Origin of the sequence: Paraburkholderia piptadeniae, from assembly GCF_900007165.1 — a bacterium.
GTDB lineage: Bacteria > Pseudomonadota > Gammaproteobacteria > Burkholderiales > Burkholderiaceae > Paraburkholderia > Paraburkholderia piptadeniae.
This window is the reverse complement of the sequence record NZ_CYGY02000123.1, coordinates 1-57671: the sequence shown is the minus strand read 5'-3', so window position 1 is coordinate 57671 and position 57671 is coordinate 1. Positions and strand designations below refer to the sequence as shown.

Annotated in this window: 51 protein-coding genes and 2 pseudogenes (1 of these 53 running past the window's edge); 34 read left to right on the top strand and 19 right to left on the bottom strand. The window is 62.8% G+C overall.

What is annotated here, in order from left to right; translation table 11 throughout:
• The 6 genes and pseudogenes from BN2476_RS41715 to BN2476_RS48950 all read left to right on the top strand — a co-directional run.
• Positions 1-654, top strand: the 3' end of a protein-coding gene (locus BN2476_RS41715; protein ID WP_087739986.1) for an MFS transporter. It extends 726 nt beyond the left edge of the window; 654 of the gene's 1380 nt are visible here — the last part of the coding sequence; its start codon lies beyond the left edge, outside the window; its stop codon occupies positions 652-654.
• 52 nt (positions 655-706) lie between these two features.
• Positions 707-1537, top strand: coding sequence for a phosphogluconate dehydrogenase C-terminal domain-containing protein (locus BN2476_RS41710; RefSeq protein ID WP_087739985.1), 831 nt, complete (start codon positions 707-709; stop codon positions 1535-1537).
• Positions 1538-1577: 40 nt separating this feature from the next.
• Entirely contained in the window at positions 1578-2822 is a 1245-nt protein-coding gene (locus tag BN2476_RS41705) for a ribulose-bisphosphate carboxylase large subunit family protein (RefSeq protein WP_087739984.1), read from the top strand.
• 8 nt (positions 2823-2830) lie between these two features.
• Positions 2831-4213, top strand: a complete 1383-nt coding sequence (oiaK, locus tag BN2476_RS41700) for a 3-oxo-isoapionate kinase OiaK (protein ID WP_087739983.1) — start codon at positions 2831-2833, stop codon at positions 4211-4213.
• Between the two features lie 124 nt (positions 4214-4337).
• Complete coding sequence (locus tag BN2476_RS41695) at positions 4338-5042, top strand: transcriptional regulator NanR (RefSeq protein ID WP_087739982.1); 705 nt, start codon at positions 4338-4340, stop codon at positions 5040-5042.
• 105 nt (positions 5043-5147) lie between these two features.
• Positions 5148-5498 (top strand): annotated as a pseudogene (locus BN2476_RS48950) (aldehyde dehydrogenase (NADP(+))); the annotation flags it as partial.
• A gap of 326 nt (positions 5499-5824) precedes the next feature.
• Here the strand turns inward: BN2476_RS48950 and BN2476_RS41685 are convergent.
• Entirely contained in the window at positions 5825-7078 is a 1254-nt protein-coding gene (locus tag BN2476_RS41685; RefSeq protein WP_087739981.1) for a LysR family transcriptional regulator, read from the bottom strand.
• 557 nt (positions 7079-7635) lie between these two features.
• On the opposite strand from BN2476_RS41685, the gene BN2476_RS41680 reads away from it, so the two are divergent.
• The 7 genes from BN2476_RS41680 (at position 7636) to BN2476_RS46880 (ending at position 14798) form a co-directional block, all read left to right on the top strand.
• The gene (locus BN2476_RS41680; RefSeq protein WP_087739980.1) at positions 7636-8940 is read left to right on the top strand and encodes a gallate dioxygenase; all 1305 of its coding nucleotides are present in this window, start codon (positions 7636-7638) and stop codon (positions 8938-8940) included.
• A 109-nt stretch (positions 8941-9049) separates the two neighbouring features.
• Positions 9050-10411, top strand: a complete 1362-nt coding sequence (locus BN2476_RS41675) for an MFS transporter (protein ID WP_087739979.1) — start codon at positions 9050-9052, stop codon at positions 10409-10411.
• A gap of 105 nt (positions 10412-10516) precedes the next feature.
• On the top strand, positions 10517-11542 hold the full coding sequence (locus BN2476_RS41670; protein WP_087739978.1) for an amidohydrolase family protein: 1026 nt from the start codon (positions 10517-10519) through the stop codon (positions 11540-11542).
• A 2-nt stretch (positions 11543-11544) separates the two neighbouring features.
• Positions 11545-12228 (top strand): 4-carboxy-4-hydroxy-2-oxoadipate aldolase/oxaloacetate decarboxylase, encoded by a 684-nt coding sequence (ligK, locus tag BN2476_RS41665; RefSeq protein ID WP_087739977.1) that lies wholly within the window; start codon positions 11545-11547, stop codon positions 12226-12228.
• A 14-nt stretch (positions 12229-12242) separates the two neighbouring features.
• Positions 12243-12950 carry a substrate-binding domain-containing protein gene (locus BN2476_RS41660; protein WP_173819725.1) on the top strand — a complete coding sequence of 236 codons (708 nt, stop codon included), beginning with the start codon at positions 12243-12245 and terminating at the stop codon, positions 12948-12950.
• A gap of 203 nt (positions 12951-13153) precedes the next feature.
• Complete coding sequence (locus BN2476_RS41655) at positions 13154-14374, top strand: porin (RefSeq protein WP_087739976.1); 1221 nt, start codon at positions 13154-13156, stop codon at positions 14372-14374.
• 106 nt (positions 14375-14480) lie between these two features.
• Positions 14481-14798, top strand: a complete 318-nt coding sequence (locus BN2476_RS46880; RefSeq protein WP_087739975.1) for an acyltransferase family protein — start codon at positions 14481-14483, stop codon at positions 14796-14798.
• 92 nt (positions 14799-14890) lie between these two features.
• On the opposite strand, the gene BN2476_RS41645 is transcribed toward BN2476_RS46880, so the two are convergent.
• From BN2476_RS41645 to BN2476_RS41620, 6 genes are all read right to left on the bottom strand, one after another.
• Entirely contained in the window at positions 14891-15130 is a 240-nt protein-coding gene (locus tag BN2476_RS41645) for a hypothetical protein (protein WP_143811192.1), read from the bottom strand.
• Positions 15131-15437: 307 nt separating this feature from the next.
• Positions 15438-16208 carry a glutaredoxin domain-containing protein gene (locus tag BN2476_RS41640; protein ID WP_087739973.1) on the bottom strand — a complete coding sequence of 257 codons (771 nt, stop codon included), beginning with the start codon at positions 16206-16208 and terminating at the stop codon, positions 15438-15440.
• Between the two features lie 37 nt (positions 16209-16245).
• A complete protein-coding gene (locus BN2476_RS41635; RefSeq protein WP_087739972.1) occupies positions 16246-17022 on the bottom strand; it encodes an ABC transporter permease in 777 nt (258 codons plus the stop codon).
• Positions 17019-17777, bottom strand: coding sequence for an ABC transporter permease (locus BN2476_RS41630; protein WP_087739971.1), 759 nt, complete (start codon positions 17775-17777; stop codon positions 17019-17021). Before BN2476_RS41630 ends, BN2476_RS41635 begins: the two co-directional genes overlap by 4 nt.
• Positions 17774-18622: an ABC transporter ATP-binding protein gene (locus BN2476_RS41625; RefSeq protein WP_087739970.1), complete on the bottom strand. Its 849-nt coding sequence runs from the start codon at positions 18620-18622 to the stop codon at positions 17774-17776. The genes BN2476_RS41630 and BN2476_RS41625 overlap by 4 nt, the downstream gene beginning before the upstream one ends.
• 9 nt (positions 18623-18631) lie before the next feature.
• Positions 18632-19612, bottom strand: coding sequence for an ABC transporter substrate-binding protein (locus BN2476_RS41620; protein ID WP_087739969.1), 981 nt, complete (start codon positions 19610-19612; stop codon positions 18632-18634).
• 232 nt (positions 19613-19844) lie between these two features.
• On the opposite strand from BN2476_RS41620, the gene BN2476_RS49840 reads away from it, so the two are divergent.
• From BN2476_RS49840 to BN2476_RS41570, 9 genes are all read left to right on the top strand, one after another.
• Positions 19845-20558, top strand: coding sequence for a GntR family transcriptional regulator (locus tag BN2476_RS49840; protein WP_087739968.1), 714 nt, complete (start codon positions 19845-19847; stop codon positions 20556-20558).
• Between the two features lie 40 nt (positions 20559-20598).
• The gene (leuC, locus tag BN2476_RS41610; protein WP_087739967.1) at positions 20599-22005 is read left to right on the top strand and encodes a 3-isopropylmalate dehydratase large subunit; all 1407 of its coding nucleotides are present in this window, start codon (positions 20599-20601) and stop codon (positions 22003-22005) included.
• Complete coding sequence (leuD, locus tag BN2476_RS41605; RefSeq protein ID WP_087739966.1) at positions 22002-22613, top strand: 3-isopropylmalate dehydratase small subunit; 612 nt, start codon at positions 22002-22004, stop codon at positions 22611-22613. Before leuC ends, leuD begins: the two co-directional genes overlap by 4 nt.
• Before the next feature lie 34 nt (positions 22614-22647).
• Positions 22648-24033 (top strand): MFS transporter, encoded by a 1386-nt coding sequence (locus tag BN2476_RS41600; RefSeq protein WP_087739965.1) that lies wholly within the window; start codon positions 22648-22650, stop codon positions 24031-24033.
• A 28-nt stretch (positions 24034-24061) separates the two neighbouring features.
• Entirely contained in the window at positions 24062-24934 is an 873-nt protein-coding gene (locus BN2476_RS41595) for an isocitrate lyase/PEP mutase family protein (RefSeq protein WP_173819724.1), read from the top strand.
• A gap of 84 nt (positions 24935-25018) precedes the next feature.
• On the top strand, positions 25019-25744 hold the full coding sequence (locus BN2476_RS41590) for a GntR family transcriptional regulator (protein ID WP_218274603.1): 726 nt from the start codon (positions 25019-25021) through the stop codon (positions 25742-25744).
• Between the two features lie 816 nt (positions 25745-26560).
• Complete coding sequence (locus BN2476_RS41580) at positions 26561-27925, top strand: 2-hydroxycarboxylate transporter family protein (RefSeq protein WP_438942949.1); 1365 nt, start codon at positions 26561-26563, stop codon at positions 27923-27925.
• A gap of 105 nt (positions 27926-28030) precedes the next feature.
• Positions 28031-29938 (top strand): sensor histidine kinase, encoded by a 1908-nt coding sequence (locus tag BN2476_RS41575; protein WP_087739962.1) that lies wholly within the window; start codon positions 28031-28033, stop codon positions 29936-29938.
• Positions 29928-31301 (top strand): sigma-54-dependent transcriptional regulator, encoded by a 1374-nt coding sequence (locus BN2476_RS41570; protein WP_087739961.1) that lies wholly within the window; start codon positions 29928-29930, stop codon positions 31299-31301. Before BN2476_RS41575 ends, BN2476_RS41570 begins: the two co-directional genes overlap by 11 nt.
• A 126-nt stretch (positions 31302-31427) precedes the next feature.
• Here BN2476_RS41570 and BN2476_RS41565 read toward each other — a convergent pair whose 3' ends face one another.
• Positions 31428-32357: a LysR family transcriptional regulator gene (locus BN2476_RS41565; RefSeq protein WP_087739960.1), complete on the bottom strand. Its 930-nt coding sequence runs from the start codon at positions 32355-32357 to the stop codon at positions 31428-31430.
• Positions 32358-32474: 117 nt separating this feature from the next.
• Here BN2476_RS41565 and BN2476_RS41560 point away from each other — a divergent pair, with 117 nt between their 5' ends.
• On the top strand, positions 32475-33332 hold the full coding sequence (locus BN2476_RS41560; protein WP_087739959.1) for an oxidoreductase: 858 nt from the start codon (positions 32475-32477) through the stop codon (positions 33330-33332).
• Positions 33333-33478: 146 nt separating this feature from the next.
• Here BN2476_RS41560 and BN2476_RS46875 read toward each other — a convergent pair whose 3' ends face one another.
• The 3 genes from BN2476_RS46875 to BN2476_RS41545 form a co-directional block, all read right to left on the bottom strand.
• On the bottom strand, positions 33479-34480 hold the full coding sequence (locus tag BN2476_RS46875; protein WP_160111859.1) for a hypothetical protein: 1002 nt from the start codon (positions 34478-34480) through the stop codon (positions 33479-33481).
• Between the two features lie 373 nt (positions 34481-34853).
• The gene (locus BN2476_RS41550) at positions 34854-35156 is read right to left on the bottom strand and encodes a hypothetical protein (protein WP_087740000.1); all 303 of its coding nucleotides are present in this window, start codon (positions 35154-35156) and stop codon (positions 34854-34856) included.
• Positions 35157-35365: 209 nt separating this feature from the next.
• Entirely contained in the window at positions 35366-36199 is an 834-nt protein-coding gene (locus tag BN2476_RS41545) for an NAD-dependent epimerase/dehydratase family protein (RefSeq protein WP_087739957.1), read from the bottom strand.
• A 103-nt stretch (positions 36200-36302) separates the two neighbouring features.
• On the opposite strand from BN2476_RS41545, the gene BN2476_RS41540 reads away from it, so the two are divergent.
• Complete coding sequence (locus tag BN2476_RS41540; RefSeq protein ID WP_087739999.1) at positions 36303-37358, top strand: LacI family DNA-binding transcriptional regulator; 1056 nt, start codon at positions 36303-36305, stop codon at positions 37356-37358.
• 79 nt (positions 37359-37437) lie between these two features.
• Here BN2476_RS41540 and BN2476_RS41535 read toward each other — a convergent pair whose 3' ends face one another.
• The 3 genes from BN2476_RS41535 to BN2476_RS41525 all read right to left on the bottom strand — a co-directional run bounded on the left by BN2476_RS41535 (position 37438) and on the right by BN2476_RS41525 (position 42916).
• Positions 37438-38727, bottom strand: a complete 1290-nt coding sequence (locus tag BN2476_RS41535; protein ID WP_087739998.1) for an MFS transporter — start codon at positions 38725-38727, stop codon at positions 37438-37440.
• Between the two features lie 297 nt (positions 38728-39024).
• Complete coding sequence (locus BN2476_RS41530) at positions 39025-41610, bottom strand: PAS domain S-box protein (protein WP_087739997.1); 2586 nt, start codon at positions 41608-41610, stop codon at positions 39025-39027.
• 364 nt (positions 41611-41974) lie between these two features.
• Positions 41975-42916: a LysR family transcriptional regulator gene (locus BN2476_RS41525; protein WP_087739956.1), complete on the bottom strand. Its 942-nt coding sequence runs from the start codon at positions 42914-42916 to the stop codon at positions 41975-41977.
• 105 nt (positions 42917-43021) lie between these two features.
• On the opposite strand from BN2476_RS41525, the gene BN2476_RS41520 reads away from it, so the two are divergent.
• Positions 43022-44533 (top strand): CoA-acylating methylmalonate-semialdehyde dehydrogenase, encoded by a 1512-nt coding sequence (locus BN2476_RS41520; RefSeq protein ID WP_087739955.1) that lies wholly within the window; start codon positions 43022-43024, stop codon positions 44531-44533.
• A 160-nt stretch (positions 44534-44693) separates the two neighbouring features.
• Here BN2476_RS41520 and BN2476_RS41515 read toward each other — a convergent pair.
• Positions 44694-45049, bottom strand: a pseudogene (locus BN2476_RS41515) (organic hydroperoxide resistance protein); the annotation flags it as partial.
• Between the two features lie 124 nt (positions 45050-45173).
• Between BN2476_RS41515 and BN2476_RS41510 the strand changes: the two are divergent.
• The gene (locus BN2476_RS41510) at positions 45174-46187 is read left to right on the top strand and encodes a D-cysteine desulfhydrase family protein (RefSeq protein WP_087739954.1); all 1014 of its coding nucleotides are present in this window, start codon (positions 45174-45176) and stop codon (positions 46185-46187) included.
• An 80-nt stretch (positions 46188-46267) separates the two neighbouring features.
• Here the strand turns inward: BN2476_RS41510 and BN2476_RS41505 are convergent, their stop codons facing one another.
• Positions 46268-46819: a thioredoxin family protein gene (locus BN2476_RS41505; RefSeq protein ID WP_087739953.1), complete on the bottom strand. Its 552-nt coding sequence runs from the start codon at positions 46817-46819 to the stop codon at positions 46268-46270.
• 191 nt (positions 46820-47010) lie between these two features.
• Here BN2476_RS41505 and BN2476_RS49425 point away from each other — a divergent pair, with 191 nt between their 5' ends.
• The gene (locus BN2476_RS49425; RefSeq protein WP_268958028.1) at positions 47011-47139 is read left to right on the top strand and encodes a hypothetical protein; all 129 of its coding nucleotides are present in this window, start codon (positions 47011-47013) and stop codon (positions 47137-47139) included.
• Between the two features lie 155 nt (positions 47140-47294).
• Entirely contained in the window at positions 47295-48185 is an 891-nt protein-coding gene (locus BN2476_RS41500; RefSeq protein ID WP_087739996.1) for a LysR family transcriptional regulator, read from the top strand.
• Here the strand turns inward: BN2476_RS41500 and BN2476_RS41495 are convergent.
• Complete coding sequence (locus BN2476_RS41495) at positions 48182-49129, bottom strand: LysR family transcriptional regulator (protein WP_087739952.1); 948 nt, start codon at positions 49127-49129, stop codon at positions 48182-48184. The genes BN2476_RS41500 and BN2476_RS41495 overlap by 4 nt on opposite strands.
• A gap of 166 nt (positions 49130-49295) precedes the next feature.
• Positions 49296-49721: a VOC family protein gene (locus BN2476_RS41490; RefSeq protein ID WP_087739951.1), complete on the bottom strand. Its 426-nt coding sequence runs from the start codon at positions 49719-49721 to the stop codon at positions 49296-49298.
• Between the two features lie 273 nt (positions 49722-49994).
• Between BN2476_RS41490 and BN2476_RS41485 the strand changes: the two genes are divergently transcribed.
• Complete coding sequence (locus BN2476_RS41485) at positions 49995-50441, top strand: cupin domain-containing protein (RefSeq protein WP_087739950.1); 447 nt, start codon at positions 49995-49997, stop codon at positions 50439-50441.
• 205 nt (positions 50442-50646) lie between these two features.
• Positions 50647-51570 carry a PilZ domain-containing protein gene (locus tag BN2476_RS41480; RefSeq protein ID WP_087739949.1) on the top strand — a complete coding sequence of 308 codons (924 nt, stop codon included), beginning with the start codon at positions 50647-50649 and terminating at the stop codon, positions 51568-51570.
• Between the two features lie 404 nt (positions 51571-51974).
• On the opposite strand, the gene BN2476_RS41470 is transcribed toward BN2476_RS41480, so the two are convergent.
• Entirely contained in the window at positions 51975-52292 is a 318-nt protein-coding gene (locus BN2476_RS41470) for a hypothetical protein (RefSeq protein ID WP_235851205.1), read from the bottom strand.
• Between the two features lie 623 nt (positions 52293-52915).
• On the opposite strand from BN2476_RS41470, the gene BN2476_RS41460 reads away from it, so the two are divergent.
• The 4 genes from BN2476_RS41460 to BN2476_RS41445 form a co-directional block, all read left to right on the top strand.
• A complete protein-coding gene (locus BN2476_RS41460) occupies positions 52916-53077 on the top strand; it encodes a DUF1328 domain-containing protein (RefSeq protein ID WP_087739946.1) in 162 nt (53 codons plus the stop codon).
• 457 nt (positions 53078-53534) lie between these two features.
• Entirely contained in the window at positions 53535-55448 is a 1914-nt protein-coding gene (locus BN2476_RS41455) for an AAA family ATPase (RefSeq protein ID WP_087739945.1), read from the top strand.
• Positions 55449-55598: 150 nt separating this feature from the next.
• Positions 55599-56789, top strand: coding sequence for an acyltransferase family protein (locus tag BN2476_RS41450; protein WP_087739944.1), 1191 nt, complete (start codon positions 55599-55601; stop codon positions 56787-56789).
• 455 nt (positions 56790-57244) lie between these two features.
• Positions 57245-57671, top strand: a 427-nt coding sequence (locus tag BN2476_RS41445; RefSeq protein ID WP_143811188.1) for an APC family permease, incomplete at its 3' end; no start/stop codon positions are given.

Here is a 57671-nt window from a genome sequence, read left to right as displayed (position 1 = left end):
CGGCATCGCCATCACGCGGGCGCCGCGCTGACGAGCGGTCGCGTGTGGATGTTCTCGCTGATGTACTTCGGCCTGGTCTACGGCCTGTATGCGCTCGCGTTCTTTCTGCCGACCATCATCGGCGGCTTCGAGACGCAGTTCGGCTCGCACTTCAACGTGTTCCAGAAAGGCCTGATTACGGCGATTCCTTATCTGCCTGCCGCAATCGTGCTCTTCCTGTGGAGCCGCAATGCGACGAAGCACGGCGTGCGCGCGTGGCACATCGGCATTCCGGCGCTGGTCGGCGCGCTCAGCATTCCGCTCGCGCTCTACATGAAGTCGCCTTCGACGAGCGTTGCCGTCATCACGATCACCGCCTGCGCGATCTTCTCCGCGCTGCCGAACTTCTGGGCGCTGCCCGCGCGCTTCCTGTCGGGCGCGGCCGCCGCCGCGGGCATCGCGCTCATCAACACTGTCGGCAACCTGGCGGGCTTCGTCGCGCCGTACGTGACGGGCGCGCTGAAGGATGCGACGGGCTCGTATCACGCACCGATGTTCGTCGTCGGCGCCTTCATGCTGCTGAGCGCCGTGCTCGCGTTCGCGTTCTGCAGCGAGCGCCGCACGCGGGCGCAGGACGAACACGCAGCCGTCGCGCTCGACCCGCGCGCGAGCTGACCCCTCAACCGATATCCATGAACATGACGTACCCCTGCAAGGAGAGAGGACGATGAAAGAGAAAATCGCACTGATCGGCGCCGGCGGAAAGATGGGCTTCCGTCTTTCGAGCAACCTGCTGAAGTCGGACTATCGCGTCGCGCATGTCGAGGTGAGCGACGCGGGCCGCAAGCGCCTGAAGGACGAATTGAACATCGATTGCGTATCCGTCGATGCCGCGATCGACGGCGCGCAGGTCGTGATCCTCGCCGTGCCCGACACGCTGATCGGCAAGCTCAGCCACGAAATCGCACCAAAGCTGCCGGCGGGCACGATGGTGATGACGCTCGACGCCGCCGCGCCGTTCGCCGGCCATCTGCCCGACAGGCCGGACCTGACGTACTTCGTCGCGCATCCGTGCCATCCGATCATCTTCAACAACGACGACGATCCGAAAGCACGCCGCGATTTCTTCGGTGGCGCGTACGCGAAGCAGTCGATCACGAGCGCGCTGATGCAAGGCCCCGAGTCGGCATTCGATCTCGGCGAGGATGTCGCGAAGACGATCTATCAGCCGATCCTGCGTTCGTACCGTTTGACCGTCGAACAGATGGCGCTACTGGAGCCGGGCCTGTCCGAGACGATCTGCGCGACGCTGCTCTACGTGATGCGCGAAGCAATGGACGAGACCGTCAAGCGCGGCGTGCCCGAACAGGCCGCGCGCGATTTTCTGCTCGGCCACATGAACATCCTGAGCGCGGTGATCTTCAAGGAAATTCCGGGTGCGTTCTCCGATGCGTGCAACAAGGCGATCGAGTTCGGCAAGCCGCGCCTGATGCGCGACGACTGGAAAGGCGTGTTCGAGCGCGAAGAGATCGCGGAAAGCATTCGCCGCATTACGTGATGCGCGGCTTTCTTCTCTTGACCTTGAACAGGACTGCATCGTGAGCGAACGCATTCACGCTACTTACTGGCTCGAAACGGGCGACGATCCGCGCCGGGCCGCCGAAGTCATCGCCGGCGAACAGTCGAGCGGCACCTTCGTCGCGCTGCCCGGCGAGACGCCCGAACTGAAGGCGCGTTCGGGCGCGCGCGTCGAGCGGCTCGAGATTCTCGACACCGTCGATACGCCGAGCCTGCCGGGTGGCATGCAATCGGCGGTGTACACGCGCTGCACGCTCGAACTGTCGTGGCCGATCGAAAACTTCGGCGCTTCGCTGCCGAACCTGATGTCGACGATCGCGGGCAATCTGTTCGAGCTGCGTCAGGTGTCGGGCTTGCGGCTTACCGGCCTGACGCTGCCGCCGTCGTTCGCGGCGGCGTATCCTGGTCCCGCGTTTGGCATCGACGGTACGCGCAAGCTCGCCGGCGTCATGCATGGTCCGCTGATCGGCACGATCATCAAGCCGAGCGTCGGGCTGTCGCCGCAAGCGACCGCGCAGCAGGTGCGCGAACTGGTGGAGGGCGGCATCGACTTCATCAAGGACGACGAGTTGCAGGCCGACGGGCCGCATTGTCCATTCGACGAACGCGTGAAGGCCGTGATGCGCGTCGTCAACGAGCACGCCGACCGCACGGGCAAAAAGGCGATGGTCGCGTTCAACCTGACGGGCGATCTCGACCAGATGCGCCGGCGTCACGATCTCGTGCTCGCGCACGGCGGTACTTGCGTGATGGCGGTGCTCAATTCGGTGGGGCTCGTCGGTCTGCACGAATTGCGCAGGCACGCGCAACTGCCGATTCATGCGCATCGCGCGGGCTGGGGTTATCTGTCGCGCAGTCCGGAACTCGGCTGGGATTACGCGCCGTGGCAGATGATCTGGCGGCTTGCGGGCGCGGATCATTTGCACGTGAACGGCTTGCGCAACAAGTTCAGCGAATCCGACGAGAGCGTGATCGCTGCCGCACGCGCAGTGCTTGCGCCCGTGATGCCGGAGGCGCCGATGACGGCGATGCCCGTGTTCAGTTCGGGTCAAACTGGTTTGCAGGCGGCCGATACCTATGCCGCGCTCGGCCGTGCCGATCTGATCCATACAGCGGGCGGCGGCATCTTCGGCCATCCGCAGGGCGTGGCTGCAGGTGTGGAAGCGCTGCGTGAGGCATGGGTCGCAGCCATCGAAGGCGTGCCGCTCGACAAGCGCGCTGAGCGCAATCCAGCGCTGCGCGCGGCGCTCGGTTTCTGGAAGTGAGCTCGCGTATGACGGATTCAGCGCAAGCGGATTTTCCCGCAGGTCCGCTGCTCGCCTACTACGGCGACGACTTCACGGGATCGACGGACGCGATGGAAGCGATGACGGCGGCCGGCGTGCCGACGGTCCTGTGTCTCGACACGCCGACGCCTCATCTGCTCGCGCGCTTTCCGCAAGCGCGCTGCATCGGACTGGCCGGTTCGTCGCGCGGACGCAATCCCGCATGGATGCGCGACGTGCTGCCGTCCGCGTTCGCGAGTCTCGCGGCGTTCGGCGCGCCGATCCTGCAATACAAGGTTTGCTCGACGTTCGACTCGTCACCGGAAGTCGGCTCGATCGGCGCGGCCATCGACATCGGCGTGAACGTCATGCGCGCACGCTGGTCGCCGATGGTGATCGGCGCGCCGCGTCTGAAACGCTATCAGATGTTCGGCAATCTGTTCGCGGCCGTGAACGGCACGGGCTATCGCCTCGACCGTCATCCGACGATGTCGCGCCATCCCGTCACGCCAATGGATGAAGCGGATCTGCGCGTGCATCTCGGCCGGCAGACGCCACGCCGCGTCGAACTGATCGACATGCTGCAATTGCGCGCGGGCAACGGTATCTCGCGCGTCGATGCGCTCAGCGCCGACGACCCGCCTGTCGTGGTGATCGACGTGCTCGACGAAGAGACGCTCGCCGAAGCGGGACGGCTCGTGTGGGAGCGGCGCGGCGAGGGCGTATTCAGCGCGTCGTCGTCGGGGCTGCAGTACGCGCTCGCGGCATACTGGCGCTCGCGCGGCTGGCTGCCCGCGAAGCCTTCGCTGCCCGTCGCGAAACCCGTCGATGCGATTGCCGCCGTGAGCGGCAGTTGCTCGCCCGTTACGGCTGCACAGATCGCGTGGGCGCGCGCGAACGGCTTTCACGTCGAGCGGCTCGATTTGCGGCGCGCGCTCGATTCGCAAGCGGGCGGCGCGGAGCTCGAACGCGCGGTCGGAGTTGCCGCCGATGCGCTGCGCCGTGGCATCAGCGCAATCGTGCACAGCGCGGAAGGTCCGGACGATCAGGCCGTGATCGGCTTCGACGCAATCGCGCGGGACGTGGGCCTCACGCGCCACGAGGCCGCGCGCAATGTCGGCGGCGCGCTGGCGGAAGTGATGCGCCGCTTGCTGGAGCGGATGCCGATGTCACGCGTGGTTGTCGCGGGCGGCGACAGTTCGGGCGAAGTGGCGAGCACGCTGGGTATCGATGCGTTGAGCGTTGCCGCAGGTTTGTCGCCGGGCGCCCCGCTGTGCCGCGCGTGGTCGAAGTCGGTGCAGCGCGATGGACTGGAAATCGTCCTGAAGGGCGGGCAGATCGGCGGTGCGTCGTTTTTCGGCGCGGTGAGGCAGGGCCGCGAAATGGGCTGAAAAGCGATGCGAATGTGGGGGTATCCGGTGGCGCGGATCGCATCCGACTCAGCTTGCGGTTCCTCGCAACGATCGACCAGTGTATGGTATTGTCATTACACCAGAAGCTTGAAGCAAAAATGTAATGGGCGAGATCATCCCGCGTCGGAAACTGTACCAGGAAGTCGTGGACCGGCTGATGGAGCGTATACGCTCGGGCGAAATCGCGCCCGGCGCGCAGTTGCCGTCCGAGCGCGAACTGATGGAAATGTATGGCGTCGGGCGGCCTGCCGTGCGCGAGGCGCTGCAGACGCTCGAGCGATCCGGCATCGTCGAGATCGTGCATGGCGAGCGCGCGCGCGTCGTCGTGCCGACGGCCGATCGCCTGATCGGCCAGATCGCGAGCGGCGCGATGCATCTGCTGCGCACGGACCCTGAGATGCTCGAACATCTGAAGCACGCGCGCCTGTTCCTCGAAACGGGCACCGCGCGCATGGCCGCCGAGCGTGCGACGGAAGAAGACGTCGCGCGGCTGCAATTGAGCGTGGCGCAGCATCGCGCGTCGATGGTGAATCTCGAAGAGTTCATCGAGCGCGATATGGCGTTTCACCGCGAGATCGCCAGGATCAGCGGCAATCCGATTTTTCCGTCGATCGTCGAATCGCTGTTTCGTTGGGCGGGCGAATACTATCGTCCAATGGTTCGTGCTCCGGGTGCCGAGAAACTCACGTTGTCCGAACATCAGCGGATCGTCGATGCAATCGCGAAGCGCGATGGTGATGCCGCCGCCGCCGCCATGCATGCTCATCTTTCCCGCGCCAACGAGCTATACCGCAAATTGAGCAAATAAGGGTATCTGGACCCGACAAGCGGTGCCTGCAACACTGTCCGCCCATCCAATCATCAATCCGTCGTCATTTCGCTTGCGGTCTTCCTGAGTAGCGGAGCACATCGAGGACAACTTACGGTCACGCTCCAGATCGATTCAGCCGACTACGCCGACGCGCAGCGGCTGTTGCCGCTGCTCGAACGGAAGGCTGGCCGCATTCTGGCAAATGGATTTCCGACGGGTGTCGAAGTTTGCCACGCGATGGTTCATGGCGGCCCATTCCCGTCGACTTCGAACCCGATGTTCACCTCGGTCGGTGCGGCGGCGATCGACCGTTTCCTGCGCCCAGTCTGCTATCAGGATCTGCCTGATGCGTTGCTTCCGGATGCCGTGAAGGCACGCAATCCGTTGGGCGTTTGGCGTCTTGTCGATGGGGAAATGGTCGCGCCTGCGCAAGCAGTGGATTCCATCGCGTGATTCCTGATATCGCAACCTGCCAAGCAGTGGCGACAGGGGGCGCTCATTTAAGCAGCGCAGTCCCCTACAAAGCCATTCGCGGAGGTGGGTTGCCATGAAATCGCGCCAACGCGCAACGCATCGAAGCCGGAAGACGTCGCGGATCGGTCAGTCGGGAATCCGGCTAGAACGTGTGCATATTCCCTGAGCTGGTCGCGCCGTCTACGGCCTGGCAGGCCGCGGGCGTCTGGGACCGGCTGAACGAAGTCCTGCTCGCGAGGCCGATCGGATTGACTGGTCCCGTGTCGTTTTCGGTGTTCTTGCGCGCGGATCGGTCAGCGTTACGTTTATTGTGCGCGTTCGGCCGCGTGCGGCGCGCGCGCGACCTCGGTCGCAACGAGACGTATCGCGTCGATCAGCGCACGCGCGGCCGGTGACGGCGGACTGCCGGCGCGCAGCGTTAGCCCGATATCGCGCCGGGTGTCGTGCATCGGCACGTCGAGAGCGACCAGCTGGCCGGACTCGCATTCGTAATGCAGTTGCTGCGCGGACAGCGTCGCGATCATGTCCGTGTGCAGCAGCAGGCCGCGAATGATCGCGAGATCGGCGGTTTCGACGGTCGGCATCGGCGGCTTCAGCTTCATCCGCCGGAACATGGTTTCGAACAGGCCGCGCGCCGGCGAATGCGTGCGCGGCAGAATCCATTGAGCGCTCGTCAGCTCGCGCAGCGACAGGTTCCGAGCGGCAGCGAGCGGATGACCGCGCCGCGCGAGCACGACAAGGTTCTCCGACATCAACCGCTCGTTCTCCAGACCGCTCGCCGCGTCGTTCGCACGCAGTGCGCCCAGGATGAAGTCGATGTCGCCGGCGCGCAGCCCCGCAACGAGTCCTTCGTACGCGCTTTCATCCGTGAGCACGCGGACCTTCGGATACTGCGTGACGACGCGCGCGACCGCTTCGGGCAAGATCAGCGTGCGGCCGAGCGGCAGCGCGCCGACGGTCACGACGCCCTGGATGCTGCCGCGCAGTGCCGCGATGTCGTCCAACACATGGCTCAGCTCGTTCAGAGCGCGCCTCACGTGCAGCAGGAATGTCTCGCCGTCGGTTGTCAGCAGCAGCCCGCGCGGATGGCGATGGAACAGCGGAAAGCCGGCGCCGTTCTCAAGAATGCGAATCGCGCTGCTGACGGCTGGCTGCGTGACGCCGAGCGTGCGGGCCGCGCTCGGCATGTGCCGATGCCGCGCGAGCGTCGAGAACAGTTGCAGTCTGCGCGTGTTGAGCAGGTACGCGGGGCGGCCCGCGTCGGGCACGGTGCGCCGGCGCGACTGGCGGATTCCGCACCAGCGCGCGAGCTCGTCGAGTTCCGCAAACACGCGCTCGCTGCGCTTGAGCACGGCGCGTCCGGCGGGCGTCGGCAGCATTCCGGACGGCTTGCGGTCGAACAGCGACGCGCCGAGCGCGGCCTCGATCTCCTGCACGGCGCGCGTGACGGCCGATTGCGCGCGAAACAGCGCGGCTGCCGCGCGGCTCACGCTGCCCGTTTCGGCGACGCGTTGCACGGCGTGCAGGCCGGCGAGATTGAGAAGGTCAGTGCGTTCCATTGAGTTGTCGAGACAGTAGCAGTCGGCAAAGCGACGTGGTGGTATCGAGTTGTTCGCTCGCGAGTGCGGGCCGCGCGTGGACCACCGGATGGACCAGTTCGACGCGATTGTCCGCGCAACAGGCGCAAGCGCGTTTGCGTCGTGCTTATCGCAGTATCTATTTTATTTATCGATCGTGACGCACACCAGACCGGGAACGGTCCGGCAATGTGCGCTGAACGATGCGGCGCGGCGCCCGCTTCCGGTGGGCGCTTCGGGTGCTTACGGGGCCGCCGCGCGAGCGGTGCGCCCTTGTATCGGCGGATGTTGCGGACCGTTTGTAGGCGTTAACCCTGACTATCGGCGCGTAGCACTGGATCGGTACTGTCTGGACCCGTGACGGCTGGCATTGGCGTCCGGCGACACGGTCTGCCATCTGATCGACTGCTCGGCACGCGGGCGCACGACCGCGCCGGAACCAAAGCGGCGATTCACGGATTCGAGCGACGGATTCAAGCGGTGACGGGGCGTTCTACGAGCGCCGCCCGGCACACAAGGAAACACGAAGGAGCATACGCATGGCACGCATCATTGGAGGCATCGCGGCCTCGCACACGCCCACGATCGGGTTCGCGTTCGACAAGAACAAGCGCGACGACCCGGTATGGGCGCCTATCTTCGAAAACTTCGCGCCGTTGTTCGCGTGGATCGACGAGAAGCGCCCGGACGTGCTGCTGTTCATCTACAACGATCACGTGACGTCGTTCTTCTTCGATCACTACTCGGCGTTCGCGCTCGGTGTCGGGCCGCAATGGCAGCCGGCGGACGAGGGCGGCGGCGCGCGCGATCTGCCGCCGATCGAGGGGCACCCCGCATTCGCGGCGCACGTCGGCCAGTCGCTGATGGCCGATGAGTTCGACATGTCGTTCTTCCAGAACCGGCCGCTCGATCACGGCTGTTTCTCGCCGCTGTCGATGCTGTGCGCGCATCGTCCCGAGTGGCCCGTCAAGCTCGTGCCGCTGCAAATGGGCGTACTGCAATGGCCGGTTCCGTCGGCGCGCCGATTCTATCGGCTCGGCCAGGCGCTTCGGCGCGCGATCGAGAGCTATCCGGAAGACCTGCGGGTCGCGATTGTCGCGACGGGCGGCCTGTCGCATCAGGTGCACGGCGAGCGCTCGGGCTTCAACAACACCGAATGGGACCAGCGCTTCCTCGATCTGTTCGAGCGGGACCCCGAGCGGCTCGCCGAAATGACGATCGCCGAATACGCGACGCTCGGCGGCTACGAAGGCGCCGAAGTCGTGATGTGGCTCGCGATGCGCGGCGCGCTGCCCGCAGGCGTCGTCTGCAGGCATCGCGGCTACTACCTGCCGTCGATGACGGGCATCGCAACGGCGATCTACGAAGGCATCGATACGGAGCCGGATTCGTCTGCCGTCGAGCGTCATCGGAAGCGAATGGCGGCGCAGCTCGACGGCATCGAGCAGCTGCCGGGCACGTACCCGTTCTCGATCGGCACTGCGGTGAAAGCGTATCGGATCAACGACTACCTGCACCGGATGATCGAGCCGGATCATCGCGCGCGTTTCCTCAGCGATCCCGAAGGCAGCTTCGAGGCCGCCGGCCTGTCGGCAGAGGAACGCGAGCTGATTCGCCGGCGCGACTGGCCGGGGCTGCTGCGCTACGGCGTCATCTTCTTTCTGCTCGAGAAGCTCGGTGCGGTGACGGGCGTGTCGAACCTGCACATCTATGCGGCGATGCGCGGCGAGTCGCTCGAAGATTTCCAGCGGACCCGCAACGCGCCAGGCGCGCTGTACTCGGTCGCGGGCAAGGGCGCGGGCGATCTCGGCTGGGACAAGAAGGGCGCGCGCGACGACGAATGACGCGGCGGTGAACGTGGCGGCGCGCATCGTGCGCGCAGGCCACGAAACCGAAATATATGAACAGGATGACTAACTAAGCGCTGTTGTCCAGCGGAGACGGAGGGGTGCAATGACAGGCGGGAACATAGGCGGTAAGACAATCGACATCAAGGCCTTCATCGACGAACGGCCGGTGTCGCGATACCAGTGGCTGCTCGTCGTGCTGTGCTGTCTGGTCGTGATCGCCGACGGCATGGATGTCGCGATCATGGGCTTCGTTGCGCCGTCGGTGATTCGTGACTGGGCGATTTCGCGTCCGGAGTTCGGCCTCGTGATGAGCGCCGCGCCGATCGGGCTCGTGATCGGCGCGCTGGTCGCGGGACCGAGCGCGGATCGCTTCGGCCGCAAGAAGGTGTTGATCGCATCGGTATTCCTGTTCGGCATCTTCACGATCGTCACGTCATACGCCGGGTCGCCCGTCGAAATGGCGGTGCTGCGTCTGCTGACGGGCATCGGTCTCGGCGCCGCGATGCCGAATACGACCACGCTGCTGTCCGAGTACGCGCCGCAGCGGATGCGCTCGCTGATGATCACCGTGATGTTCACGGGCTTTAACCTTGGCTCCGCGCTGATCGGCTTCGTCGCGGGCTGGCTGATTCCCGAGCACGGCTGGCGCGCGGTGCTGCTGTTCGGCGGCGCGCTGCCGCTGTTGCTGATTCCGCTGCAACTGTGGCTGCTGCCCGAATCCGCGCGCCTGCTTGCGGTGCGTGGCGCGCCGGCGCAGCGTATCGGCGCGATTCTGGGCCGCGTCTGCGGCGCGCGGTTCGCCGGCGACGAAACGTTCGTGTCGAACGAACCGCCACTGCCGACGCGCAAGCCGATCGGCGTGCTGTTCTCGCAGGGCTACGGACGCGTGACCGTGTCGCTGTGGATCACGTACTTCATGGGGCTGCTCGTGATCTATCTGCTGACGGGCTGGCTGCCGACGCTGATCAAGGATGCGGGGCTTTCCGTCAGCACCGCGGCCAATGTGACCGTGATGTTCCAGATCGGCGGCACGATCGGCGCGATCATCGTCGGCTGGCTGATGGACAAGGTGCGGCCGGCGCCCGTGATCGGCATCGCGTACCTCGGCGGCGGCGCATGCGTTGCGCTGCTAGCGTGGGCCGGCGCGCTGTCGTCGTCGCTCACGCTGCTGGTGTTTGCCGCGGGCTTTTGCATGAGCGGCGCGCAGACGGGGCTCAACGCCTATGCACCGGGCCGCTATCCGACCGTGGCCCGCGCAACGGGCGTGAGCTGGATGCTCGGCATGGGCCGCTTCGGCAGCATCTTCGGCTCGGCGATCGGCGGCGCGCTGCTTGGGCTCGGCTGGAAGTTCGAAGCCATTCTGTCGATGCTCGCGGTGCCCGCAACGCTGGCGGCGATCTCGATCGTGTCGACGCAGCGCGCACAACGGCGCGAGCCCGTCGAAATCGAAACACCGGCGCACTGACCACACGGGATTTGCGAATTCGCGAGGCCTTCGCGATGCGGACGGCCGCAGGGTTCGTCACGTCCATCGGCGGCGCCGGACGGTTTATCAATTGCAGGAGTGTCAATGATTATCGATATTCACGGCCATTACACCACCGCGCCAAAAGCGCTGGAAACATGGCGCAATCGGCAGATTGCCGGCATCGGCGACCCGTCCGCGATGCCGAAAGTATCCGAGCTGAACATCAGCGACGACGAATTGCGTGAGTCGATCGAGAGCAACCAGTTGCGGCTGATGCGCGAGCGCGGCCTCGACCTGACGATTTTCAGTCCGCGTGCGAGCTTCATGGCGCATCACATCGGCGATTTCCAGGTGTCGAGCACGTGGGCGGCCATCTGCAACGAGCTGTGCCATCGCGTGAGCCGGCTCTTTCCCGATCGCTTCGTGCCGGCCGCGATGCTGCCGCAGAGCCCGGGCGTCGATCCCGCGACCTGCATTCCCGAGCTGGTCCGCTGCGTCGAGGAATACGGCAACGTCGCGATCAACCTGAATCCCGATCCGTCCGGCGGTCACTGGACGAGCCCGCCGCTGTCCGACCGTCAGTGGTATCCCGTCTACGAGAAGATGGTCGAGTACGACATCCCGGCGATGATCCACGTGAGCACGAGCTGCAATGCGTGCTTCCATACGACGGGCGCGCACTACCTGAACGCCGACACGACTGCGTTCATGCAATGCCTGACGTCCGATCTGTTCAAGGATTTCCCGACGCTGCGCTTCGTGATTCCGCACGGCGGCGGCGCAGTGCCGTACCACTGGGGGCGCTTTCGCGGGCTCGCACAGGAACTGAAGAAGCCGCCCCTCGACGAGCATCTGCTGAACAACGTGTTCTTCGACACGTGTGTCTACCACCAGCCGGGCATCGATCTGCTGACGCGCGTGATTCCCGTCGACAACATCCTGTTCGCGAGCGAGATGATCGGCGCCGTGCGCGGCATCGACCCGCAGACGGGTCATTACTTCGACGACACGAAGCGCTATGTCGAAGCGGCCGACATCGCGCCGCAAGACCGCTACCGGATCTACGAGGGCAACGCGCGACGCGTGTATCCGCGCCTCGACGCACAACTGAAATCGAAAGGGCTGTGATCATGTACGAACTCGGAGTCGTTTATCGCAACATTCGCCGCGCGGATCAAAACGTCGCGCAACGGCTCGGCGAACTGGGATCGGCAACGGTGCACGAAGCGATGGGCCGCACGGGTCTTCTCAAGCCGCATATGAGGCCGATCTATCCGCGCGCGCGAGCAGCGGGCACGGCCGTTACCGTGCTGCTGCATCCCGGCGACAACTGGATGCTGCATGTCGTCGCCGAGCAGATCCAGCCAGGCGATGTCGTCGTCGCGGCGATCACGGCCGACTGCACGGACGGCTACTTCAGCGATCTGCTCGCAACGAGCTTCAAGGCGCGCGGCGCGAAGGCGCTCATCATCGACGCGGGCGTGCGCGATGTCGCGGTGCTCGACGAGATGCGGTTTCCTGTGTGGAGCAAGGCGATCTCCGCGAAAGGCACGATCAAGGCGACGCTCGGCTCCGTGAACATTCCCGTCGTCTGCGCGGGCGCGCTCGTCCAGCCGGGCGACGTGATCGTCGCCGACGATGACGGCGTCGTCGCTGTATCCGCCGCAAGCGCCGTGCAAGTGCTCGAGAAGGCAGCCGCGCGCGAAGCGAACGAGGCGGCGAAGCGCGCGAAGCTCGCATCCGGCGTGCTCGGGCTCGACATGTACGACATGCGCGAACCCCTGCGCCAGGCCGGTCTGCGCTACATCGACTGAGACGGGTGCGGCAGATGGATTACGCAGCACGAACATCGGTCGAGGTGGCCGGCATTGCGTCGATGGCGACGCGTCAGATCCTCGCGCGGCTCGCGACGCAGTTCGAGCGCGACACGGGTTGCCGCGCGGCGATCACGTCGGTCGGCGGGGTCGAAGCCGCGCGCCGGGTGCAGGCGGGCGAAGCGTTCGACTTCGTGGTGCTCGCGTCGGACGCGATCGATCGGCTTGCCGCCGAGGGTTGCGTCGACGCGCTGAGCCGCGTCGATATCGCGCGCTCCCACGTGGCAATCGCGGTTGCGGCAGGCGCGCCGCTTCCGGACGTGAGGTCGGAAGATGCGGTGCGCGATGCGATCCTGCGGGTCGGCCGGATCGGCTATTCGACGGGGCCCAGCGGCACGCACTTGAAGCGCCTGTTCGCGCGCTGGGGCATTGCCGACGCGATCGCCTCGCGCATCGTACAGGCGCCGCCCGGCGTGCCCGTCGGAACGTTGATTGCGAACGGCGACGTCGAGCTCGGATTTCAACAGCTGAGCGAGCTGCTGCACGTGCCGGGCATCGACATCGTCGGGCCCTTGCCGCCTGCAATCCAGATCGTCACGGTGTTTTCGGCTGCGACGTGTCGCGCAATGCGCGAGCATCAGGCGACGGCACGGTTCCTCGCGTTTCTTGCGTCGCCGCGCGCGGATGACGTCAAGCGTGAGTACGGAATGGAGCCTGCGTAATAGCCGCGCAGCAACAGAGGTTCTCTCCGTGCAGTTCGATAAACACAACAGATGGCGTTACGCATTATTCGCAACGCGTGCGTATCGACAGGTTAGTTAACCTAATTGAATAGCACACGGTGCGCAGTGCGGCGACTGCTCGCGACCGCTCTGTACGCGCGGCCGATCACATAATTTCAACAAGCAGCAAGGAGACTTCATCGATGAAGCAGCAGCATCCGGTTCACCTGGTTCTGGCCTCGGCCGCCGTACTCGCATTCGCGGCGCCGGCCTTCGCGCAAAGCAGCGTCACGCTCTACGGAATCGTCGACAACGGCATCGGCTACCAGAACAATTCGACGACCGTCGGCTCGACGACGGGCGGCAAGTCGGTCGTGAAGATGAACCAGGGCGTCTGGGCTGGCAGCCGCTTCGGGCTGCGCGGCACCGAGGATCTTGGCGGCGGTACGAAGGCGATCTTCGTGCTCGAGTCCGGCTTCAACTCGGCGACGGGCGCTGCCCAGTTCACGGACGCGATCTTCGGCCGTCAGGCATGGGTCGGTTTGACGAACGCGACGTACGGCACGCTGACGGCCGGCCGCCAGTACGCGTCCTACTACCAGACGATGTCGCCGTTCAGCCCGATTACGTGGATCACCGGCTACTACGGCGCACACCCGGGCGACGTCGACGGCCTCGACACGATCTACCGCGCGAACAACACGATCGAATACACGTCGCCGAAGCTGTACGGCTTCACGGTGAGCGGCTCGTATTCGCTCGGTGGTGTCGCGGGCAGCACGAACGCCGGCTCGACGTGGGCGACGGGCGTCCAGTGTGCAGCTGGCCCGTTTGGTCTTGGCGTCGCGTTCGAACGCGTGAACAACTCGAACACAGCAGGCGGCGCGTGGGGCGCGAATTCGACGACGTCGAACGGCGGCGCGCAGATCGGCGTATCGGCGGTGACGAACGGCTATCAGACGGCGCGGGCTCAACAGCGCTTCGCGCTCGGCTTGAGCTACCGCTTCAGCGATGCGTGGGACGCGACGGCGACGTACACGAACACGCAGTACATCCCCGGCTCGGGCTCGAAGTTTCTGAACACGGCGATCTTCAATGCGGCGGGCGCCGTGCTGCACTGGAAGCCGTCGCCGGTGTGGGATTTCGGCGCCGGCTATGCGTACACGAGCGCGACGCAGGCGAACGGCATCACCGACAACGCGCGATACCACCAGTTCAATCTCTCGCAGTACTACTCGCTGTCGAAGCGCACGGGACTCTATCTGCTCGAAGCGTATCAGCACGCGAAGGGCAAGACGCTCGGGACGAGCGGGGCGGGCAGCATCGTCGATGCGACCGCGACGCTGGGTGACGGTCTGAACACCGCGCCGTCGTCGACGGGCAATCAGTTTGCGGTCGGCGCGGGCATCATTCACCGCTTCTGAGGCAACAGTGCGATGCGCGGCTGTCGGGCCGCGCATCGGCGGGCTCTGTCAAGTTGAGGGCGTCGCTACCTGTTTTCCTGATGAATAGATTTCTGCAGCGTTTTCCGTGCTGCTCTGTCATTACACCGAGTTTGGCCTGATCGAGGTGCCCGCCGGTTTCCTCAATTTCGTCGACGGTGGACGCTCAGCTGTCTCGCTGTTCTTCGTGCTGTCAGGGTTCATCCTCACTTACACCTACCGGGACACGGTCTCCCGCGGTCACGCAAAGGCGTTCTATCAGGCACGCTTCGCGAGGATTTGTCCGGTGTTGATGCTCGATTTGGCGCAGGTTCGCGATAAAGCGCCAGCCAAGCACAAGCGCCATGCCGATCATCAGGACCTGCGAGGTGAGTGCGGTGGCGGCCTGTACGGTGGTCAGCACTGAGCGCATGTCCTCGACACGCGAGTGCGGTGTGATTAGCAGCGCTACGCTGGCCAGAGCAACGACGCTCCAGAGCGCGCGCGCTCGTAGCGCGGCTAGCGCCCGTCACAAAAGCGCAGGATAAAGACGGTGAACGACGCACTATAGACCAGCAGCGAGACCGTGTTGGCGATTTCCCAGCCATCGGTACTGCGGAACGGCCACGGGCTGGTGGCCACCTGGTTATAGCCGCAGATCCACCAGGCAACCGACATCACGGCGAACCATCCGTAGACGGTTTCCCGGCGTCGCATCAGCCACATTGACAGGAAAAAGCACCCCAGGGTGGCGGACACCGCGAGACTGAACCATTACATCTCGTTGCGCGTCCAGTCCGCATCCTTGAAGCGGGCGCGCATCAGCGAGGGGGTGCCGATGGCGGCGGGTCCGAGTCCCCCGTCATACGTGGCCATTCCGGCGCTCTGGATCGCGAAAGCCACGCATGCGTCGCTCGCGTTCGCGTGTCGGCTGATAATGGCGTCCGCGAGCCCGTGAAGATTTCACCACCCTCTAAAATGCCTCAGTCCGGTCAGCGGGCCATCGATGTGCGCAACGAGGTTGTGCCATGAATGTCGGCGCTGATTGCCTTGATGTCCCAAATCACTACTTGTCCCAAACCTCTTTCGGCACCGGCAAGCCTTCGAGGTCGGCGGCGGTCAACGGACCGTCCGGTTCGATGCCTTGACTCTCGAGCATCAGCATCACTTGCCGCGTATGTTGCGCGGCGTGCCAGGCGGTACGTTCAAGGACTTCGTGAAAAGGTCGCGTGCCGTAATAGGTCTGTACCGTGTAATTGACACTGGGGTCCTTTTGCTCCGCCCACCACGCCAGTAATCTGGCACGCACGCTCTCGCCCCACGCGGCGATGTCTTCGCCGCTCCAGCCATCAGGCGGAAGATCGTCGAAGGACTCGAAACGCAGTGCAATGCCCTGCGACGCTTGCATCCCCATTTCGACCACGCGGAACATGTGAAAGGCGAGTCCCGCAGGCGTGCGATTGCGATTGCGAAACGGCGTCTTCAACTGATCGGGTTGGAACTGGCGAACATAGCGGGCATTTGCGCGCATCAGTACGTCTAGCTTCGCGAACAGTTGCGCCGGCGGCAACGGTTCCTGCACGCTGGTTTTCAGGTCGAGGAATTTGATGACGTCGTGGATCGATTGACAGAAGGTGTAGCGCTTGCCAATGGACACGACAGGCACGCTGCGCGCGCCGAGTTCGGCCAGTTGCGCGCGTGCGTCGGGATCGTTGTGCACGTCGAGCGACTCGAACTCGATTCCCTGTTCGATCAGGAATTCCTTGGTGCGCAGGCACGAGGAACATCCCGGCTGCCAGAATAACTTGATACGTGCTGCACTCAGTGTTCCGATCATGATCTTCTCCACGAAACGGCGCCAAAAACCCGACCCGTCAGCCCGACTTCGACAGCGTTTGATGCCACTTCAACAGCAGCAGGTTGACGACGGTGGCAAACACGAACAACAGGATGGCGAGGGCCATGATGGTCTGGGTATCGTTGCGGCCCATCGCAATCATCAGCATGTGGCCGATCCCGCTTTGCGAAGCGAACATCTCGCCAATGAGCGTGCCCAGCAGCGTCAGCGAGAAACCGATGCGCAAACCCGCGAGCACTTCGGGCACCGCCGCGGGCAGCAGCACATAGCGCGCGTAGGCCATCGGCGAGAGGCGGCACGCGCGAGCCGTCCGTCCGAACACGGGGCGCATGTTGCGCACGGCACCCATCGTGAAGACCGTAATCGGAATGATGCCGTGGATCACGCCGAACGTGACCTTGGCGTACAGACCGAGACCGAACATCAGCAGCACCACCGGATACAGTGTGATCTTCGGGATAGCATAGAGGGCCATCAGAATCGGCTCCATGACATCGCCCGCGAGACGTCGCGCGCCCAGCACCAGTCCCAGGCAAACGCCGCCCACGCATGAAATGGCGAAACCCAAGGCGAATGCAACCGACGTGATCCGCAAGTTCTCGGGAAAGTCGTCGTCGCGCATGATCGACTTGAGCCTGACGAACGTTAGCCATGGGCCGGGCAGTACGTCCGCGCTCAACAATGAGCTCGCGATCTGCCAGAGTCCCAGCAGAACCACGACTAGCAGCACGCTATCGCGCCAACGCGAGTGCGAGCGGTTCGGTTTGAGCGCCGCCGTGGCAATCGTGCTCATGGGGCCGTCCTCCGCGTGCGGCTGTATAGGCGCATCTCGGCCATATGCAACAACATGTTCAGCGTGCCGACGAAAATCAGCAGCAACAGCATCAAGCCATACATGGTCGGGTTATCGAAGTTGTTGTACGCGTAGGCAATGCGAAATCCGAAGCCCGAGCCGGCCAGTACGAATTCGCCGGCAATCACCGCGATAAACGCATATACGACGGTGAGCTTGATTCCCGTGAACACGAACGGCAAACTCGAGGGCAGGGTGATCAGCCGGATTTCGTCGAACGGGCTCATGCGCATGGCGCGAGCCGAACGAAGCAGGACGCGCGGCACGCGTTCGAGTCCGTTGAGCGTGTTCGCGGCCATCGCCACGACGCCGAACAGAAAGCCGATAGCCACCAGCGGCCAGCGATTCAATCCGAAGATCACGATCAACACCGGATACACGACGAAGATCGGCACGGCGTAATAGGAGAGCAGCAATGGATCGATCACGCGCCGCACACGCGGCAATTTGAAGAGTCCCACACCAAAGGCGAAACCGCCCGTCACAGCAAGGACGACCGCCAGCGTCGCATTGGCGAGCGTCTGCAGGATGTCGCGGCTGTAGTCGCCAGAGGCGAGCAAAGCCCACGCGCCCTCGGCCATCTTCGACGGTGGAATGAACGAGACTGGATCGATCCACGCGCGGCGACTCGCGACTTCCAGCGCACCGACGAAGAGCACGACGAGAGCGAGGCGCCAGCGCGTGGCGCGATTCATGACCGGCTCCCGAGTGCCTTTAGCGCTTCACCCCGCAGCAGCCCCCAGACGCGCGCGGTCAATTCGCCGAAGCGCGGGTCCAGCGCCGTATTGCTGTCGCGCTGCCGCGACCATCCGGTTTCGATCGTTGCAATGAATCGTCCCGGACACGCCGACATCACTCCGATGCGGTCCGACAGCAACACGGCTTCATCGATGGAGTGCGTGATGAGCATCACGGTCGCGCCGGTTTCCCTCCAGAGCTTGAGCATTTCCTCGCCCATCAGCAGACGCGTTTGCTGATCGAGCGCACCGAAGGGCTCGTCGAGCAGCATGAGGCGAGGGCGCATCACCATGGCGCGCGCAATGCATACGCGCTGCCGCATGCCGCCCGACAATTGCACCGGATACGAATGCGTAAACGCTTTGAGGCCCATGAAAGCCAGCGCGTGCTCGACCCGTTCGCGAATCTCGCTCTCGGCGACGCCGGCACGCCGCGCGCCGAATGCGGCATTGTCGTAGACGTTGAGCCAAGGGAAGGTGGCGTCCTCCTGAAACACGACGGAAATACCCTCGGGCACCTTGTCGCGCACGGCCGCGCCTTCGAACATCACGCTGCCCGCACTCGCTGCGTTGAGCCCGGCAAGCACGTCGAGCAGCGTGGACTTGCCGCAACCCGACGGGCCTACGATCGAAAAGAATTCGCCCGTCTGCAAGCTCAGGCTCACTGGGCCGAGCGCATGGTAAGGCGGTTTGCCTCGCTCTCCGGCATAGATCCGTGTGACATCGGTGAGGGTGGCATGAATTCCGGAGAATGCCCGTTCAGGCGCGCTGGCGGACACCACGGATAAAGGCACGGCTTTCATGGGTCCACCTCACCGCGAGCGTTCGCCTGGCGGCAGAAAGGATTCGTTGACGACCGTATGCCAGTCGAACGGACCCGGCTCGACGGCCTTGATCAGCACGAGACCCTTCGCGACCTCGTCCATGCTCGCATAGTTGAAGCGCCCGGTACTCCAGTAGTGGGGATCGGTATCGAGGCAATTGTCGATGGCCGACTTCGCGACCGCGGGATCGATCTTGTAGGCCTTCGCTAGAATCTGCGCGGACTCGTCACGATGCGCGGCAATATATTCGACGCCTCTTTTGCGGGCCTCGATGATGCCCTTCACGACTTCCGGATGGGCCTTCAGATAATCGGTGCGCACCACGCCGACAGTCTGCGTTTCAGCGGGCACGATATCTGTGGAACGGAAGGCGATCTTCAACTGATCCTTGTGCTGGCTGTAGGCGGGCTCGGTCATGTACGCGACGTCGACGGCGTGCTGTTGCAACGCGATCATCATCGTGCCCGATGCGCCCACCGGTTTGCGCTGCACCTGCCCGCTCAGCCCCGCACGCTCGAGACCGACGATCGTGATCATCTCGGTCATCGACTTCGGACTGCTATAGCCGATGGTCTTGCCCTTCATCTGCGCGATGCCGTGGACGTCGGAGTCCTTGAGCTGAACCCAGAGCAGATCGGCGACGCTCTGCACACCACTATGAACGATCGTGATCGGCACACCTTGTTTGATCGCTGCAATGGCAGCCGGCAATGCGACCTCGCCGTAAGGTATCTCGGATGCCATCGCATTGCGTACCGAGGTTCCACCGCCTTCCGATGTGATGAAGCCGGTGACGTCCACCCCGTTCTGCTTGAAATAGCCTTTATCCAGCGCGACGGCAAAGGGCGCGCCATACATGCCGTCGATCCAGTGCGTGACAGTCAAGGTTGCGGCCTGAGCGGTCGCAACACTCGCAGCTAAAAATGGGGAGAGCACCGCAAGCCGCGCGAACCGGTAGATACCCTTCATCAGTTGTCTCCTGAACACCATTTTTGATTGTATGTACAAAGTGTAGGATAGTTTTTAGGCGAACCAGCCATCGCCCGCTATGGATGTTTACGCGAATCTCCCTTGATTTATGGACTTCTTCAAACACGAGCTAAGGGTTTTCCTGACGCACGCAATGCGAAAAGATTCTGGTTTTGTCCTACAGTTTTGACCAATACTAGATGCAACAGTTATCCGCTGTGCTTTCCAAACCATGTCCACTACAAATGACGAAACCGTCGAGGAAACCGACCGCGCGCTGCGATCGGTGCTCGACCGGGCGCTTCGCACGGGGGAGACCGTCGACCGAACCGCAGCGCTTATCAGGCAGCAAATCGTGGAAGGGCGGCTTGTGCCCGGCCAGCGTCTGATCGCTCGCGATCTGGTCGAACAGTTCGGCATCAGCCGTGGTCCGCTGCGCGAAGCGTTTCGACGGCTGGCCGCCGACGGCCTCGTCGATCTCATCCCTAATCGCGGCGCGACGGTGCGTCGTTTGTCGAATGATGAGATCGCGCAGGTCTACCAGATTCGCGAGGCGCTCGAAGGCTACGCTGCGCGGCGAGCCGCACAGTTGATCGATCAGGGCGACAACCGGGCGCGTTTCACCGAAATCGTGGAGCGGGGCCGGCGTCATTTCACTGCGCCGGATTTCGCGGCGTTCATCGTCGACAACCGGCAATTCCATCGGATCATCGTCGACATATGCGAGAACCCGCAACTCAGCGAACTCATCGACAAGTATCAGCTTCCGATCTTCATGCATCAGTTGCGCGAGCGTATCGGCGTGGATCAGATCGTGCGCAACTCGCTTGCGGAACATGAACTGATTGCGAGCGGCATTCTGGCTGGCGACCCCGAACGGGCGGCGCAGGCCATGCGCAATCATCTGCGGCACTCGGCGGACGAATTGATGAGGTTTCCACGCTAGATAAAGCCGGCGTGTCGCGCATATCGACGAAGAGACCACCATGGGGCACACCCTTTTCGACAAGATCTGGAATCAGCATGTGATCGCCGAACTGCCGGGCGGGGAGAGTCTTTTACATGTCGATCGGCATCTGATGCACGAGCTTACGAGTGTGGCCGCCATTCGTGCTCTGGAGTCACGAGGCGCGACTGTTCACGATCCCTCTCTGACGTTCGCCACCGTCGATCATGTGATCTCGACGCGCCCGGGCCGCACGGCAGGCGACGCGCAGTGGAGCACGATTGCGATCGATACGTTGCGCGAACAGACTTCGCGCCTCGGCATCGATCGCTTCGATGTCGACGACGGCCGGCAGGGCATTGTTCACGTGATCGGCCCGGAACTCGGCTTGACGTTACCGGGCCTGCTTCTGGTTTGCGCGGATAGTCATACTTGCACGCATGGCGCGCTCGGAGCGATTGCGTTCGGCATCGGGTCGTCCGAGCAGGTGCATGTCCTTGCGACGCAAACCATTCGGCAGAAGCGGCCCAAAACGATGCGGGTGCGTTTCGATGGACGCACCCGGCCGGGCGTCGAAGCAAAAGACATGATCCTTTATCTGATCGGCCTTCTGGGCACTTCGGCCGCGACCGGGTATGCGGTGGAATACGCGGGTTCCGCGATCGAAGCACTGGAGATGGAAGCGCGGTTGACGCTGTGCAATCTGTCGATCGAACTCGGCGCGAAGGTAGGCATGATCGCGCCGGACGAGGTGACGTTCGCGTACGTGGCGGGACGCGATTATGCGCCCGCGGGCGCCGCGCTGGAACAGGCGATCGTTCAATGGCGTCGGTTAACGAGCGACGCGGATGCCGTGTTCGATCGGGAGATCGCGATCGACGCGTCGCTCATTCGTCCGCAAGTGACATGGGGCACGAGCCCCGAACATGTGATCGCGATCGATGGGCGCATTCCCGATCCTGCTGAGGAGCCCGATGCGATGCGACGGGAAACGCTCGAAAAAGCGTTGTCGTATATGCAATTGCAGCCGGGTCGCCGGCTCGATGAAATACCGATCGATCGCGTTTTCATCGGCTCCTGCACGAACAGCCGCCTGAGTGATCTGCGCAATGTCGCGTCGATTGTAAAAGGCCGCCACGTTGCGCCGCACGTGCAGGCGTGGGTGGTGCCTGGCTCCATCGATGTCAAGCGTCGTGCCGAGCGGGAAGGGCTGGATCATATCTTTATCGAGGCCGGTTTCGAATGGCGCGAGCCGGGATGTTCGATGTGCGTCGGTGCGAACGGCGATCTTGTGGGCACCGGCGAGCGTTGTGTCTCGACGTCGAACCGTAACTTCGTCGGCCGTCAGGGGCCGGGTGCGCTCACGCATCTCGCGAGCCCGGGCGTGGCGGCAGCAAGTGCGATCGCCGGAAAAATCGCGATGCCCTCGACGGGGCGCGCCGCATGAAAGCTTTCACCGTGTGCGAGGGCATTGCCGCACCGCTCGTGCGGGACAACATCGACACCGACATGATCGTGCGTGTCGAACGCATCGCCCAACTTCAGCGCGGCCAGTTCAAACCATGGGCATTCGAAATGATGCGCTACGGCGCCAATGGCGACGAGAACGCGTCGTTCGTGCTGAACAGGCCGCCGTTCCGTCACGCGCGGATCGTGCTGTCGGGCAGCAATTTCGGCTGCGGCAGCTCACGTGAAATGGCCGTGTGGGCGCTGGAGGAATTCGGCATACGCTGCGTGATCGCGCAGAGTTTCGGCGATATTTTCTACGCCAATTGCCTGCAAAACGGTCTGCTGCCGATTCGCCTGAGCGCGGCGCAGATCGACTCGCTGGTGCCCGCAGCCAGTCGCGGCGAACCCTTGCGAGTTGACTTGCGGGCCCGCACGGTCGGCGTCGTCGGCGAGCCACCCATTCCCTTCGATTTCCCGGATGAGCGACGCGAGGCGCTGCTTGAAGGCATCGACGAAATCGATCAGACGCTCAGGCACAACGCGCGGATTCTCGCGTTTCAAAGGGACGACGCGTCGAAGCGTCCCTGGGTCTACGTGCGCAAATAGCGTTCAAACCAGCGATCAAACTCGGAGTTCGACCATGCCGACTACGGTACATGCAGGCGCAAGACTGGATCGATTACCCACTTCGCGGTTTCACCGGCGCATTCTGTGGCTGATCGGCGCGGGCATGTTTCTCGATTCCTTCGATATCTATCTTGCGGGCGGCGTGCTCGGGGCGCTCACGCGCAGCGGCTGGTCGACGATGCAGCTGAATGCGGCGTTTCTGTCGTCGACCTTTGTTGGCATGTTGATCGGCGCATTTACCGCCGGTATTCTTGGCGACGCGAAAGGCCGGAAGTTTACCTATCAGTTCAATCTGATGATCTTCGGGCTGGCGTCGATCGCGGGATCGCTTGCGCCGAACATGAACTGGCTCATCGTGTGCCGCTTTTTCATGGGCCTCGGATTGGGCGCGGAGATCGTGGTCGGCTATGGGTCGATCGGCGAATTCATTCCACCGGCCGTGCGCGGAAAATGGTCCGCGTATCTGTCGTTGATTACGAATTCCGCGCTGTTCTTTTCGACCTTTCTCGGCTATCTGATCATTCCATCCGTCGGTTGGCGCGCGATGTTTGCGATCGTCGGCGTCGGCGCACTCGGCGTTTGGGTGTTGCGCAAGAAGATGCCCGAATCGCCACGCTGGCTGGAATCGAAAGGACGCTTCGAGGAGGCCGAAATGATTCTCGCCGGCGCCGAAGCGGAAACGGCTCAAACACACACATTGCCGCCAATCATCGAGGCGCCGCGCGCGAAGACGACGACCACGAGGCTCGGCAGTCTGTTCCGGCCGCCGCTGTTGCGCCGCACGTTGCTCGCGGTGGTGATCCAGATCGCGATCAATGTGGTGATCTACGGATTTATCGTGTGGGTGCCGACTTTCCTGATCAAGCAGGGACATGGGATGGCGTCGTCGCTCGGGTATTCGACGTTGATGGCGCTAGGAGGGCCGGCCGGCGCGCTCGTCGGCGTGCTGATCGCCGATCGCGTCGGACGCAAGAACGGGTTGATCGGCATTGGCGTGCTTGCGGTCGTCGTCGGCTGGCTGTACGGCAATTCGACGACCGTCGAGATGGCCACATTGCTCGGCTTCGTGCTGTTCACGCTGACATATCTGATGGTTGCGCTTGGCATCGCCACGTATATCCCCGAACTCTTCGCCACGGAAAACCGCATGCGGGCAAACGGCATTGCCGGATGCGCAGGGCGGTTATCGGGCATCGTTGCGCCGCAGATCGTCGTGCTGATGTATGCAACGGGCGGCATCAAGAACGTGCTGTCGATGATCCTCGGCGCATTGATCTTGATGGCGCTGGTCCTCGCGGTGTTCGGCGTGGAGACGAACCGCCGTTCGCTGGAAGAAATCGCCGTCGTTCCCGACGATCCCTCTGTTCCCCAATCCGTCGCCGATGTTCCTGGCAACTGACTTCATCGACACTCGAAGGTAACTGCTCATGACCGCTAACTCCCGCAGAAAAGCGCTTAAATCCAGACTCGCTTCCGGCGAGATCGTCGTCGCGCCCGGCGTATTCGACATGATTTCCGTGCGTCTTGCCGACACCATGAAGTTCGACTGCCTGTACATGACCGGCTTCGGCACGGTGGCCTCCTATCTCGGCGAGCCGGATGCCGGCCTCGCGACCTACACGGACATGCTCAACCGTGTCAGCGCGTTTTGCGCTACCGCCGAAACGCCGCTCGTTTGCGATGCGGACACCGGCTATGGCGGTTTGCTGAACGTCGCGCATACGATTCGCGGCTACGAACGCGCGGGTGCGGCCGGCATCCAGCTGGAAGACCAGGAGTTCCCGAAGAAATGCGGGCACACGCCGGGGCGCCGCGTCATTCCGCTCGAGGACATGGTCAAGAAAATCAAGGTCGCAAGCGAAGCCCGCGAGGATGAGGATTTTCAGATCATCGCGAGAACCGATGCACGCACGACGCTCGGGCTCGATGAAGCGCTGCGCCGCGGCGAGGCATACGCGAAGGCGGGCGCGGACGTGATCTTCATCGAGTCGCCGGAAAGCGAAGCGGAGCTGGAGAAGATCGGCAAGTCGTTTGACCTGCCATTGCTGGTGAACATCGTGGAGGGCGGCAGGACCCCGCAACTCACGCCGGCCGAACTCCAGCGGCTCGGCTTTTCGCTGGCCATCTATCCGTCGGCGGGTTTTCTCAGCATCGCGCGTGCTCTGGAAAAAGCCTATGGAAGAATCAAGGCATTGCAGGGCACCACTGGTCTCGAAGCCGAAATGATGCCATTCAAGGCGATGTGCGAATTGATGGGCTTTCAGGCCGTATGGGACTTCGACAAGGCGCACGCCGATTGACATCTGGCGCGTGCCGTCGATAACGCGAGCCGTTCGCCCTCGCCAGGATTAGCCGCATCGATGTGCTTTGTAGGAGAATGCACGATGGACTTCCCTTATAAAAGCGCGAACATGACTGCGGTAGTGGAAGCGGGCGGGCGCTCGGGCGAAACCGTGGAGCGCGTCGCGGCCGACTTGCGAAACCAGATTCTGGAAGGCCGGTTTGCGCCCGGTCAACGGCTCATTTCGCGGGACATCGTCGAGCTGACCGGCGTGAGCCGGAGTTCGTTGCGCGAGGCATTCCGCCGTCTTGAAGCTGACGGTCTGGTCGAACTCGTTCCCAATCGAGGCGCTATCGTGCGCCGGTTGTCGCGTGACGAAGTCATGAAGGTTTTCGAAATTCGCGAGGCGCTCGAAGGGTTCGCAGCCAGGCTGGCCGCCACGCGAATTCATATCGGCGAGAACCGCGAGCGCTTCCTGGCCGTTCTGGATCAAGGACGGGTGCATGCCGTGCGACCGATGTTCCAGGGCTTCATCAAGGATAACCGCGCGTTCCATCAGGAGATCGTGCGCGCCTGCGGCAATCCGCAATTGGGCGAACTGATCGATAAGTACCAGTTGCCGGCGTTCATGATCCAGTTGCGCCAGACCATTGGCGTCGAACAGATCATTGGCAATTCACTCGCTGAACACGAGGACATTGCCGCCGCGATTCTGGCGGGCGATCCGGACGCGGCGTACGACGCGATGAAGCGGCATCTGTGGCACTCGGCGGAGATGATTCTCAAGCTGCCGGCGATGGTGGACAGGCGGATGGTGGGTGTGGGGTGACGGGCGGGGTCGGTGTGGCTTAGGTCCGATATGGTTTCGGCAACAGCTCCTCGTCCACAAAGGCGGTGCCACAACGCGCGGCAGACGCGAAGGCAGACTCTCGGTTGGCAAAATGGCCTAAGTCGCCAAGTGAAGTCGTTGCGCCGTCCCCTCCGAGGATCGAAATCCGGGCAACGAACGCGAACGTCGGGTGGCGGGAACCGCTGCGCGGCGCGGGTGACAGATTCGGGAGAGAACCTTGACGATGTGGTGGCAGACGAACATACGCATTCTGATCGTCAGCGCGATCGTGTTGGTCTTCGGGGCGCGCTCTTTCGACGCGCATGCGAAAGTCGACCAACTCTGTGTGTCCGTCCAGACTAGCACGTGTAATTCGACGTTGGCGCGATGTCAGTGCACTGCTTCCGGGCGGACGAACGAGCGGGACAGCGTAGCGGAACAACAGAGGCGGTGTGCTCAGAATTGCCAGGAGGAGTATCAAAAGTGCCTCGCTGACGCTACCCGTTTGTGTTACCGATAGGCGAGCGTCGGGCGTTCCTCCGCGTTGAGCCCATCGCGGCGATTCTACGATTCTAGCGAATGGCTGAAATCTCAGCCTCCCCATCGGACCGATTCTGAATCCTCAGAACGACGCGTCCGCCTGCACTTTTCCAGTCGATAAAAATCCAATCAAATCAATGAGATGGAGCGGTGCGCGCAAGCCGGATTCTGGCATGGCCCTTGCGCTATACCCGCCCACTGGCCACCAGGCCATCACGATGCGTGACACAGCGACGCCGCGACGCAGTCCGCGCACTCAAATCAAGGAGACATGCTTTGCAAACGAGTTCCCACGTCCCGAGCCACTCGCAGCCAATGCCTGCGCAGCAATCCGAAAGCAAGACCCGCTTCTGGCCGGAAGGCTGGTGGAAGCTGATGGAATACCGGATCGGCATCATTCCGCTGCCCGTCTATTTCGTCCTGCTGGCGCTGATCGCGGGCTTCGCCGTCACGGGCAAGGTGCCCGGCGAGATATCGATGGCGATCGCCGTGCTCGCGTTTTTCGGCTTCACGTGCGCCGAGCTGGGCAAACGTCTGCCGATTCTTCGCAACATCGGCGCCGCCGCGATCTGCGCGACCTTCGTGCCTTCCGCGTTGACCTTCTATCACCTGCTGCCTAAGCCCATCCTTCACCTCACCACCGAGTTCACCAAGCAGACGAACTTTCTGTACCTGTTCATCGCATCGATCATCGTCGGCAGCATTCTGAGCATGGACCGTCGCGTGCTGATTCAGGGCTTCCTGAAGATCTTCGTGCCGCTCGCTGCCGGTTCGATCGCGGCTGCGCTCGTCGGCACGGCCGTCGGCGCGGCGTTCGGGCTCGGCGTGCGTCACACGCTGCTGTACATCGTCGTGCCCATCATGGCGGGCGGCGTGGGCGAGGGCGCGATTCCGCTGTCGGTCGGCTACTCGGAGATCATGCATCTGCCGCAAGGCGAGCTGTTCGCGCAGGTGCTGCCGCCCGTGATGCTCGGCAGCCTCACGGCGATCGTGCTCTCCGGCGCGCTCGACATGCTCGGCAAGCGCTTTCCGCATCTGACGGGCAAAGGGCGTCTGCAGGTCGGCGAGACGGATGAAATGGACCCCGTGAAAGAAGAAATCACCGGCCATATCGACGTGACGCATATCGCGGCGGCGGGTATCACGGCGATCACGCTGTATCTGCTCGGCCTGGCATGCCGCGATCTGTTCGGCTTGCCCGCGCCCGTCGCGATGCTGTTCCTCGCCGTGCTGGTAAAGCTCGCGCGCGCCGTGTCGCCGCAGTTGCAGGAGGGCGCGTTCGTCGTCTACAAGTTCTTTTCGACGGCCGTCACGTACCCACTGCTGTTCGCGATCGGCGTCGCGATGACACCGTGGGACAAGCTGATCGCCGCGTTCACGTTCGCCAACATCGTGACGATCGTCGCGACGGTCTCGACGCTGATGGGCACGGGCTTTGTGGTTGCGCGTCTGTTGAAGATGTACCCTATCGACACGGCGATCGTGAACGCCTGCCACAGCGGCCAGGGCGGCACGGGCGACGTCGCGATCCTGACGGCCGCGAACCGCATGACGCTGATGCCGTTCGCGCAGATCGCCACGCGTATTGGCGGCGCGATCGTCGTCACGCTGACGCTGATCCTGCTTGCGCATTTCGGTTGATGCGCCGCTGCCTGACGCGGCCCGACCGCGCGGCAACGCGCGGCGCAGCGTTGCCCGATGTCGAGCGCGGCTCACGCGCCTTTCGCCAACAGGCATTGCGTACCGATGAGGTTGAACGTGCGCGTGAGAATAAGAGGGATACCGTTGTGGGGATGGGCCGCCGCGGCCGCGCTGTATTTTGGCGTGGCCGCGGCGGCCGTCGAGTTTGCATGGGACCGCGCGATCGACGCGCTCGCTGAAGTTGGCGCGCATCGGCTGGACCTGTACACGGCAAGCCTGAAGAGCGAGCTAGGCCGCTTCGAGATGATGCCCGCCATCGTCGCGCGGCAGGACAGCGTGCGCGCGTTGCTGGGCGCAGGACCCGGCGCAACGCCCGAGCTGCTGCACGAAGTCGACACCTACCTCGAAGCGGTGAACAACGATGCGGGCAGCCTCGCCGTCGACGTGATCGACCTGCAAGGCTCCGTCATTGCCGCGAGCAACTGGAACCAGTCGCTCAGCTTCGTCGGCACCAACGTTTCCTATCGTCCGTACTTCAAGGACGCGCTCGCGCGCGGCTCGGGGCGCTTCTTCGGCATCGGCACGAACACGGGCATGCCCGGGCTGTACTTCGCGAGCGCGGTGCGCGATGCGGGCAAGCCGATCGGCGCGGCGGCCGTGAAGGTGAGCGTCGATGCGCTCGAATCCGCATGGCGCACGCCCGGCGAAGCGGCGATGGTCATCGACAGCAACGGCGTGGTCGTCATATCGACGGTGCCCGCGTGGAAGTTCACCGCGCTGCGGCCCATCACCGCGCAACAGCAGCGTGAGATTCAGGCTTCGCGTCAATACGCGGGCCGCAATGTCGATGCGCTGCCGTACCAACGCGTCGGCGACTGGAATGGCAATGCGTGGCTCGGCCGCTTTCCCGACTGGCGGCGTCCTGGCAACGCGACGCGCTTTCTCGTGATGTCGAGGTCCGCGCCGCAAGCGGGCGATTCGGTGATGGTGCTGCTCGACGTCGCGGGCGCGCGCCATCAGCAGCAGCTTGCGCTCGCGTTCGTGACGGGCGCCTTCCTGATCGCCGGCCTCTATGCGCTGTACGCGATCCAGCGCCGCCGGACGATCGCCGAAAAGCTCAATGCGCAAGACGCGTTACGGCTCGCGAACGATCAGCTCGAGATCACTGTCGCGCAGCGCACGGCGGCACTGACGGCGACGAACGAACGCATGCAGCAGGAAATCGTCGAGCGCAAGCGGACCGAGCAGCGTCTGCGCGATACGCAGCAGGAAGTGGTGCACGCGGGCAAGCTGGCCGTGCTCGGGCAGATGGCAGCGGGACTCACGCACGAACTGAATCAGCCGCTCGTCGCGATCCGGACGCTGTGCGATAACGCTCGCACGTTCTTCGAGCGCAACCAGCCGGCACAGGCCGTTGCGAATCTCGAACGCGTCGCAAAACTCGTCGACAGCATGGCCGTGTTGACGGCGGAGCTTAAGGCCTTCGCGCGCAAGCCGAAGGTCGAGCGCGTCGCGGTGTCGCTCAACGAAGCGGTCGCGCACGCGCGGCTCATCTACGACGCGCGCATTCGCGACGAAGGTGTACGACTCGACGTGAAGATTCCATCGGGGGCGATGGTGTGGGCCGAGTCGAGCCAGTTGCAGCAGGTGATCGTGAATCTGCTCGGCAACGCGCTCGATGCCGTGCGCAACCAGGAGAAGCGCGTCATCACCATCGCCGCCGGCGAGCCTGACGAACGCGATCGCGTGCTGTTCACGATCGCCGATAGCGGCGCGGGCATCGCGCCCGAAGTGCTCGCGCATCTGTTCGAGCCGTTCGTCACGACCAAGCCGCGCGGGCATGGACTCGGCCTGGGGCTCGCAATCACGTCGCGCATCGTCGAAGGCTTTGGCGCGAAGATTACCGCTTCGAATCGCGCGAACAGCGGTGCACCCAGCGGCGCGGAGGGCGGTGCACAATTCACTATCGAATTCGCGGCGGCGACGTCGCAGAGGATGGCCCATGGGAGATGAGATTCGCGTTCTCGTCGTCGAGGACGACGAGAACGTTCGCTTCGGCGTCGAGCAGGCGGTTGCGCTGGCGGGCTTTCCCGTCAGCGCGTATGCGTCGGCGAAAGAGGCGCTCGCTGAAGTCGCGCCGGGCGCGCCGCTCGTGATCGTATCGGATGTGCGGATGCCGGGCATCGACGGACTGCAACTGCTCGACAAGGTAATGGCGATCGATTCGCAGATTCCCGTCGTGCTGATCAGCGGACACGCGGACATATCGACGGCCGTGGGCGCGATGCAGGTCGGCGCGTACGACTTCATCGAGAAGCCTTTCTCTTCCGACCATATCGCGGGCCGCGTGGCGCGCGCCGTCGAGAAGCGGCGGCTCACGCTCGAAGTGCAAGGCCTTCGGGCCGCGCTGCACAACTGGCAGGGCATAGAGGCCATGGTGCTCGGCAAGTCGCCCGCGATGGCCGACGTGCGCAAGAAGATATTGCGTCTCGCCGACACGTCGGTGTCGGTGCTGATCACGGGCGAGACGGGCACGGGCAAGGAACTGATCGCGCGCAGCCTGCACGATTTCGGCGGGCGGCGCGATAACCATTTCGTCGCGCTCAATTGCGGCGGCCTGCCGGAGCAGATTTTCGAAAGCGAGCTGTTCGGTCACGAGGCTGGCGCGTTCACGGGCGCGATCAAGAAGCGTGTCGGCAAAATCGAGTGGGCAAACGGCGGCACGCTCTTTCTCGACGAGATCGAAACGATGCCCGTCGCGCTGCAGATCAAGATGCTGCGCGTGTTGCAGGAGCGCACGCTCGAACGGCTGGGCGCGAACGAATCGATATCCGTCGATTGCAGGGTGATCGCGGCATCGAAGGCCGACCTCGCGGCGCTATCCGCCGACGGACGTTTTCGCGCGGACCTGCTGTATCGATTGAACGTCGCGCAGATCGAACTGCCGCCGTTGCGCGAGCGTCGCGAAGACGTGCCGCTGCTGTTCGAGCATTTCGTGCTCGCGGCCGCGCGGCGGTTCGGACAGCCTGCGCCTGTCGTGTCGGCGGCGCAGGTGTCGGAGCTGATGACGCATCAATGGCCGGGCAACGTGCGCGAATTACAGAACGTCGCGGACCGCTTCGTGCTCGGGTTGACGGGCGACAGTCTGCTGACGGAAGGCGGCGATCCGGACAAAGGTGCCGCGAAGGGCGGCACGCTCGCGGAACAGATGGCGTACTTCGAGCGCATGCTGATCGAGGACATGCTGCGCCGTCATCAGGGCAACGTCGCCGATGCGAGCGACGCGCTCGGCATGCCGAAGAAGACGCTTTATCACAAGCTGCGTCAACTGAAGATTGCGGCGCGCGATGCGCAAGGCGAAGAGATCGACACGTAACACGAGCGGGCAGCGTGACGCGGTGGCGACCCGGTTCGTCGCCGGTTTATTGCGTGCTTTCTCATTCGCCTTCCGCACGTGCCGGACAATTTTTTTCGCGCTTTTATTCGCGCGATCGGAACGCAATCAAGCGCGCAGTTCGGACGCCTCGAGAAAAAAGTCCCTGTTGTTTGCGAGCCGGCCGATCATGAAGTCGATGAACGTTCTCACGCGCAACGGCTGCTCCGTGCGATGACGGTAGTAGATGTAGATGGATTCGCGCTGCGTCACATGTTGCGTGAGCAATGGCACGAGCCGTCCGCCGCGAACATGCGAGGCAGCCGAGAAACTGCCTAGTTGGCCTATCGCGAGACCTGCGAGAACGGCTTCCGTTTCCGCGTCGATATCGTTCGCGCACAGCGTCGCCGCAATTTCGCGGTAGACGATCTCGTTGCCGATCAGGAACTCCCACGGCGCCTGCTTGCCCGTGTTCGCGCGGCGATAACCCGTGCAGCGATGCGCGTGGAGCTCGTCGACGGACTTCGGCGTGCCGTGCCGTTCGAGATAGGCGGGCGACGCGCAGACGATCAACTGAATGGGAAGCAGGCGTCGCGCGATCGCTCCGCCCGAGGGCGGCGACCCGCCGCGAAACCCGACATCCGCGCGATCGGCGACGAGATCGGTGAAGTGATCGTCGAAGCGGACATCCAGTTGCACGTCCGGATAGAGCGCCGCGAATTCGAGAATCGACGGCCACAGCACTGCGTGTCCCAACGCCTTCGGCGCGCTCACGCGCAACGGTCCCGCGACTTCCTCTTTCGAGCGGCGGGCGTCGTCGATGGCCGACGACAGCATCGCGAGCGCGGGCTCGACGTTTTGCAGCAGCCGCTGTCCTTCTTCCGTCAGGCTCAGCTTGCGCGTCGTCCGATGAAACAGCCGGACGCCCAGCGCCTTTTCCAGTTGCATCACCGCGTGACTGGCCGCTTGCGGCGAGATGCCCTGATCGACGGCCGCCTTGCGCAAATTCCCCAGCGTCGCAGTGCGGACGAAAATCGAAATCGCGCGGACCTCGTTCATTGGCAGCGCCGATTCGCAAATAAAAGTTGATTATCAGTCTAGCAATATGCGGCTAGTTTGTGCGAATCGGACGTCCTATCCTTCGTTTCACTTTCACCACAAACGTAGGAGCTGATCATGAACAACGTCACGAAACAGCAGTTCAAGCGCGTCTGGTTCATCACGGGCGCATCGCGCGGTCTTGGCGCACTGATCGCGCAGGCTGCGCTGGCCGATGGCAATGCCGTCGTCGCGGCGGGGCGCAAGGTCGACGCGATCGTCGAGCGTCTCGGCGAATCGCCCGCGCTGTTGCCCGTCGCGCTCGACGTGACCGACGAGGCGCAAGCGAAAGCGGCCGTCGCCGCGGCCATCGAGAAGTTCGGCCGCATCGACGTGCTGATCAACAATGCCGGGTTCGGCCTGCTCGCGGCCGTCGAGGAATCGAGCGACGCCGACGTGCGCCGCATGTACGACACCAACGTCTTTGGTCTGCTGAATGTGACGCGCGCCGTGCTGCCCGTGATGCGCAAGCAGCGCTCGGGGCACGTGATCAACATGTCGTCGATCGGCGGTTATCGCGCGGCAGCGGGATTCGGCGTGTACAGCTCGACGAAATTCGCCGTCGAAGGCATCACGGAATCGCTGCACGCCGAGCTGAAGCCGCTGGGCATTCACGCGACCGTCGTCGAGCCGGGCTACTTCCGCACGGATTTCCTCGATGCGTCGTCGCTCGTGGTCGGCAAGGACATCATCGACGACTACGACGACACGTCGGGCAAGGTGCGCCGCTTTGCTGTCGGGATGAACCACAACCAGCCCGGCGACCCGGAGAAACTGGCCACCGCGCTCATCACGCTCGTCGATGCGCAAACGCCGCCGCTGCGCCTGCCGCTCGGCACGGACACGCTGAAGGCCATCGCGGACAAGAACGCGTATGTGACAGCGGAAACGCAGACGTGGAGCGCGTTGTCGCAATCGACCGACTTCGCGGTCTGAGGCGCGCTCGGTCGTTGATGGACCGGCGGGACCGGTGATCGACCGGCAGACTGCCGGGCCGTAAATAAATCAAACGGCGCCCGCTGCGAAAGCAGGGGCGCCGTTGCGCTTGCGTTGCGCCGATTACGCGATCGGCGCTGGCCGGCTTACTTGGGTGGCGGCAGCGAAGGATCGAGCATGGCCGAACCCTTGACCAGTTGATCCGTCATCGCGGCGGCGACCGGGTTCGAATGCCTTGATGTGACTGGTTGGTCCGTCGTCGCGGCGCGGGTCATTGCGGCGCGAGTGGCGGTCGTGTCGGGCGGCGGCAACGCGGGATCGGCCTTCGACGAGTCACGCACCAACTGACCCGTCGTCCCGATGGTGGGCGGATTCGATTGATATGGCGCGCGCGCCTCCGTGTTCGAACGAAGTGCGGCCACGTCTGGCGTCGGCAGCGAAGGATCGAGCTTGGCCGATTCCCGGACCAGTTGGTCTGTTTCCGGCGTCGCGCCCTGGAGCATCATCGCGCGTCGTTCCAGATCGTCGCGTTCACGCTGCGCGCGCGGTGCGGGCGTGACCTTCACACGCGACGATTCCCGGGCATTGACCGAGGCGACAGCCGTAGACGGAGCCTGCTTCGGCTGCGTAGCGGGTCGCGGCGCAGGCGCGGCTTGCGCGGTAGGGGCAGCGGGTCGTGGCGCAGGGGCGACTTGCGCAGCGGGGGCTGGCGGTGGCGGCGCAACCATTGCTTGCGCGGCAGGCGCGGCGGGCGCGGCGGGCTGCGGCGCGGGTGCAGCCGCTTGCGGAGCCGGTGCAGCAGGTTGCGGCTGGGTCAGCGCTTGCACGGTTGGCTCGGCAGGGTGCTGCGGAGCCGTCATCTGCGCTGCCGGCGCAGCATGCTGCGGCTCAGGCATCGCTTGCGTGGCAGGCGCGGCGGTCTGCGGTTGAGCCATTGCTTGTGCGGCAGGCGGGGCCGGTTCCGGTGCGGCCTTCTTGGGCGCGGGCGCCGGAGCAGGCGCGGCCGGCTGCTGTGCAACCGAAGGCGGGGCCGAAGGTCCCTTCGTGATCGCACCGGACGTTTGCGACGAATTGATACTGCCTTCCGTCACCTGATTGTCGCCGACGCGGGGATTGGCGCTCGGAGCCTGCAAGGAGGAGTTATCCATGCCGGCTCGCGCTTCATCCGCTGCGCGGTGATCTGCCTGGAGAAGCATCATGTACGACGTGCCTGCTGCGCCGACGAGAAGCCCTCCGAGGATCATCAAAACTTTACTGGTATTCATCATACGTGCGAGTCGTTCAGCGACGAGAGCAGCCATCATAGACGACCGCCCGCGCCTATCATCAGACGAAAGCCAGCCATTGGCGGACCTGATGAGGTGGAACGGGACGAGCGATATCGGAAGTACGAAACCTTCTCAAAAGGGCGTTGACGGCACGCACGCGATACCGCGAGCCAGTCGAAGCCTCCCGATTATCGAACGCTTCGGTTTAGTTTACATGTCGACGACGCGCGCCGCTCGACGCGCATTTGTCCGATCAATCCCACGCGGTGGGGTCGAACAGTCCCGGCCGACGCATGCCGTGACGCATGAACCAGTGCCGTACGGCACTGAGCTTGCGCGGCAAGCCCGGCATCCGGTTTCCTTCGATGCGCGCTTTCGCGCATGACGTCGCGTACTCGATCGCCTCTTCCTCGGAAGAAAAGTAGCCGAGGATTCCAAAGGCTTTGCGCCGTCCGCTTGGACCCGTGACGAATACGCTGGCCGCGTAGCCGCGGACGCCGACGGACGCTAGTGGAATGATGAGATGGCGACGGTAATGCACGGCGTGCCTGTCCATGATCATGCTCCACTGGGTTTTGCCCTGGTCACATGGTACACGCAGCGAAACTGTGGCGGCAATTCGATTGCGGCTACGCAATGAACGGTTGGCGGAGATTGCCTGATTTTGAAGGCACGTCGACGGGGGCGCGCGGCGCTTGCCGCACGCCCTTTTTTTGTGCTTTATGGCTTGATGCGCTGCGACAAGCGCAGCCGTTCAGTAGTCGCTCAGCGGTCGCGGGCGAGCGGCTCGCCGAGCACGAATGCGCCGCCCTGGAAGCGCTGTGCCGGGTCGTCGCGTTCGGCCGTCGGCGCGGTCACGGGGAAACGCTCCGCGAATTGCACCGAGCTATCGCGCGGACGGAAGCCGAGGAAGCCGGCCTTCGTGTTGTCCCACCACTTGACGGGATTGTCGGAAGCGCCGTAGACGACCACATGCCCGACGCGATTCGTGAACAGCGAGCAGCGCACCAGTTCGATGAAGTCGCGATAGCTCAGATACGTGACGAGCATGCGCGGATTCTTTGGCTCTTCGAACGAAGAGCCGATCCGCACGCACACCGTCTCGATGCCGAAGCGGTCGTAGTAGTAGCGCGACAGCGATTCGCCGAAGCACTTTGACACGCCGTACAGGCTGTCGGGACGGTGCGGTGAATCCGCGTCGAGCACTTCGGTGACGGGATGAAAGCCGATCGCGTGATTGGAACTCGCGAACACGATACGCTTCACGCCATGCTTGCGCGCTGCTTCGTACAGGTTGTACGTGCCGCGGAAGTTGGCTTCGAGCAGATCGTCGAACGGCGCATCGATCGAAATGCCGCCGAGATGCACGATCGCATCGACGCCTTCGACCATATGCATCACAGCCTCGCGGTCCGCGAGATCGACGACGCTCGTTTCTTCGTGCGCGGCCGCAGCGCCGGGCGGGACGATGTCGGTCGCGTGCACGATATCGGCCCAATCGGCCAGCGCGCCGCGCAACTGGCGGCCAAGGTTGCCGGCCGCGCCCGTCAGCAGCAGTCGACGGAACGGCTTGCGCCGCGCAGCAGATGATTCGTTCATTGATGTTCCTTGGGGTTAAATGAGGAAAACGTTTTCCAACTATAAGGTCGACCGCGATGGCGCGTCAATCGCCGGCTTTGAAAGCGGAAAAGGGAGGCGCGGCATGTTCCGCGTATGCGTTTTCTGCGACAATCGCCTCACGAGAAAAGAAAACGTTACCCTTCGCATGAAAAAAGTTTCCCCGACGATTCGCGATGTCGCTGTCGAGGCCGGCGTATCCGTTGCCACCGTGTCGAAGTACATGAACGGCACGCAGCGGTTTTCGCCTGCTGTCGAAGCGAGGCTCAAGGAAGCGATCGAGCGGCTCGGCTATCGTTCGAATCCGCTTGCGCGCTCGATGATCACGGGGCGCACGCGCACCATCGGCCTCGCGATCCTCGACATCAGCAATCCGCACTTCACTAACGTTGTGAAGGGCGCGAACCGCATCGCGCTCCAGCACGACTACACGCTGCTGCTCGTCGACACCGAAGAGAACCAGGCGCGCGAGCGGTCGTTGATCGAGGCGCTTGCGCAGCGCGTCGACGGGCTCATCGTCAGTTCGCGGATGCCCGACGAAGAGTCGCAGTGGATGCTCGATCTCAACAAGCCACTCGTGCTCCTGCGGCGCAGTCCGGGCCTGCCGATCCCGAGCGTCGGCATCGACAACCGGCTCTCGACATACATGCTCGCGCGGCATCTGCTGAATCTCGGACACCGGCGCATCGCCTATCTCGGCTTTGGCCAGGCACGCATCAACGACGAGCGCATACGCGGCGCGCGCGAATGTCTCGACGAAGCGGGGCTCACGCTCGACGTGCACGACGCCCATGCGCCGACCGCGAAGGCGGGCGAGCAGGCATGCTCGCGCGTGATGCTCGGGCCGCAGCGGCCGCAGGCGGTGATCTGCTACAACGACCTGATCGCGCTCGGCTTCATGAAAGAGGCTGCGTCGCTCGGCTTCAAGCTGCCGCGCGACGTATCGGTGACGGGCATCGACAATGTGCCTTACGGCGAATACGCGGCGCCCGCGCTGACCACCATCGACATTCAAAGCGAGAAGATGGGTGAACTCGCGATGCAGAAACTGATCGACGGGCTCGCTGGCCGATCCGATGCGGAGCATTCGATGTTCGAGCCTCGCCTCATCGTGCGCGAGTCGACGGCAGCTTGCGGCTGACGTCGGACTCGCGCGCTTCGCGCCGGCATGCGCGCCGCGCGATGCAGCGCGGCTTGCATGCGATGCACGCCATGCACGCTCAGGCATCGAGCTTCGCGGGCGCCATGCGCGGCGTCAGCGCGTGCATGATTGCGAGCGCAAGCAGATAAGCCAGCGCGCCGATCGCGAACAGCACCCAGTAATGGCCCGTGCGTTGCAGCACCTGGCCGATCACTTCCGAGAACAGCACGCCGCCGACCGACCCCGCCATCCCGCCGATACCGACCACGGCGCCGAGCGCGCGGCGCGGAAAGAGATCGGATGCCGTCGTGAACAGATTCGCCGACCAGCCCTGATGCGCGGCCGCAGCGAGGCCGACGATGCCGACGGCGACCCACAGGTTGTCCGCTTGCGACACGAAGGCGATGGGCAGCACGCAGCATGCACAGATCAGCATGGCCGTCTTGCGCGCGGCGTTCACGGTCCAGCCCTTGTGCAGCAGCGTCGACGAGATCCAGCCGCCGCCGATGCTGCCGACCGTCGTGATCGCATAGATGACGACGAGGGGCAGGCCGATGTGCTGCATGTCCATGCCGCGCGACTCGTTGAGCCACTTCGGCAGCCAGAACAGATAGAACCACCAGACGGGATCGGTCAGAAACTTGCCGATCAGGAACGCCCACGTCTCGCGCTTCTTGATCAGCTCGCCCCAGCCGGGCGCGCGGGCGCTAGCGTTGCGGGCGTCGAGCGCTTCGACTTCGTCGCGCGGTTCGTCGAAGGCTTCGTCTTGCGCGCTTCGGTCGGCGGGGCGATAGATTGCGAGCCACGCGGCCAGCCACACGATGCCGACCGCGCCGATGATGATGAACGCCGCGCGCCAGCCGTAGATCACCGCAATGGGCGGAATGATCGCGGGCGCGAACACCGCGCCGATGTTCGCGCCCGAGTTGAAGATGCCCGTCGCGAGCGCGCGTTCGCGGCGCGGAAACCATTCGGCCGTGGTCTTGATCGCGGCCGGAAAGTTGCCGCCTTCGCCGATGCCGAGCAGCGCGCGCACGGCCGCGAAGCCCATCACCGAACCGACGGCCGCGTGCAGCATCGCGGCCACGCTCCACACGAGCATCGCGCCCGCATACGACAGGCGCGTGCCGAGCCAGTCCACGACGCGTCCGAAGCACAGCAGGCCGATCGCATAGAACGCGGAAAAGGCGATCACGATGCGGCCGTACTGCACCTGGGTCCAGCCGATTTCATGCTGGAGCAGGGGCGCGAGCAGACCGAGGATCTGCCGGTCCATGTAGTTGATGACGGTCGCGAAGAAGAGGAGCGCACAGACGGTCCAGCGGAAGCGGCTGGCGACGCGCACGACGCCGACGACGGCAGATTGCATGTATGTCTCCGTTCGCGCCGCCGCTCGTCGCGCCGCGTCTTTTTTCATGGCCGGCGACGAGCACCGGGACGGAACGCATCGCGCGGCGGGGGCTTTCCGCTCGGGCGTGTTTCCGTCTTGTTTGGAAAACGTTTTTCTAAGAATAGAGGGTTTGTCGTCGCTTGGCTAGTACGTATTTTCAGCTATGCCGTGCGTATGAGGGCGCGATGGGCTCGCCGATTCTGCCCCATGAAAGGTAATCGTTTTCTTAGGGCGGCGCGACCAATCAACGGCTGCATAGGGCGCACACGGCACGCTTCAATCGCGAGCGTGCGTCACGGCCAGTTGCAACACGTTTTCGAGTTCGGGCAAGCCGACGGGTTTGGTCAGATGCAGATCGAAGCCTGCGGCCTCGGTTTTCGCGCGGTCCTCGCTGGTGCCGAGCCCCGTCATCGCCGCGATGATCGTGCCCGGCGTTGCAAGCGCCTTGCGGATATGCGGCAGCGCTTCGAAGCCCGTCATCTTCGGCATCGACAGATCGAGCAGCACGAGATTGGGTTGCAGCGTCTGCGCGCATTCGATGGCGGCCTCGCCGTCGTAGACGGCATGCGCTTCGTGACCGAGCACTCCGACGAGCATCGCCATGCTGTCGGCGGAATCGATGTTGTCGTCGACCACCATCACCTTCAGATCGGCGGGTTGCGCGGGCGTCGGCTTGTCATCGTGTGTGCCTTCGTCGGTGACGGTCTGCGTGTATTCGGGCAGCCATACAGTGAACTCGCTGCCCTTGCCGCGTCCTTCACTGTGCGCTTCGATATGACCGCCATGCAAATCGACGATCGCGCGCGCAAGCGTCAGGCCGATGCCGAGCCCGCTCTTGTTCGCCTGTTCTTCCGTCGGCGTTTCCTGCACGAAGAGATTGAAGATCGCATCGATGGCGCCGGGATCGATGCCGCGCCCCGAGTCCGCGATACGGATCGCAACGAGGCGGCCCGAGCGGAACACCTGCATGCCGATCGACGCGCCTTCCGGACTGAACTTCGACGCATTGTTCAACAGGTTCTGCACCACCTGGACCATGCGCGTGAGATCGCCTTCGATGTGCATCGGCGCATCGGGCAGCGATATGTTCAGTGTCTGCCCGCGCGCGGCGAGAAGCGGCGCGCTGCCTTCGATGCTCAGTTGCGCGATGGCCTGCATCGACACCGGCTTCGGCTCGATCTGCACGCGTCCCAGCGTGACACGGCCTGCGTCGAGCAGATCGTCGACGAGCCGCGTGAGATGCGACAACTGCCGGTCGATCAGTTCGTGCTCGGGCACGAACGCGCAATGATCCGCCGACTTCAATTGCAACATGCTGACCGCGTTGCGCAGCGGCGCGAGCGGGTTGCGCAACTCGTGTCCGAGCAGCGCGAGGAACTGGCTCATCCGCTGGCTCGATGCTTCGAGTTCTTCGAGCCGGCGGCGGCGCGACATGTCGCGCGTGATCTTCGCGAACCCTTGCAGCGTGCCGTTCGGATCGCGCAGCGCCGTCGTGATGATGTTCGCCCAGAAGATCGTGCCGTTCTTGCGCATGCGCCACTCTTCCACTTCGATGCGGCCTTCGCGCGCGGCAAGCTCCAGGTCGCGCTGCGGCCTGCCTGCCGTTACGTCTTCGGGCGTGTAGAGCATGGCCGCCGGTTCGCCCACCACCTCATGCGACTGATAGCCCATCACCTGCGTCGAACCCGCGCTCCACGTCGTGATATGGCCTTGCGGGTCGAGCATCGTGATCGCGTAGTCCTTGATCGCGTCGACGAGCACGCGAAAGCGCTTGTCGAGTTCGCGCGCGTTGAAGCGCTCGGTGACGTCGCGCACGAAATACGCGAGTTCGGCGCGGCCGTCGAACTGCACCGGGCACATGGACACTTCGGCGGGAAACTCGGTGCCGTCGATGCGGCGCGCGACAAGCTCGGTGTGGCTGCGGCTCGCGTGGCCGCTTGACTCTTTAGTCACTGTGCTTTTCGAGCCGCTCATCGTGCCGTCTTCCACGCCGTGTTCCGACGCGAGCCTGAACACGTCGAGCGCGGCGTAATGCGTTTTGCAGCGCGCAGGGAAAAGCGTGTCGAGTATCGCGCGCCCCATCACCGCATCGCGCGCATAGCCGAACGTGCGCGTCGCCGCGTCGTTCCAGTCGATGATGATGCCGTCCGTGTCGGTGCACACGAATGCGTCGTGCGTGGTATCGAGCACGAGCCGGCGGCGCAGCAGCGATGCTTCGAGCTTGCTGTCCGCGGCTTCGCGCAGACTGATTTCGGTGCGCAGCCGCGCGATCGTGATCGCGTTCTGTTCGATGAGCGCGCGGTTCTCCGCGAACACGCGCTGATGCGCCATGCCCGATGCGACCAGCGACGTGATGCGCTCAAGCGTTTCGACGTCCTCGGCGCAAAACCCGTCGCGAGTGCTCGACATCAGTTTGACGACGCCCGCCACTTCGGCCTGATAGAGCAGCGGCGCAACTACCATCGACATTGCGCCGACACGCTCGCACGCCTGCGCATCGACGCGCGGATCGCTCGACGTATCACTGCTGTACAGCAGATGCTTTTCGCGTGAGCACAAGCCCGACAGGCTGCCGTCGCGCCTCAGGCGCAGCCCGACGTGATGCGCAATCGTGCCGCTGCACGCGCGATACACCATCTCGTCGCCTTCCACCCATTCGACCACTGACGCATGCGCGGCGGGCACGAGTTCGAGCAGCGCATCGGTGACGAGGGACAGGAAGCGGTCGAGATCGAGCTTCGCGGCGGCGATACGCGAGTGCGCGTCGATCAGCTTGCGCAGGCGCGTATTGGCCGAACGCTCGCGGTTGAGTTGCGCGGCGATATCGGTGATGTCGATCTGTCGATCTTGACTGCCATTCATCGTAGGCGGCTCCGTTCGACGCCAGCGGGCGGTCGCTTGAAAGAGCATCGCAGACGCCGTTCCTGAATCGTCCGACTGCCGCGATGCAGCTAACGGCACCGCGTGCATGCAGTCTGACTATGCAGTGTGCATGGACAAGCGAGGCGCTCTTTCGATGGTTATACACGCTGGTGCTTTCCTGCGTCTAACACTTCGTCTGGCACGTCGTCCGGCACGTCGATTGATTGCGCGCGCCCGCATTCGACTCTGACGATTATAAAAAACGAACGTTGTTCGCGCCGCGAGCCACGCAGCTCGATATGAGCCGCCGATGCCCATATCGCTTTCTTCTTTTAGCGCTCAGGGTTTAGTAGTAACTCTCAGGCTAGACGGGAAACCCGTCGGCGAAACGCTCGCGGAGATAGCCGACAAAAAGCCCAACCGCGCGCGGGACATGCGATGCATACGGCCGCAAGATATAGAGCTGTTCCGCGAACGCCCCCGTCACGCGCCAGTCGGGAAGCACGACGACCAGCTTGCCCGCCTGCACGGCCGCCTGAGCCGTGAAGTCGGGCACCAGCGCAATGCCGAGGCCTTCGATTGCGGCGTCCCGCAGCGTTTCACTGTTGTTGGCCGAAAACTGTCCATTGACGGGCAGCGTGACAAGCTGCGCGGCCTTCTTCCGCGCGGTTTTGCGCTCGAAGGACCACATCGGCTCCCCCGTCGGGCGCGGATAGAACAGGCAATCGTGAGCGGCCAGATCTTCGGGTGTCTTCGGCGTGCCGCGCTTGCGCAGATAGGCACGCGTCGCGACGATCACCGAGTGCGTGTCGCAGAGCTTCCAGGCCACGTGCGTATCGGGCGGCTCCGCGCTGTGGCGTATCGCAAGATCGAAGCCCTCTGTCGCGAGCGAAACGAGCCTGTCGGACACTTCAAGCTGAACACGCACCTCGGGGTTGGCCAGCAGGAACTCATGGAGTTTCGGCACGAGCTGCTGCCGCGCGAATGCGACGGGTGCCGTGACACGCACCAGTCCGCGTGGCACGCCCGACAGTTCGCGGACCTGCGCGAAGCTGGCGGCGATCTGCGCATACTGGCCGCGCGTGCTGTCGACGAGTTGCTGGCCCGCTTCAGTCAGGCGGACGCTGCGCGTCGTGCGCTGCACGAGCGAGATGCCCGCTGCGCGCTCCAGTTCGGCGATGCGCTGGCTCATCGCCGCCTTGCTGACGCCGAGACGCGCGGCGGCCGCCGTGTAGGTGCCTTGTTCTGCGAGCATCGTGAGCCAATGCAGATGCGCCCAGAGCTCCTCGATATTTTGCGTATCCATACACCGATTGTTCACCATAGAAAACATTGATTTCAATGGTAGCGTCTTTCCAGCGCGTGCGCAGCTTCATACACTGCTTCTGAAGCCAATCACCAAGGAGCCGACATGCAAGCCTATATCGACAGCGCAGACGTGGGACATTTCATCCACGGCGAACGAGTCAACGGAACGGGAACACGCAGCCAACCCGTCTTCAACCCGGCGACGGGCGCGCGGGCCCGCAAGCTGCTGCTGGGCGAGGCAGCCGATGTCGAAGCCGCCGTCGCAAGCGCGAAGGCTGCGTTTCCGAAGTGGCGCGATACGCCGCCCATCCGTCGCGCGCGCGTCATGCTGCGCTTCCTCGAACTGATGAACCGGCATCGCGACGAACTGGCGGCCATCATCACGGCCGAGCACGGCAAGGTGTTCTCCGACGCGCAAGGCGAAGTGTCGCGCGGCATCGACGTAATCGAGTTCGCGTGCGGCATTCCGCAACTGCTCAAAGGCGATTACACGGAGCAGGTCTCGACGGGCATCGACAACTGGACGACGCGGCAGCCGCTCGGCGTCGTTGCGGGGATCACGCCGTTCAACTTTCCGTGCATGGTGCCGTGCTGGATGTTCCCCGTTGCGATCGCGGCGGGAAATTCGTTCGTGCTGAAGCCCAGCGAGCGCGATCCGTCGGCATCGCTTTTCATGGCCGCTTTGCTGAAGCAGGCGGGCTTGCCTGATGGTGTATTCAACGTCGTGCAGGGCGACAAGGTGGTCGTCGATGCGTTGCTCACGCATCGGGACGTGAGGGCCGTGAGCTTCGTCGGCTCGACGCCCATCGCGAACTATATCTACGAGACGGGCGCGAAGCACGGCAAGCGCGTGCAGGCGCTCGGCGGCGCGAAGAATCACATGGTCGTGATGCCGGACGCCGATCTCGACAAGACCATCGACGCACTCGTCGGGGCGGCGTACGGCTCCGCTGGCGAGCGCTGCATGGCGATTTCGGTGGCGCTTCTCGTCGGCGATGTGGCCGACAGGATCATCCCGAAGCTCGCGGAACGTGCGCGCAATCTGATCGTCAAGAACGGCATGGAAGCGGATGCGGAAATGGGCCCTATCGTCACGCGGCAGGCGCTGGAGCGGATCGAAGGCTATATCGCCGAGGGCGTGAAGGAAGGCGCGACGCTCGTCGTCGATGGGCGCGGCCTGAAGGTGCCCGGCCATGAAGACGGATTCTTTACGGGCGGCACACTCTTCGATAACGTCACGCCCGAGATGCGCATCTACAAGGAAGAAATCTTTGGCCCGGTGCTCGCTTGCGTGCGCGTGAAGGATTTCACGGAAGCCGTCGAGCTGATCAACGCGCACGAGTTCGGCAATGGGGTCGCGTGCTTCACGCGCGATGGCCACATTGCGCGCGAGTTCGGCCGCCGGATCGAGGTCGGCATGGTTGGCATCAATGTGCCGATTCCCGTGCCGATGGCATGGCACGGCTTCGGCGGCTGGAAGCGCAGCCTCTTCGGCGACACGCACGCATATGGCGAAGAAGGCGTGCGCTTCTATACGAAGCAGAAGTCGATCATGCAGCGTTGGCCCGAGAGCATCGAAAAGGGCGCTGAGTTTGCAATGCCGACCGCGAAGTAACGCGCGATCCGAGCTTAATTGAGCGACTCGTACGACTGGATGGACTCTCACCGTCCCGCTCCGGCAGCGGAACTGTCGGAGTGAATGCATTAGTACATGACGATTGCTGGCCGCATGGCGAAACAGCGGCCAGCATCACACACGGTAGCGCCACTGCGCGTCAAACGAGTGTTAGCGCCACGTCGATATTGTTGCGCGTAGCGTTCGAGTAGGGGCACACGATGTGCGCTTCAGTTCGACTTCGATGCCGAAGCCGTTGGGAATGGGGCCAATGCCGGCACTGCCGTCGATCGATGCATCGGCGGGCATCGCGATCTTGTCGCGTGCCGCGACGAATTTCATTGCTCCGATAAAACATGCACTAAAACCGGCACCGAAAAGCTGTTCCGGATTGGTGCCTTCTCCACCCTGGCCGCCGAGTTCCTTCGGCGTGGTCAGCTTGAAATCCAGTCTTACCTCCGGCACGACCGCGCGGCCGTCGCGGCCCCCCGTTGCCTTTGCATGTGCGGTGTAGAGTTTTCGAGCGACATTGCGAACTCATTCGTTGTGGGTTGCGAGTTGAACGCCTACGGCGAAAGCAGCGTACTTTGGGCTAACATGCGTTCGACACATCATAATCACCACGCCCGGAGATATCAGCATGTCGGCATCGCGTTCACTCGATCTCACCGCATTTCCGCGCTACCCGTTGATCGAAGGGTCAACGCCCATTCAGCATTTGAGCCGATTGAGCAACGCGCTCGGCGACGTCGATATCTACGTGAAGCGCGACGATCTGATGGGGCTCGGCGGCGGAGGCAACAAGCTCAGGAAACTCGAGTTCCTCATCGGTGAAGCGACTGCGCAGGGCGCGGATACGATCGTCACGGTTGGAGCGCGGCAATCGAATCACGCGCGGCTCACGGCGGCTGCGGCGGCGAAAGCCGGTCTTGCTTGCGAGCTGGTGCTGACGCGAACGGTGCCGCGCTATGACACCGACTACCTCGACAACGGCAACATCCTGCTCGATACGCTGCTGGGCGCTCGCATCCACGATCTGCCGGGCAATGCCGACGCGATGGCATTCGCGATGACACGCGCCGACGAGCTGCGCCAGGCCGGGCACAACGTGTATCTCGCCCCGCTCGGTGGTTCATCGGCGACGGGATGCCTCGGCTATGCGGCGTGTGCCTCGGAGATCCTCGCGCAGGCGCACGACGCCCGTCTCACCTTCGACCGCATCGTGTTGCCCAATGGCAGCGGCGGCACGCAGGCTGGTCTGGTCGCGGGTATGGCGGCGATGAGCGAAGACCCGACGCGCGTCGTCGCGTACAACGTGTTGGCGACGCACGAGAACACCGTGTCCAATACGCGGATAAAGGCGGCGGAAGCCTTTGCGCTGCTGCGGCCCGGCATGATGCTGCCCGAAGGAAGCGTTGTGGTCGAGGACGGCCAGCGCGGCGAAGGCTATGGCATACCCACCGATGCGATGCGCGAAGCCGTGCGGCTGCTGGCGAGCGTCGAAGGTTTGCTGCTCGATCCCGTGTACAGCGGGAAGGCGTTCGCCGGCCTCTTGCAGAGCGTCAGAAGCAAAGTATTCGCACCGCGCTCGAAAGTCCTGTTCCTGATGACAGGCGGTCTGCCTGGCCTGTACGCGTATCGGAGCGCGTTTTAACCGCGCGTCTCAAACGAAGCAAGGAAGGCCGGGGTCAGGCGTTATCCGTTCTGCACGCCACGGATAACGCCTGGTTTTCGTCAGCTCGCTTTAGCCAGTTGTTCCCGAATGGCGGCTTCCGTCTTCTCGTAGTCGCCTTCGCCGAAGTGGCTATAGACCACACGTCCCTTCTTGTCGATCAGATAGAACGCCGGCCAATATTGATTGCCGTACGCGTTCCAGGTCGCATACTGGTTGTCCTGCGCGACAGGGTAGTGCAAGCCATATTGAGCGATGGCCGCGCTGACCTTTTTCGTGTCGCGCTCGAACGGGTACTCGGGCGTGTGGACGCCGACTACCACGAGACCCTGGTTCTTGTACTTCTGATGCCAGCTCTCGACCTGGGGCAGCGTATGGATGCAGTTGATGCACGTATAAGTCCAGAAATCGACCAGCACCACTTTGCCGCGCAACTGCTGCAAGGTGAGCGGCTCGCTATTGAGCCATTTGTCGATGCCCGTGAATTCCGGTGCCGGCTTGTTCTGTTCGACGGGCATGGTCGTCGCTGCGCCGCTGTTGGCGACCGTTGCGCCCAACGCGGCGATAGCGGCCAATGCGGCAAGGGTAATGACGGTCTTGAGTCGGGTGAACATGTCGGCGTCCTTTTAGTGAAAGACATTCGAGAAGGAATGACCGTATTGAAGCGGCTGCGCGTATCGGGGCTGTGTCGGACTGTCGGGCATTTGAATCGTCATGTATCGAAGGCGCTACCCGATACATTGGGACACAAATGACCGTGCCGATTGAGCTATAAAACAGGCGTTGACAAACGATGGAGCAAAACATGAAACGTCTGTTGGCTATCTTCTTCTTGCTTGCGGGTGGACTCGCTGTCGAGATCGCGCACCCCATTCAGTGTTCGCTGATCAGCGCGAGCCGGCCTTTGGAAAAGCGCCGGAAATCGCGCACGTAGCTTCAGGAAAGTGAATGCCGGCTGATCGCATGGGCGTCATGCGCGGTAACACGTTGATTCAGCCAGTGCGCATTCAGGCTTTGGTGTACGATGAGGTCCACCTTGCATTGCCGTTCGCAGCGAACGGTCCTGTCGATCTCATCGAGGTACACAGCATGGATGTTGCCGACCTCAAGGTATTCGAGGCGGTTGCCCGTCACGGCAGCATGAACAGGGCGGCCGCCGAGCTTCATACGGTCCAGTCCAATGTAACGGCGCGAATCCGCTCGCTCGAACGGGAAATCGGCGTTGCGCTTTTTCATCGTCATGTGCGCGGTGTCAGCCTCACGCCAGCAGGGCAACGGATGCTGCCGTACGCCGCGCGCATGACAAAGCTGCTTGCAGACGCGAAGCTCGCCGCGCTCGACGACGGACCGCCTTCAGGCACGCTTGCGTTAGGCACGCTGGAGACCACGGCGGCGCTCAGGCTGTCACCCATACTGAGCCATTTTGCGCGCGTTTATCCGCAAGTCCGCCTGTCGCTGACAACGGGAACGAGTAGCAGCCTCACGGAAGATGTCGCGGAATGCCGGCTCGACGGCGCGTTCGTCGCGGGGCCTGTCGATCATCCGGATCTGCATGCCGAGACGATATTCGAAGAAAAACTCGTGCTGGTGACGCCACGCACGGTGCGTTCGGTCGAGGCTTTGCCGGCAGTCAAGGATCTCAAGACCATCGTGTTCCGGTTGGGTTGCTCATATCGTCAGCGGCTCGAAGCGCTGCTTGCTGAAATGGGCATCCTTACCGCGACACCGCTCGAATTCGGTTCGCTGGATGCGATCATCGCGTGTGTCGCGGCGGGTATCGGCATTACCCTGCTGCCGCGCGGTGTCGTCACGCGCGCAGCCGAGCAGGACATCGTCGCGATCCATCCCGTCGCCACAAGCACGGCTTGCGTCTCGACGCTCTTTATCCGCCGACACGACGCTTATGTATCGAGCGCCATGCAGGCATTCGTCGAAGTGGCGCGTTCGGGGCTCGGCCCCGTTGTAATGGCCGCTGCCTAGGCCGCTTGCGCGTGAGTATCGACGAGCCGCGTCCGTCGGCTGACGCTATTGCGGCGAAAGAACTCGGTGCAAAAGTCGACGAATGTTCTGAATCGCGCGGGAAGCAGTTCTCGATGCGAGTAGAACAAGCAGATTTCAACTTCGCTGTCCGGCAGCGCACAGCCCGGCAGAACGGGAATGAGCTTGCCCTTCGCAAGGTCTTCGCGCGCCATTGCTTCGGGTAGCTCCGCGATGCCGGCGCCCGCGAGTGCCGCGGCGCGCAGCAGCACATCATTGCCATCCATCGACGATGCGGGAACCACCTGCACCGGCTCGCCGTCTTCGATCATCTGCACGTAGTTCGAGTTTTGTTTCCGCGACTGTGAAGGCAATAGCAGGAAGTGCCCGGTGAGATCGGCCGCGCACCGGGGCATGCCGGATCGGGCGAGGTAGTCGGGCGATGCCGCGAGCATCCGCGGCGAATTGAACAATGTCCGCCGGATCACGGCCGACTGCTCGACCTGATGCGGCGGAAGTATCGCCATGTCGAACTGTCCGTCATAGAGATTGACGGCGCCTTCGTGTATCGACACGACGAGATTGACATTGGGCGCAATCGCGCGATACCCGGCCAGAAACTGCGAGAACGTGTCGCCGATCAGCATCGGATGAACGGCGAGACGCAGCTTGCCGCTGTCGACTTCACGCTCGCGAGTCATGCGGCGGTTGGCTTCGTCGAGTTCTTCGAGCAGGCGGCAGCAGCTCACGTAATACGATTGTGCCTCTTCGGTCAGCGTGACGGACCGTGTCGTGCGATGAAGCACACGGGTCTGGATCGACGCTTCGAGCTTTGCAATGGCCTTTGAAATGGACCCTGTCGTGACGCCGAGCGACGCGGCCGCCTTGCTGAAGCTCTGATGCTGCGCCGCCGCGACGAATGCTCTCAACATGTAAAGCTGGTCCATGTTCAATCCCGGTTCCATTGCCGCTTCACAGCACTGCCATTACTTTAGCAACGGATTCCGGAGAGAACGCGCGGTTTGTTTTGATAGGGGTATCACCGCGAGAGATAGCTAGTGGATCGAGCGGTCCCGCTGAAGAATGGAATGCGAATGCGGCCGCAATTTCCGCTCAGGTATTCATGTGAATGCGCGGATCGAAATCGAATTCGAGCCGGATGCCGCCGGGTTCGTAGATCATTGTGTGCCGCTTGGGTCCCGCGCCGAGGTTCTCCGGCGCAAAGTCGACCTTGACACCCGGCCACCGGGAAACTCGCTCGAACACTGCGCCGAGTTCCTCTTCACTGCGAACACGAAAGGCCAGATGATGCAGCCCGACATTTGTCTTGCGGTCGAATTCGATGCGGTTGGCAGAATCGGCGACTTGCCAAAGCGTCACCATGATCTTGCCGTCCGATACGAAAGCGGCAGGGTAGTCGGGTTTTTCTCCGACCTGCGTCCAGCCTAGGCAATTGATAAAGACGTCACTCGTCACGTTAAGATCGCGAACGGTCAGTCCGACGTGATCGATACCGGCGGTGATCGGTTGGGTCGTCATTTTCGGGTCTTCCTGTGCAGTCGGGGCGATCACGGCGTTCGGCGCGATCGATGCAATTATAGGAACGCGAACTCGCGAGGATTCTTGAGCGGCAGGAAACGGACATTTGCGAGTGAGGCATTGTGCTGGAGCATCGCATGGCGATTATCGCGTCATGGCCCATAATGCAAATGCCTCGCGGTCATGCTGGAATACGTGTCTATTGCGGCCACGCGGCCCTCATCTACACTTGATACTCATGCGCTCGCGGATACGCGACAGAAGGAGCCGGTAATGACAAACAACACGACCACGGCGGCAAGCGAGCCGATCACGATCGGCGGATTGACGATCCGGTATCTGATCGACGGAACCGCGACGGGCGGAATGGGCGTATTCGAGTTGACGGTGCCGCCCGGCTCGCGCGTGCCGCCGCCGCATAGTCACACGAACAATGAAGAGTGTGTCTATGTGCTGGAGGGCACGCTCCGCTATGCCGTCGATGGTGTCGTGCGCGATCTCGCGCCTGGCGACTGGATGCACACGCCGCGCGGATCGGTGCATGCGTTCAGCAATCCCCACGGCGCAACGGCGCGCGCGCTTATCGTTCTTACACCTGACATCGGGGCGCAGTACTTCCGCGATGTCGGCGCGGTGGTCGATGCCGGTGGTCCGCCTGATCGCGCGAAGCTCTTTGCCGTCATGTCCGCCTACGGACTGGTGCCCGCTGCGCCGCAATGAGCGACGGCACGCGTGACGGCGAAATAGCGGACCCGACCGTTTAAGGCAACTGCTTGCGCCTGCAAAAACTTGCCCTATACAAACGTTTGCGCTGTTGGTGTGAACTTCGACGTCGTGCATACTTGCACGCTGTACGCATTCGAGAATGGGCATCTCGGTGTGGTGCATGCATTTCGAACAAGACCACGAGAGGAGAAGACCAGCCATGCCGTTGGTGCCGCTGTCGCAACGGGAAGTCACGATCGGGGTTCCGCTGCCATTCTCCGTCTATACGGTGGATGGCAAGCTGCTGATAGGCCGGGGACATGTCGTTCACAGCGAAGCGCAGTGCCGGAAGCTGTTCGCTTTAGGCGCGTACCGGCACACATTTCCCGGCGAGCACCGCGACGATGCGAAGCCGGCACAAGACGACGCGCCCATACCCGCGGCGCGCACGCACCGCAATCACGACGAGCAGGACTTTGTCGGAAGCTTTCCGACGACAGGATGCGTGCCCGAGGATTTCGTGGTCACGCTCGCGGACGACAGCGAAATTTCGGCGCGCACGCAGTTCGTTGGCCTGCTGGAGAAGGTCAGTGTTCTCCTGGCTGGCAATGACATCGATCCCGCTTTCATGCGAGGCGCGGCCGTCGACGGTCAGTTCATCGCGGGGCGTTACCGCTATTCGTTCCAGTCGGAAGTCATCGGCCGCCACGCGACGCCATTCGAAGTGCTCTATTTGCGCTATCCCGCGGAGGTCCGCTCGCGCACGCTGCGGCGGAATGTTCGCGTGGGCATCGACGTCACTGCGCGTCTGTCGAGAAACGACCGGCCGATGGCGGGCACTGAGGTGCGCGCCGTCGATCTCAGCTCGACAGGCGTGGGCCTGCTCGTGAACGCGAATTCGCCTGCGCCCGGCGAGCACTTCAAGCTCTCGCTGCCGCTCGCGCGCGCGGGCCGCGTACGCACGGCGCCGCTTAACTGCATTGCGCGCAACCGGCGCACGAAGGGCGGGGAAACCCTGATCGGCGCGGAGTTCGGCAATACGTCGGGAGAAGTGCGCGCGCTCGTGAGCGACTTTGTGCTGGATGTACTGACGGGGGCCGTTGCGCGCGAACATCCCGTGGCGGGCGAAGGGCGGTTCGCATAAGCTGCCACAGGACCGAAAAAAGGCCGACGTCGCCGTCGGCCGAATTGATTCCCGTGGTTGCGAGGGGTGCACGGAAACCGGTATTCATGATATCGACGTGCAGATGAAGGGACGCTTAAGGACCGTACAGTGCGAAGCGCACGGCAGAAATATCTGGGCCGAGTCGCAGGAAGGGCAGGGCGAGATCGTGCGGTTCGTTATTCGGCTCGAAAAAGGAACGTGCGATGAGCCGTGCTGGGATGAACGACCGATGCCCGCCAATGCGGACGCGATGAAATTGGCGTCTGTACTGAGGAATGCGAATCCGCTCTGAGATGGCACGTCATGCGGCGGATAGGCGATGCTATTCGCCGCGTTTCTGTTTATGTATGGGCGACGTGACGAATACGGAATGCGCAGCGCGCTTACGTCCAGTACTTATAGTCGCTCATACTGCGCTCATAGCCGTGAACGTCGTAATGTTCGCGACGCTTGCGCGCAGCAGCCCGGCCGTCTCCATCGGCTTTCTGCGCCTGCGCGCGCTCGCGTTCCGACGAGACAGGGCTAGGTGATGCCGCTTCGGCGGCAAGACGTTCAAGCGGCAATTGTGCATTCGCTCCGACGACGAGAATCGCCTGCATCAGGCCAGGCGCCTGATACGCGCATGTCGCGGCAAGCGCGATACTGCAAGCCGCAATGGCATAACGTACCCGAAAGTGAGGGAAGCTGATCGTGTGCATCATACGTTCTCCACTGCGCGCGTGAGACGGCCAGGCGTCTCATCCTTATGCTCGTCCTGAAGAATGCTGTCGGGCATTTGTCTAAAGTGCGGCGTCAAAAAATCGATAAAGGTTTTGATCTTCGCGTCGACACGATGTCTACATGAATAGACGGCAAATACGCTGGTGTTTTGAAGGTGCGAATCAGCGAATAACCAAACAAGCCTTCTATTGCGAATATCGTCAGCGACGCAATGAACGGGCAACGCCGCGACGCTCGCGTCCCGCAAGCGTCGCGAGGCGGCCGCCTAGGTATCGTCGATGATGAGCTCGATGACGCGCGAGAAGATGCGCATCCTCGTGATCTTGCCCATTGAACCGTTCACTTCGTGCTTTCTGATTCACCTGGCGCGTGGGCTGATGAATGCTTTGGCTCCCTGAATGAGCGATAGAACGAGGCGATGAAATGGACCTTGCCTACATTGGGGTGCCCGGTTAATCGATGGATTCAACCCTTCATACGTTCGTATGGGCGCGTGTTCGCGCAGCGGGTAACGGACCCTGATGGGAACATTGCTTGCTGCCGCTCAGGAACGTCGCCGCGCATAAGCCGCATGGGAGCATCATCCGGCAACGGAGGGCAGATCATGCTTTACTACGCTCTGGTTTTTTTCATCATTGCGCTCATAGCTGCTGTATTCGGCTTCGGTGGAATTGCAGCAGGAGCGGCGAGCATCGCGAAGATCCTGTTCTTCCTGTTCCTCGTCATTTTCATCATGACGCTGCTCATGGGTGTCGTACGGCGCTGACGGTTGCCACATTCCATCAGCGTAATCGTGGCGGGGTACTCCCGTCCTTCTTGATGGGTCATCGCGCGCCAGTGCAATCGCATGCGTATGATGACCCATTCGGCTTTGCCGATATTCACCACCTCGCCAGACTTTCGATCTGCCTTTATTGGCAGCGCCAATCGAAAACACGGCAAATAACTGAATCAACCCTGAAATAAGCCCTTTTCTATCGTTTTGGAAATGGCGCAGGCATTGGGCATAATGCTAGCTGTACACTACGGTTGAAAAAGGGACGTTTCTTTTTTACCGACTGTCATTGCACCAAAGAGCTGGTCCCCACCTCGCTCGCGGCCCTGCCGCAGCCCAGCCCAATTCCACCCAGCCTCGTTGCGCGCATCGCGCGCGGTGCTCTCCCTATTATTTTTTCACGTTCATCCGTGAAGGCCACGATTTGGCCCGTTTTAGGAATCAACTGATGAAAGCGGCAAAGAATACGTTCTGGTCCCGTTATGGCCGCTATGTGATGCTTGGCGTGATCGCAACGGCCTTCGTGGCGCTTGTCACGTTTTTGCATCTACGCCACGAGCAGCGCAATGCGATGGCGTCGCCGGTACTCGGAGGCGTCGCGAGCGAAATGCGTAAAGACGCGTCGCCGTGGACCCATCAGGAAAGAGACGCGTCCGAAATGCTGCGCGACATTCGTGAACACAACGTAACGGCCATCGGCGTGAGCCCGAATGCGATCCTCGTGTCGACGGGTGACGGAGCAAAGTACTACGTCACCGATCACAACGCGGCCTTTTCGAATGCACTGCTGCTCGGCGAAATGAAGGCGGACGCGCGTTCTCCGTATCAACTCGTATGGCTGCCCGATGCGAATGTCCGCACGGGCTCCGCGCGTTGGGTGGAGGCATTCGACAAGACGCGCGACGTGATCAGCCTGCTGTTGCCCCTGTTGCTGATCGGCGGACTCGCGTGGTTCATGCGACGTGAAATGACGGGCGGCGCGCGGCTGCTCGAAAAGACACCGTCACTGTCCTTCGACGACGTGATTGGCGCGGGCGAAGCAAAAGCGGCATTGGCCGACATTCAGGCCTATCTGACGAACCCGAAGCAGTTCTCCGGCATGGGCGTGCGCGCGCCGTGCGGCATTCTGATGACGGGCGGCCCCGGCGTGGGCAAGACGCGTCTCGCGCAGGCGCTCGCGGGCGAGTGCGGCGCGAATTTCATTTCGATCACGGGCAGCTATTTCAGCGCGAAGTACTACGGCGTCGGCATTCAGAAGGTCAGGCACCTGTTCGAACTCGCGCGCAAAAATGCGCCGACCGTCATCTTCATCGACGAAGCCGACGGCCTTGCCAAACGCACGGACACGGGCGGCGGTCCCGTCGAAGCCGAGAGCAATCGCATCATCAACCAGTTGCTCGCGGAGATGGACGGCTTCGAATCGAATGAAGGCGTGGTTATCGTCGCGGCGACGAATCACCCGGACAATCTCGACGAAGCGTTGCGCCGTCCAGGCCGTTTCGATCGGACGGTGCAGGTGCGTTTGCCCGATCTCGAAGATCGCGCGGACATCATCCGTTTCTATGCCGAGAAGCTGAAATCGAAATCCGACGACATCGACTTCAACCAGCTTGCGCGATTGACAACGGGGCTTTCGCCCGCGACGCTTGCGATGGTCGTCAATCAGGCGGGACTCGTCGCGCGCAAGGCGGGTGATGACGTGATCGCATCGAAGCATTTTGTCGAAGCGATCAAGATCGCGCGTATCGGCGATGTGAATGGCGCGGAGCGCGCGCTCACCGAAGACGAGCGTACCCGTATCGCCGTTCACGAGGCCGGCCATGGGCTCGTCGCCGCGCTGCTCGGCACGGGTGTACTCGAAGAGGTCACGATTTTGCCGCGAGGCGGCGCACTGGGCGTCGCGCTCATCACGAAGACGCAGGACAAGCACCTGTATCGCGAGACCGAGATGCGCAACGAAATTCAGGTGCTATTGGGCGGCCGAAATGCCGAATTGCTGACGTTCTCGGAAGCATCGAGTGGCGCGGCGCAGGACTTGCAGGAGGCATCGCGCATCAGTCTGGACATGGTGTCGAAATTCGGCTTCAACGCAGATGGCAATCTGTTCAGTCTTGCCGCGCTGCCTACCCAATACGCGGGTTTGCAGATGAAGAACGCGATCGCACACGCGAACATTCTGCTCAAGGATCTGAACGAAGCCTGCTATGCGCTGTTGAGCGACAACGCGCCGGTGCTGCGCGCGATTGCAGACCAATTGCTGGAATCGGAGACAGTGCCGGGTGAAACGGTTTATCGCCTGATCCACGAACACAAGGCGAGCCGGGAGGGGTTGCATCTTGCGGAGCAGCCGGCGGCGGCCTGATCAATTCGTGCACGACTGCGGCGCCCGCACTTGCGAAACAAAAGAACAGCGAAACAAAAAACAGGAACTTCTACGGAATACATTTTGTCCACGAACCTCGCGGCCCTTTATTGGGCGAACTCACAGTCAAAGCGCGAGGAGGGCTTGCAGATGGACAAAAGCCGCGTTGCCGCGCTCGACGCCGGTCGAGCGCTCGCGATCGTCGGGGTTGTCGCCGTACACCTGTCGTTTCAGTTTCCCAATCTGCCGCATGCCGTGAAGTTGCTGGCCCGCATGGGCCAATATGGCGTGCAGCTATTCTTCGTGATCAGCGCGATCACGATCTTCATGACGCTTGAAACCGATCACGCACGTTGCGTGGATGCGCGTCACGTCACATTGCGTTTCTATATCAAACGCTTCTTTCGCATCGCTCCACTGTATTACGTCGCAATTGCCGTCTATGGGCTGATCAGCTATGGCGCAATGGAGTCGGGGTACGAGCGGGCATGGGTGCTCGGCTCGCACGGTCCCATCGATGTTCTGCTCAACATACTGTTTTTGCACGCGCTGTCGCCGACGGCGATCAACAACGTCGTGCCTGGTGGATGGTCAATCGGCGTGGAGATGCTGTTCTATCTGATCGCGCCACTCCTGTTCTTCGCGGCAATGAATCGCGTGCGGCTCGTGCTGGCGACGTTGGTGCTGCTGGCGCTTTCCATTGCGTCGATGTCGATCGGAGATTGCCACGGCACACTCGACTGTCACGTCAGAAACAACTCGTTCAGCTATTTCTGGCCGCCCGTGCAAGGGCCGTGCTTTATCGTCGGGATGTGGGCGTGGTATGGCTTCCGTTCGCATTTGATGGGGACGTCGAACGTCACCCGGCGCGCGGCGTGGCTTTATTTCACGCTCGCACTGGCATTTGCGCTTGCGACTGCCGCGCTCGGCGTATGGCTTGCAAAAGGGCATCAATTCGCGCCCGTGTTTGCTGCATGCAGCGCGGTTGCGTTCCTGTTGTTCGTGGGCTCGCAGTGCGATGCGATACGCGATCTGATGAGATCGCGCGGTGCGTTCGTATTTCGCCGATGTGCAGCGGCGTTGGGCCGCGAAAGCTATGGCATCTATCTGTGGCACTTCATCTGTGTGTACGCGACATTTCATTTCTTCGCGCACATATTCAGGCAGACCGATCAGGATATGTCGATTGCGCTCTTCATCGCGACCGTGCTGATCGCGCTCGCTGCCTCATATGGGTTTTCGCGCCTCTCGGACCGGCTGATCCAGGGCCGCGCGACGCAACTGTCGCGCAAGCTGCTCTCGCACGTCGATGGGCGCTTTTACCCGGCACGGCGTACCTGACGCGAGTGCATTCGAATGATGGGCGCGATGCATCGTTCGTTGAAAGCTCGTTGATAGAACGTGAATGCACATCGTCAGCGATAGCGCGAATACGCGCCAATCATTCGGCAACCGCAGCACGACTCAGCACGCATGCAATCGTGTGTCGATGCCGTGCCTGTTCTCCTGTTGCGGTTCACGGACGCTGGCCGCTGCGCCCCATCACACAGGCATTCGCGCGGCGTTATGTTTATTAGACATGACCCTCATGCGCAATTTGCATTGGACGGCGCAGTGTCATTCCGGGGACTATCCGGCACTCGCTCGATGGCATGCGCTCTATCGACAACACGTCTCGCAGTGCACATTGCGACAGCTGTTGCGCTTCGCTATCGAATTACAAGGAAAGCCGGAATATTCAGCGTCGGGATGAAATGGCCTGGCGGTTCCGTGCATCTGAGATATGAGGAAGACAATTGAATAGCTCGATTCAACGGCACATTGGCCCATTCGCGCTGATGCTGACGGGGCTCGGCTCGATCATCGGATCGGGCTGGCTGTTCGGCGCCTGGAAGGCGGCCAAGATTGCAGGTCCGGCCGCGATCTGCGCGTGGGTGATCGGCGCAGTGGTGATTCTCGCGATCGCGCTGACGTATGCCGAGTTAGGGTCGATGTTCCCCGAGTCGGGCGGCATGGTGCGCTACGCGCGCTATTCGCACGGCGCGCTGGTGGGCTTCATCAGCGCATGGGCCAACTGGATCGCGATCGTGTCGGTGATTCCGATCGAGGCTGAGGCCTCCATCCAGTACATGAGCACGTGGCCGTACGAGTGGGCGCACAACCTGTTCGTCAACGGCGAACTGACGACACCGGGGTTGCTGCTTTCGGCGGTGCTGGTGGTCA

What these genes read in the sequence shown, in the direction of transcription:
- BN2476_RS41710 (WP_087739985.1), top strand. Translation starts at nt 707, where the DNA reads ATGAAAGAGAAAATCGCACTGATCGGCGCCGGCGGAAAGATGGGCTTC.
- oiaK (WP_087739983.1), top strand. Translation starts at nt 2,831, where the DNA reads ATGACGGATTCAGCGCAAGCGGATTTTCCCGCAGGTCCGCTGCTCGCC.
- BN2476_RS41695 (WP_087739982.1), top strand. Translation starts at nt 4,338, where the DNA reads ATGGGCGAGATCATCCCGCGTCGGAAACTGTACCAGGAAGTCGTGGAC.
- BN2476_RS41685 (WP_087739981.1), bottom strand. Translation starts at nt 7,078, where the DNA reads ATGGAACGCACTGACCTTCTCAATCTCGCCGGCCTGCACGCCGTGCAA.
- BN2476_RS41680 (WP_087739980.1), top strand. Translation starts at nt 7,636, where the DNA reads ATGGCACGCATCATTGGAGGCATCGCGGCCTCGCACACGCCCACGATC.
- BN2476_RS41675 (WP_087739979.1), top strand. Translation starts at nt 9,050, where the DNA reads ATGACAGGCGGGAACATAGGCGGTAAGACAATCGACATCAAGGCCTTC.
- BN2476_RS41670 (WP_087739978.1), top strand. Translation starts at nt 10,517, where the DNA reads ATGATTATCGATATTCACGGCCATTACACCACCGCGCCAAAAGCGCTG.
- ligK (WP_087739977.1), top strand. Translation starts at nt 11,545, where the DNA reads ATGTACGAACTCGGAGTCGTTTATCGCAACATTCGCCGCGCGGATCAA.
- BN2476_RS41660 (WP_173819725.1), top strand. Translation starts at nt 12,243, where the DNA reads ATGGATTACGCAGCACGAACATCGGTCGAGGTGGCCGGCATTGCGTCG.
- BN2476_RS41655 (WP_087739976.1), top strand. Translation starts at nt 13,154, where the DNA reads ATGAAGCAGCAGCATCCGGTTCACCTGGTTCTGGCCTCGGCCGCCGTA.
- BN2476_RS41640 (WP_087739973.1), bottom strand. Translation starts at nt 16,208, where the DNA reads ATGATCGGAACACTGAGTGCAGCACGTATCAAGTTATTCTGGCAGCCG.
- BN2476_RS41635 (WP_087739972.1), bottom strand. Translation starts at nt 17,022, where the DNA reads ATGAGCACGATTGCCACGGCGGCGCTCAAACCGAACCGCTCGCACTCG.
- BN2476_RS41630 (WP_087739971.1), bottom strand. Translation starts at nt 17,777, where the DNA reads ATGAATCGCGCCACGCGCTGGCGCCTCGCTCTCGTCGTGCTCTTCGTC.
- BN2476_RS41625 (WP_087739970.1), bottom strand. Translation starts at nt 18,622, where the DNA reads ATGAAAGCCGTGCCTTTATCCGTGGTGTCCGCCAGCGCGCCTGAACGG.
- BN2476_RS41620 (WP_087739969.1), bottom strand. Translation starts at nt 19,612, where the DNA reads ATGAAGGGTATCTACCGGTTCGCGCGGCTTGCGGTGCTCTCCCCATTT.
- BN2476_RS49840 (WP_087739968.1), top strand. Translation starts at nt 19,845, where the DNA reads ATGTCCACTACAAATGACGAAACCGTCGAGGAAACCGACCGCGCGCTG.
- leuC (WP_087739967.1), top strand. Translation starts at nt 20,599, where the DNA reads ATGGGGCACACCCTTTTCGACAAGATCTGGAATCAGCATGTGATCGCC.
- leuD (WP_087739966.1), top strand. Translation starts at nt 22,002, where the DNA reads ATGAAAGCTTTCACCGTGTGCGAGGGCATTGCCGCACCGCTCGTGCGG.
- BN2476_RS41600 (WP_087739965.1), top strand. Translation starts at nt 22,648, where the DNA reads ATGCCGACTACGGTACATGCAGGCGCAAGACTGGATCGATTACCCACT.
- BN2476_RS41595 (WP_173819724.1), top strand. Translation starts at nt 24,062, where the DNA reads ATGACCGCTAACTCCCGCAGAAAAGCGCTTAAATCCAGACTCGCTTCC.
- BN2476_RS41590 (WP_218274603.1), top strand. Translation starts at nt 25,019, where the DNA reads ATGGACTTCCCTTATAAAAGCGCGAACATGACTGCGGTAGTGGAAGCG.
- BN2476_RS41575 (WP_087739962.1), top strand. Translation starts at nt 28,031, where the DNA reads ATGAGGTTGAACGTGCGCGTGAGAATAAGAGGGATACCGTTGTGGGGA.
- BN2476_RS41570 (WP_087739961.1), top strand. Translation starts at nt 29,928, where the DNA reads ATGGGAGATGAGATTCGCGTTCTCGTCGTCGAGGACGACGAGAACGTT.
- BN2476_RS41565 (WP_087739960.1), bottom strand. Translation starts at nt 32,357, where the DNA reads ATGAACGAGGTCCGCGCGATTTCGATTTTCGTCCGCACTGCGACGCTG.
- BN2476_RS41560 (WP_087739959.1), top strand. Translation starts at nt 32,475, where the DNA reads ATGAACAACGTCACGAAACAGCAGTTCAAGCGCGTCTGGTTCATCACG.
- BN2476_RS46875 (WP_160111859.1), bottom strand. Translation starts at nt 34,480, where the DNA reads ATGGATAACTCCTCCTTGCAGGCTCCGAGCGCCAATCCCCGCGTCGGC.
- BN2476_RS41550 (WP_087740000.1), bottom strand. Translation starts at nt 35,156, where the DNA reads ATGGACAGGCACGCCGTGCATTACCGTCGCCATCTCATCATTCCACTA.
- BN2476_RS41545 (WP_087739957.1), bottom strand. Translation starts at nt 36,199, where the DNA reads ATGAACGAATCATCTGCTGCGCGGCGCAAGCCGTTCCGTCGACTGCTG.
- BN2476_RS41540 (WP_087739999.1), top strand. Translation starts at nt 36,303, where the DNA reads ATGTTCCGCGTATGCGTTTTCTGCGACAATCGCCTCACGAGAAAAGAA.
- BN2476_RS41535 (WP_087739998.1), bottom strand. Translation starts at nt 38,727, where the DNA reads ATGCAATCTGCCGTCGTCGGCGTCGTGCGCGTCGCCAGCCGCTTCCGC.
- BN2476_RS41530 (WP_087739997.1), bottom strand. Translation starts at nt 41,610, where the DNA reads ATGAATGGCAGTCAAGATCGACAGATCGACATCACCGATATCGCCGCG.
- BN2476_RS41525 (WP_087739956.1), bottom strand. Translation starts at nt 42,916, where the DNA reads ATGGATACGCAAAATATCGAGGAGCTCTGGGCGCATCTGCATTGGCTC.
- BN2476_RS41520 (WP_087739955.1), top strand. Translation starts at nt 43,022, where the DNA reads ATGCAAGCCTATATCGACAGCGCAGACGTGGGACATTTCATCCACGGC.
- BN2476_RS41510 (WP_087739954.1), top strand. Translation starts at nt 45,174, where the DNA reads ATGTCGGCATCGCGTTCACTCGATCTCACCGCATTTCCGCGCTACCCG.
- BN2476_RS41505 (WP_087739953.1), bottom strand. Translation starts at nt 46,819, where the DNA reads ATGTTCACCCGACTCAAGACCGTCATTACCCTTGCCGCATTGGCCGCT.
- BN2476_RS49425 (WP_268958028.1), top strand. Translation starts at nt 47,011, where the DNA reads ATGAAACGTCTGTTGGCTATCTTCTTCTTGCTTGCGGGTGGACTCGCT.
- BN2476_RS41500 (WP_087739996.1), top strand. Translation starts at nt 47,295, where the DNA reads ATGGATGTTGCCGACCTCAAGGTATTCGAGGCGGTTGCCCGTCACGGC.
- BN2476_RS41495 (WP_087739952.1), bottom strand. Translation starts at nt 49,129, where the DNA reads ATGGACCAGCTTTACATGTTGAGAGCATTCGTCGCGGCGGCGCAGCAT.
- BN2476_RS41490 (WP_087739951.1), bottom strand. Translation starts at nt 49,721, where the DNA reads ATGACGACCCAACCGATCACCGCCGGTATCGATCACGTCGGACTGACC.
- BN2476_RS41485 (WP_087739950.1), top strand. Translation starts at nt 49,995, where the DNA reads ATGACAAACAACACGACCACGGCGGCAAGCGAGCCGATCACGATCGGC.
- BN2476_RS41480 (WP_087739949.1), top strand. Translation starts at nt 50,647, where the DNA reads ATGCCGTTGGTGCCGCTGTCGCAACGGGAAGTCACGATCGGGGTTCCG.
- BN2476_RS41470 (WP_235851205.1), bottom strand. Translation starts at nt 52,292, where the DNA reads ATGATGCACACGATCAGCTTCCCTCACTTTCGGGTACGTTATGCCATT.
- BN2476_RS41460 (WP_087739946.1), top strand. Translation starts at nt 52,916, where the DNA reads ATGCTTTACTACGCTCTGGTTTTTTTCATCATTGCGCTCATAGCTGCT.
- BN2476_RS41455 (WP_087739945.1), top strand. Translation starts at nt 53,535, where the DNA reads ATGAAAGCGGCAAAGAATACGTTCTGGTCCCGTTATGGCCGCTATGTG.
- BN2476_RS41450 (WP_087739944.1), top strand. Translation starts at nt 55,599, where the DNA reads ATGGACAAAAGCCGCGTTGCCGCGCTCGACGCCGGTCGAGCGCTCGCG.